Here is a 41,791-nt window from a genome sequence, read left to right as displayed (position 1 = left end):
AAATGGATGTCCTTGTCCGGGTCCTCGGACTCCAGAAACAGCAGCTGGGCGGTGACCAGAGCGGCGACCTCGTCGCCCACGGCTGAGCCCAGAAACACAATACGATCTCTCAGCAGACGGGAGTAGAGATCGTAGGCCCGCTCCCCTCTGCCCGTCTGCTCGACAACGGTTGGGATAAAGTTCATAGTGCCTGTCAGCTTAGTCTTTTGCTGCCCCTCCAGCAATATGCCGCGTTTGTCTTCACCCCTGCGTTTCTACCGTGAGGCGTTTTCCGGGCTGCCCCGGGCGGTATGGCTGGTGGCCGCAGTCTCGTTTGTCCACCGCAGCGGCACCATGGTCTTGCCCTTTCTGACCCTGTACCTGACCAGTCAACAGCAGCTCAGCCCCCGCGGGGCGGGCGTCATTCTCAGTGTGTATGGCGTCGGAGCTGTCGGCGGCTCGTATCTGGGCGGCTGGTTGAGCGACCGGATCGGCTCGCTGCCGACCCAGCGGCTGAGCCTGGGCTTGGCGGCGGCTGGCTTTGTGGCGCTCAGCCTGATGCCGACGCCGCTGAGCATTGCCCTGGTCGTGGCTCTCCTCAGTGTGGCGGCCGAGAGCTTTCGGCCGGCCAATGCCGCCACCCTGGCCGAAGTGAGTCCGGCCGAGCTGCACGTTCGGGCGTTCAGCCTGCGGCGGGTGGGGATGAATCTGGGCATGGCCATCGGGCCGGCCTGTGGTGGACTGCTGGTCGCCTATTCGTACAGGCTGCTGTTTTTTGTCGAGGCTGGCGTATGTGTGCTGACCGCAGGCCTGTTATGGCTGCTGTTTGGCAGCGCCCCCTCGCCCGCTCAGCGCGGCGGTCAGCCGGCCGAGACGCCTGACCCGCGCCTGTCGCCCTGGCGTGACGGCGTCTTTCTGGTGCTGGTCGGCTTGACCATGCTGCTGGCGACCGTCCTGTGTCAGCTCTTGGGCACCTATCCGCTCACCCTCTCCGAGGTGTATGGGCTGCCCGCCACCTCGGTCGGGCTGGTCTTTACCATTAACACGCTGCTGATCGTTGTCTTTCAGATGCTGGTCATTCGGGCCGTGGAGCGCTTTGACACGCTGCGGGTCGTCGGCCTCGGCGCATTGCTGCTGTGCGGTGGGTTCGGCCTGCTGCCGTTTGCGCCAGTCATGCCGCTGGTCGCGGTCACCGTGGTAGTGTGGACGCTGGGGGAAATGCTGACAACGCCGCTGCTCGAAGGCTTTGTGGCCAAGCGCAGCCCGGCCGCCAGCCGGGGGCGGTATATGGGGATGTTTGGCACGGCCTTCTCCGGCGCCTTTGTGCTTGCCCCGCTGGGCGGAACCTGGCTGTACGAGGCCTGGGGGTATAGGACCCTGTGGTTCAGCTGCGCTGGCCTGGGAGTCGTCCTATGGCTGGGCTTTGTGTGGCTGAGCGGCCGCGTCCAAAGCCAGATTCAAAAAGAAAGCACACAATAGACGCCGCCCAGTCAGGCCACAGCAGGTCGAATTTTTTCTTCCAGCGTCGCCACATTGCGCCGATACTCGGCCGCATCGGCATAGCCCTGGGTGTGGACCAGGTGGTTCACCCCAGCCTCGGCAAACTGGCCCGCGTAGTCGATGGCTTTGGGCGGATCGTCGATGGCGAGCGTCTTCATGGCGATGACCTCAAGCGGCGGCCGACCGGCGGCCTGACTCATCTGTCTGAGTTCGGCGATATGGGTGGTGAGCGCCTGGGGCTCAATCCCGGCCGGGATCCAGCCGTCGCCATATTGCACCGCCCGACGCAAGGCGTGGGGGGGCGCTCCCCCGACATAGATCGGTGGACGGGCCGGTCGGGGCCGGAACAGCAGGGACTGTCCGTTTGACTCGACCACGTCGTTCTCAAAGCACTCTCGCAGCAGGGCCAGGACGCTATTGCTGATCGCTCCTCGACGGGCATGATCGACACCCAGGGCCTGGAACTCTTCCTTCATCCAGCCGGTGCCGACGCCGAGCCGCAGGCGGCCGCCGGACAACTCCTGGACAGTCGCCACCAGCTTGGCCGTCTGCAGCGGCAGGCGGTAGGGCAGGAGCAGGACGGCCGTGCCCAGGCCGATGCGCCGGGTGGCGGCGGCCAAAAAGCTGAGGGTGGCCATTGGATCGAGAAAGCGGCCCTCGGCAAATCCCTGCGGCACGCGGTCCGGCATATCGGCCTGGGGAGGAATGGCCAGATGTTCGTTCAGCCACAGCGTATCGAGTCCTGACTCATCGGCCGCCCGGGCACATTCGAGCAGCATGGCGGGTGTTGACTGCGTGCCCCAATTCCGGATGTTGATGCTGAGTTGCATGGCGTGAACCCTAGGCGATAGGCGGCGTATTGGCAAGGAGGTGCGTGTGCTTTTTCATCTGGCCTTTCCGGTGAGCGATCTGGTCGCAACCCGCCGTTTCTATGTCGATGTGCTCGGCTGTGGAGTCGGGCGGGAGAGTGGGCGCTGGATTGATTTTGATTTCTTCGGTCATCAGCTGACCGCCCACCTGACAGAGAGCGCCCGGTCGGCGGCTCATAATCCGGTTGATGGTGACGCGGTGCCGGTGCCCCACTTTGGGGTGATTCTGGACTGGCAGGCGTGGCACGAGCTGGCCCGGCGCCTTGAGCAACGCGGCACCGCTTTTGTGATTGCCCCGCGGGTGCGTTTTCGGGGCCAGGTCGGCGAACAGGCGACGATGTTTCTGACCGATCCGTGCGGCAATCATCTGGAGTTCAAGGCGTTTCAGGACAGCCGCCAAGTGTTCGCCAGATGACGGGCGAACGGATATCGGCCGTTGGCGCCGTGCGTTCGTTTGCAGCCTTACTTCCAGCGGATCACTTCGAGCAGATTGGAGAAATCGTCGCTCCACACGCGTCCCTCCGCTCGGCATGAGCTGGGCTGTGTAGTAGAAAAACGTACTGATAGTATTCAAATGGCGTTTGGGGACAAGGGGACGAGCCCCTCCCCTTCTCCTGTTCGCTTCGGGCGTGGTAGAGTGCCGGTAAACCCATGTTCGTGGACAGGAGGAAAACGCTATGCCAGTCAAAGCCGGTTGGGAAGGTCGTTATTATGAAGATTTTGAGGTCGGGGACGTGTACCGCTGTCGGCTCGGTCGGACGGTGACCGAAAACGATAACATCTGGTTTACCCTGCTGACCAACAACACCAACCAGATCCATTTCAATACCGAGTACGGCAAACAGACCGAGTTCGGCCAGTGTCTGATCAACAGTGTGCTGACCCTGGCGATTGTGGCCGGGCTGGGCGTAGCCGATGTGAGCGAGAACGGCTTTAACCTGGGCTGGGACAATGTCGTCCTGCCCAACCCGGTCTTTGCCGGCGACACCCTGTACTCCGAATCCGAAGTCCTGGAAACGCGCGAGTCCCGGTCCAAACCCCAGTGGGGCATCGTCAAGGTCGAAACGCGCGGCGTCAAACAGGACGGCACTCTGGTGTGTAAATATACGCGCAACGTCATGGTCTGGAAAAAGGCCCACGCGCCAAAGCAGGACCTCTTCCCTGAGGTCAAACAGGCCTGACGCCGTCATGGAATGCCAGCGCCATCTCTTCACCCTGCCCGAGGACCAGCACTACCTGAACTGCGCCTACATGGCGCCGCTGCTGAAATCGGTCGAGGCGGCCGGCATTGCCGGGTTGCGGCGTAAGGTCAATCCGGCCGAGCTTGTCCCGGCTGATTTTTTTGACGAAACCCAAGAGTTGCGCCGCCTGTTCGCCCGGCTGGTCAATACCACGCCAGAGCGGGTCGCGCTGGTGCCGGCGGTGAGCTACGGCATGGCCATTGCCAGCCACAATACCCGGCTGCGGCCAAGTCAGAACGTGGTCATTCCCGGCGAGGAGTTTCCGAGCAATGTGTATGCCTGGATGGCGCAGTGTCAGCAAAGCGGAGCGCGCCTGCGTTTTGTGGAGCGCCCGGACCAGGAGGCGAGCGACGGTTGGACTACCCGTCTCCTCGACGCCATAGACCGCAACACCGCAGTGGTGACGCTCAGCACGGTCCACTGGACCGACGGCACGCCGTTTGATGTGGATCAGATTGGACGACGGGCACGCGAGGTCGGCGCCCTGTTCATTGTTGACGGCACACAGTCGATCGGGGCCGTCCCGTTTGACTTTACCCAGACGCAGCCCGACCTGCTGGTGTGCGCCGGCTACAAGTGGCTGTTCGGTCCCTACCAGTACTGTTTTGCGGTGGTGGGTGACCGACTGCTGGACGCCGAGCCGTTTGAACACAACTGGATCACCCGCAAAAACAGTCAGGACTTCAGCGCTCTGATCAACTACCAGTCCGAGTTTCAGCCCGGAGCGCAGCGCTTTGACGCCGGCGAGCGGTCCAACTTTATCCTGGTGCCGATGCTGATTGAAGCGCTGAACCAGCTGGACCGCTGGGGCGTTGCCAATATTCGGGCCTACTGCGCCCGGCTCAGCAGCGGGCTGGCCGAGGCGTTGGCAGACAGCCCCTATACGCTTGGTGCTGAGCGCTCGGCCCACCTGTTTGGCGTGCGGCTGCCCGATGCCGGGCGGATTCCGGCCATTCTTGCCGAAATCCGCCGTCGCCGGGTGTACGTGTCGCAGCGTGGCAGCTCGATCCGGGTCTCGCCCCACGTCTATAATCGTCCCGAGGATATCCAGGCTCTGGCCGAGGCGTTGCTCAGGGCGGTGAGCTAGGCTGGCGGACGGTCTCTTCCTTGCGTGGCAGGGCCAGACTGTTCAGACTGGCGGCTTTCTGCCCGAATAGCCGGCTGGCCGGGGAAACGGCGTGCCGTAGGCGTTCAGCCAGCTGACTTCTTCGACCGCTCGGCGGGTGACCGGCCCGAAGCGGCCCATGGGGTAGCCAATGGGAATCAACGCATAGGTGGTGATTGTCTCCGGCAGGTCGAGAATTTTTTTCATCTCGGCTTCATACTGGGTCGTCACCGAGGTCAGCGTGGCGCCTAAACCCAGCGCTCGGCAGGCCAGCAGGATATTCTGCACCGCCGGGTAAATGCTGCCGCTGATAATCCGAACGAAGTTCTGGGCGTTGGGGCCGGTCTTGCGCTCGGCGTGCAGGCGGCGCTCCCGCAGACACGGCACGAGCAGCACCGGCGCCTCGGCCAAGTGCTCGGCCAGGTAGGAGGCGGCGCGAACGTTTTTGTCGTTTTCGGGCGTGAGTCCGGCTGCCGCGTACTGCTTCAGGGCCCTCTGCCAGCCGTGCTGGTAGAGATCGGCAATCCGCTGTTTGCGTTCCGGGTCGGTTACCACCACAAAGCGCCAGGCCTGGACGCCACCGCCGCTCGGCGCCTGGGTGCCGGCCTCGATGATGCGATAGATCAACTCGTCCGGAACGGGATCGGGTTTGAGGCGCCGCATGCTGCGGCAGGTATACATGATGTCAAACAGGTCGTGGTCAGTCATGGTGATTGGGGTGCTCCTTTTCACGAATCCGATACGTCAGCAGCCGTGTGACACTTTTTTGCGCCGTGCCTTCGCTGCTGATGGCTTTAACTAGGCCGACGCCCCGGGCGTACCACTCGGTATGCCGTAGCGCAAATTCCGCGCTCTTTTTGCGCGGGTCCGGCACGAAGCTGACGGTCAGCGTTTCGACTCTGAGGCAGTTGCGAAAGGTGCCGGCCGGTACCTGTATGGCACTCGGATCGATCCAGGCCGTGGCCGATGAGCTGCTCTGTCCGCCGCTGGCCATGACCTGGGTGCTCAGGTCCATGCGCCAGCGTGTTCTCTCCACAAACGGACTCGGCATGATTTGATCCAGCCCCTGACCCAGCCGGGTGTCCCAGATGCGGTCGCCCTCGGAGTCCAGCCACGGGTAGCGGTAGAGAAACCCGTTTTTGCGAAAATAGGCAACTGTGCTTCTGGCCTCGGGGGCGCGGTCGGTGAGCGGTTCGTAGTCCTCGGCCACCACGTAGGACTGTTGGCCGAGCAGCGGCCAGTTGTCTTTGATGACGGTCTCGGTCATGTAGTAGTGATAGTCCCCGCCCGAGAACCTGACCTCATGGGTCCAGGTATTGTGCATGGCCAGGGGGAAGAAGTCGGCCGCCGGCAAGCGGTCCGCCGCTGGCGGGGAGGCCAAGAGCGTGGCGAGCGCCCAGGCCATCAGGACCGAGGTGGCGAACGCAAGCATACCCATGCAGCATATACTGTCTGGTTCTCGACGGCGCAAGCGTTTTCACAAACGGCCGGCTGAAGTGTCTTTCTCTACACATGGCGACACATACCGAACAGCGGGCCTTTGCCGAGTTGGTCACGCGCCACCAGGGCGCGGTGTATGGCTATCTGTTGCGCTTTACCCGGGATCCACACGACGCTCAGGATCTGTTTCAGGAGACGTTCTTGCGCGCCTACCGGGCATATGGACGAGCGCAGAATCGGCGGGCTGATATGAACTATCGGGCCTGGTTGATGCGGATCGCTATCAACGTGTCCAAGAACTACGCGCGTGACCGCCAACGCAGAGGCCGGGTGGTGGTGACGCGCAACCACGAGCAAGCCGAAGACACCGCCTCGCCGCCTGGAAACGGGGCCGATATGGAGGAAACCATGGCCGCCAATGAGACGACCCGGACCTTGCTTGCCACGATTGAAAGACTCCCCTTCCGGCAGCGCACCGCGCTTGTCCAACGCCAGTTTGAGGGGCTGGACTATCAGGTCATCGCCGGCAATCTGGCGTGTTCACAAGAGACCGCGCGGGCTCATGTCTATCAGGCGCTGCGCAAGCTGCGGCTCGCCCTTGCTCGGCACCAGGAGGATTAGGCTATGGCGAAAACGTGCAGATTTTCAGAAAACCGGCTGATTGCCGAGGCGTTTGGCGAGGCGCAGGCCGAGCTGAGCCAGCAGGTGCGCCGGCATGTGGCCGGCTGTGGTGTGTGTAGCGAGCTGTTGGAACAGTATCGGACGCTACGCGCCCGCTTACACGACTGGCCCGTTCCCGGCAAAGAAGCTGAGGGCCTGCGGCGCGCCCGGCAGGCGCTTGAGGCGCGGCTGGCCGAGCCGCAGCGTCCGCGGTTGCGCGTCCAGCTATGGCACTCGCCGGTCGGCGACCTGCTGCTCGGCGCGACAGACAAAGGCGTGGTTTTTGTCGAGTTCACACGTCCAAATCAAGCCTCAACCCAGCTCGCGCGCCTGGAGCACGATTTCAGGCCCGAGCAGGCCGGGCCGGAGACCGCCGTCCTCGTCCAACAGCTTGACGAGTATTTTACCGGCACACGCCGGACGCTGGACTGGACGCTGGATGATCGCCTGATGCGCAGCGACTTTCAGCGCCGCGTGCTGCGGGCCACCGCCGCCATTCCCTACGGTACGGTCATCAGCTATCAGAGCCTGGCCGACACCATCGGCCAACCCAGCGCGGTCCGCGCGGTCGCCCAGGCCCTGCGTCACAACCCGGTACCTCTGCATATTCCGTGTCATCGGGTGTTGGGCAGCGACGGGCGCCTGACCGGCTATGCCGGCAATCTGGTCGATACCAAACGCGCCATTCTTGAGACCGAGGGCATTCCGGTCAGACACACCCGACGGGGCTTGGCCATTGCCGCTGCCCGGATGTATGTGGGCTGGCGTTCCCACTCCCGCCTGTGTCGGCCCGACTGCGCCGACCTACACGCTCAGACCGCCGCCGAACGGGTGTTGATCCCGTCCCTGGCCCGGGCCCGCGAACTCGGCTATCAGCCCTGCCCCGGGTGTCAGCCCGAGCTGCACCCCGTGGACGCGAGCCCGCTGTTCGTTCCGGACTGAGCGGCCCACCCGCGTCCGGCGTGGGCCAGTCTTGTGCAAGTCCTGCCTTTTGTGTACAGCAATCAAGAGGGAGAGGAACGCCATGTCAGAGGCCAATAAAGCCGTCTTCCGTCGCTATTTTGACGAGGTCTTGAACGCGGGTCGGATTGAGTTGATCGACGAGCTGATCGCGCCCGATTATGTCAGCCATTATCCGACCGGCTATGATTTTGGCGGCGGCCCGGAGGACGTGAAACAAATTGTCTCAACGGTCCGGGGTGGTTTTCCGAATGTGCATTTTCAGATCAAAGATCTGCTTGCCGAGGAGGATCGGGTGGTCGGACGCTGGACGTTTCGGGGTACCCATCGGGGCGATTTCATGGGTATTGCCCCCAGCGGCAAGAACGTATCGGTGGTGGGCATTGCCATCTATCGGATTGCCGATGGCCGGATTGCCGAAGCCTGGGTAGCCTGGGACGCCCTGGGCCTGATGCAGCAGATCGGGGCTGAAGCCTGAGCCCATGGCCGCCCGTCTGCCCGCCTTTCATACGGCCGTCTACCGTCTGGTCGCCCGCGTTCCAAAAGGCAAAGTGGTGACCTACGGACAGGTGGCCGCCCTGCTTGGCGCACCCCGGGCGCCGCGGGCGGTCGGTACGGCCCTGCGCCATCTGCCCCCGCCGCTGTCCCGGAGAGTGCCCTGGCAACGGGTCATTAATGCCTCGGGCGGCATCAGCATTCGCGGTGACCTTGTGCGGGCCGAACAGCAGCGCTGGCTGCTCGAAGACGAGGGCGTCCGCTTCAGTCGCCACGGCAAGGTTGATCTGACCACCTATCGCTGGGCGGGTCCCAAGCGCTGGACGCCGCCCAGGTGGAAGCCCCAGCCCTGAGACCTCAGCCGGCGCCGTGCAGGCGTTCCGCTTGTGTCCGCAACTCATCTTGAAAGTCCGGATGAGCAACGGCGCTCAAAGCCTGGGCGCGCTCACGCAGGTTCTTGCCCCGCAGGGTCGCAATCCCATACTCGGTCACCACGTAATCGACAAACGCGCGGGGCGTGGTCACCACCGTCCCCGACGCAAGGGTGGGGACGATGCGGGAAATCCGACGGCGGTCTGGCCCGCTGAGTGAGCTTGACGGCAGGGCAATAATGGATTTGCTGCCGGCCAGGCTGGCGGCAATGCAAAAGGCGGTCTGGCCGCCCGGTCCGGTAAACTGCTGGGGACCGATAGACTCGGACGCGACCTGGCCGGTCAGGTCGATGCTCAGCGCGTTATTGATCGCCGTAAAGTGCGGGTCCTGGCACAGCAGGCGGATGTCGTCGGTATAGTTGAAATCGTATAGCTCAAAGACCGGATTGGCGTCAATATAGTCCAGCTCTTCAGGGCTGAGCATGGGGTGAAAGCCGGTGCCGACCACCGTTCCGGTATGGCGGGTTTTGTTCGTGCCGGTCAGTACGCCGGCCCGGACGAGGCCGACCACGCCGGGCGGGATGATCTCGGTCTGCATGCCCAGATCGTTTTTGCCGTACAGATAGGCGGGCAGGGGGCTCGTCATATCGCCGGCCCCGATTTGGATCGTGTCGCCGTCCTGAATCAGCTCGTTGGCGATCGACATGCAGATCGTGTCGATCGCGTCCTGTTTTTCCTGGCTGTAGACTTCCGGGCTGATGGTTGGTGGGCTGACGGTGGGCGGGCGTTCCACGCAGCGGTTAATGGCCGAGATGTGGAGATAATTCTCGCCGCCGGTGCGGATAAAGCTGGGGTCGATTTCGGCGATGATCGTCCTGGCCTGTTTGGTCATGAGCGGCGACATGCCGACGCTGGTGCCGTAGCTGCAATAGCCGTGTCGGTCCGGCGGCGACACGCTGACCATGTACACATCGAGCGTGTCAATGCCGTGGGGCAGGGCCTCGGCCCGGAAATACGAGACCGGAATGTAGTCCAGGCCGCCCTTGTGCATCAGCGTGCGCTCGCGCCGGCTCAGATACCACGACTCCAGCCGGAAGGCGTCGCTCAGGCCGGGAGTGTCCCAGTCGTAAAACGACACCAGGGTATTGATGCGCAGGCCGCGCAGCGTGTCTTGCCGCTCGACCAGGGCCTGGCACAGGGCGAACGGGGTGGCCTGTATGCCGGCAATATAGACGGTGTCGGTCGGCCGGATGAGCGCGACCGCCTGTTGGGGGGTGACGAGTTTGTCGCCGCACAGCGCGTGCCAGTCCATACGGGGCTCCTTCTCTGCTGAACTGTTGTAGGGGCAATCCCCCTGTGGTTGCCCACATCCGTCCGTGGTTGCCCACATGCCGGGGGGTCGTCCAGAGCCGGCCCAAGCTCAAACCTAGGGGGTCAGGATCAGCTTGCCGACCGATTGGCGGGATTCCATGAAGCGGTGCGCCTCGGCCGCCTCGGCCAGAGGGTAGCTCTTGCCGACCAGGAGTTTGAGTTTGCCTTCCTCCATCAACCGGAACGACTCGGTAATCCCTCTGTGGTGCAGCTCGGGTATGGCCGAGGCCGTGTACAGGCCAAAGCAGCTGACCTTGAGCGAGTTCTGGAACAGCCCAAAGACGTTGACCGGCTCGGGCGCGCCGCCGGCCTGGCCGTACAGGATGGCATGACCGAACGGGGCCAGGCACTTGAGCCCTGTGGCAAAGGTCGGTTGCCCCACTGCGTCGAGGATCAGGTCTACGCCCTTGCCGTCGGTCAGCTTTTTGACTTCTTCGGCAAAGTCCTGGCTCTCATAATTGATCACCGCCTCGGCCCCATACTCCTGGGCCAGGGCGACTTTGGCGTCGCTCGAGACGGTGCCGATCACCCGCGCGCCGGCCGCCTTGGCGATCTGCATGGCGACAATGCCCACTCCGCCGGCTGCGGAGTGCACGAGCACAGTCTGGCCCGGGGCGGTCTGATGGCAGGTGTGCAACAGGTGGTAGGCGGTCAGGGTCTGGATCGGAAAGGCCGCGCCCTGTTCAAAACTGACCGAATCGGGCAGCGGCATGACCTGGTCGGCCGAGACGAGCGCGTATTCGGCGTAGGTCCGCATGCCGATGGCCGCCACCCGGGTGCCCGGCGCGATATGGTCTACCCCCTCGCCGACCGCTTCGACCACGCCCGCCGCTTCGAGGCCGGGCGTATCCGGGAGTCTGGGTTGCATGACATACTGGCCCTGACGGAAGCGCGTATCCGCAAAGTTGATCCCGATGGCCTGATTTTTAATCAACACTTTACGGGGTCTGAGTTCGGGAATGGGCGCCTCGCCCAGTTTCAGCACCTCGGGTCCGCCGACTGCCTCAAACAGAATTGCTTTCATATCGCTCTCCCTTCAGTGCGGTGTGTCTTGTGTCCTATCCCAATGCCGTGGCTGAGCATAGGTCCCTTGACTTCTGGCTTCGGACTGAGGGAAAACGGGGCACGAGTAAAAAGGGCATGATGATAAGCACCGCAGCAAAAAGAGATCATCCACTTTCTTCGCAGGGAGGAGAACAATGGCAAGCATCCGCGGCGAACAGATCATCGGACAAGCGTTTAAGAACGAGGGCGTCGATACCATTTTCTTCATGATGGGCGGCCCGACCTCGGGAACGGCCGCCTCGTGCCTGACCCACGGCATGCAGGGCATTTATGTACGCCATGAACAAGCCGCCGCCATGATGGCTCACGCCTATGCCCGGGTGACCGGCAAACCCGGCATTTGTATTACCCCGTCGGGACCGGGAACGGCCAACGCGGTCACCGGGCTGGCCAACGCCTGGGCCGATGCCGCGCCGATTGTGGCGATTGGGGGGTCGGCGCCGATACGGGCGACCACCCTGGACGCGTTCCAGGAGATGGACCAGCTGGCGATGATGAAGCCGGTGGTCAAGGCCGCCTACCGGGTCGATATGGTCCAGCGCATTCCAGAGTACGTCAGCATCGCCTTTCGGGAGGCCATGGACGGCAAGAAGGGGCCGGTCTACCTGGATCTGCCCGGCGACATCCTGGCCGGCAAGGTGGAGGAGGACAGCCTGTACTGGCCGCAACAGTACCGGGTCGAGAGTCGGCCGGCCGGCGACCCAGCCCTGATCCGGCGGGCGGTCGAACTGCTGCGGCAGGCTGCCAAGCCGATCATCGTCACCGGCAGCGGCGTGCTGTGGGCCGACGCCAGCCAGGAGCTGCGGCAATTCGTCGAGACCACGGGCATTCCGTTCTATACCACCCCGCAGGGCCGGGGTGTGGTGCCCGAAGATCACCAGCGCGCGTTTCCGGCCGCCCGCTCCATGGCCTTCCGCGAAGCCGACGTAGTGCTCGTCATCGGTGCCCGGGCCAACTCCATGCTGTCCTTTCTGCGGGCGCCACGGTTTTCGGCCGAGGCCAAGTTCATCAATGTCAATCTGGACGGACGCTCCATCGGCCATAACCGGGGTGTTGAGGTGGGGATTATTGGTGACGCCAAGCTGGTGCTCCAGCAGTTGATCGAAGAGGCGGCCGGAAAATTCGACGGGACGCAGGAGACGGCCTGGGTCGCCCAACTGTCGGCCAAGCAGCACTCAAACGAAGAACGCTCGGCGCCGCTGCTGCACTCCGACGCCGTGCCCGTGCATCCGCTGCGTCTGTGCCAGGAAGTGCGCGAGGTCATCAGCCGCGATACGATCCTGGTGGTGGACGGACACGAAATCCTCAACTTTGCCCGCCAGTCTATTCCCATTTACGACATCGGGACGAGCCTGAACGCCGGCCCGCACGGCTGTATGGGCGTTGGCGTCCCATTCGGGATTGGCGCCAAGGCGGCTCAGCCGGACAAGCCGGTCCTGGTCTTGTCCGGGGATGGGGCGTTTGGCTGGAACGGCATGGAAATGGACTCGGCCATCCGTCACAATCTGCCGATTGTCGTGGTCGTGTCGAACAATGCCGGCTTTACCTCGCGCCAGACCGGTCGGGCGACGGCCAGTGGCCTGGGCATGGGCAATGTCGGGCGTGAACTCGGCCACCAGCGCTACGATAAAGTCGTCGAGGCGCTGGGCGGTCACGGCGAGTTTGTCGAGAACCCGGACGACATCCGCGCCGCAATCGAGCGCGCCATTGCCAGCGGCAAGCCGGCCCTGGTCAATGTGTGCACCGACCCCGAAGCGCAGGCAACCACGGATATGGGCTTTGGCGGATATTAAGAGCGGGACGGCGTGCCGCGTTAAGGCGGCACGCACGTCTGTCTGAAGATGAGAGCGGTTTGCAAACAAAGGGAATCATGTGAAGCCAGAAATCCGGTATCCGTGCCAGTGGTATTACAAAATCATCGGAGCTGACCGACAGCGTATCCTGGATACCGTCCCGACCCTGTTCGAGCACTGCGACTATCACCTGAGCGAGTCAAACCGCAGCAGAACGGGCAAGTACACGTCCTTCCATTTCTCCCTCCAGGTCCACAGCGAGGAAGAGCGGAACGTGATCTTCTCCGCCCTCAAGAGCATCCCGACGGTCAAAATCGTCTTCTAGGCGCTGCGCTCAGGGGTGTGCTATCCGCACTGAGCGAAACGCCACGGTTTGCTGTTCGGGACCGGCCGGCGGAAAATCCGGTCCGACCCGAAACACCAGCTCGTTCTCGCCGGCCACGACCCACGCCGGGTCCAGCCACAGCTCATACTCGCGCCAGCCCCGGTACAGCAGCTGGCGGCCGACCAGTTGACCGTTAATCAGGACGCTCAGCGGGTAACACGTTTCGGTCCGGGCGTGGACAAAGGGGCGGGCGGCAAAACGCAGCAGATAGGTGCCGGGCTGGGGCAGGGACAGGCTCAGCCCGGCCTCACCGCGTTTCATCCAGGTAATCGGCCCGGCCGGCTCGCGCCCCCGAGCGCCCCAGGCGCCGGCCAAGCCGACGTGTTGCTTGGCCACGCCAAAGGAAATCCGGGCCACTGCGGCGGTCTCGGCTGTCCGCGCCGAGGGTAGGCTCAGGTTGGTGTGGGGAAAGAGCAGGACGATCGGATAGCAGGCCAGCAGTCCCACACTCCAGACCAGGGCCGAGCGGGAAATGGGAAGCCGGGCCGGCCGCGAGAGGCCGAAGCTGAGCCAGGCGCCGCCGAGCAGCACCGTCCCGACCACATCAAGCAGCCAGTGGTGGCCGAAGTAGACGCGCTGCCAGACGATCAGGGCCGACAGGACGACGCACAGCCCGGTTCCGCCGTGTCGCAGCCAGGGCCTCCAGTCGGAGCGCCAGGCAAGAAAAATGAACACGCCGCTCATCAGCAGGGCGGCGCTGACATGACCGCTGGGAAAGCTGTTGCCGACCAGGCTGGGGGTCAGGACACTGGGTCGGGCGCGTTCCAGGCCGGTCTTTAGCAGCTCACACAGGAACAAGCCGCCACCGATCAGCCAGCTGGCCCGCCACGCCTCGGCCCACTGGCGACGGAGGTATAAGACCGCGACCGGGACGCCGCCAAGGATCAGCAGACCCGCCAGCGGCAGGTGTTTGAGCAGACTGGCCAGATAATCGGCCCGACACGAGCGCAGGGTCTGCATCCAGCGATAGGCTGTGGCGTCGAGGCTGATCAGCCACGGCAGACACACCAACTCGCACACGGCGAGTCCCAGGCAGACGAGGGAGAAGCGGGTCGCAAACTGAGGTGTCACCAGTCCGAACCAGCTAGCGCTGATGTCTTCCTGGGAGATCAGTCGCCACCGACAGCTTGATGGCCTCGGCTCGGGCCCACTCCATATTGTGGCGATGGCGGTTGGCCATTTCCTTGAGAAAGGCGGCAACGTCGGGGGGCGGGTTGAGGGCCAGGACCTGCTCGACCTTGCGGGCAACCCAGGCCTGTCCCTGGGACAGCAGATCGATCTGGTCGGCCAGACTGCTGAGCCGCAGGACCTTGTCGGCAAAGTCGCCGGTTTCGGTCGAGGGCGTTCCGCCGTGCAGGCGGATCAAGCCTTCGAGGATGGCGGTGTCGCTCACCTCAACATCGGTGAAGTTGACCAGCAGCGCGCTCACCTCGGAGTCCGACGTCTCTTGGCCCATAGCGTCGAGCAGCCGATGGCCGGCGCGTTCTGCTTCGAGCAGCCGATTGAGAAGAGCTTCGAGTTGAGAATCCATCGCGCTGCCTCTGAAATACTTTCTTGGGGGGAATTGGTCATCACCGACGGCTTTGAAAGCTCTCGGTGATCTCTTTCGAGGGATCGGTCATCACCGAGAGCTTTTTTACCACCACCGCTCGGACCAAAGCAAGCTGGTGACACAGGCAATCGTGATCTCCTTAGGATTCTTTTTGTTATCACGATTCCCTGTGTGGGCGGGACCGGAAAAAAGTGCTAGGACGGACGGTATCAACAGAAGGAGGGACGCCATGGCCACAGTTCTGGAAGAGAAAGATGCCATTCACGAGACGATTGCCAATTATTGTTTCCACTTTGATGGCGGCGAGTTTGACGAGTGGGTGGACCTGTTCGCCGAGGACGGCCGGTTTGACGCCGGTGCCAACGGGGTTCAGGAGGGCAAAGAGGCCCTGCGTGCTTTTGTGCGGGCCATCCCGGGCCGGGTGCCGATGAAAGACGGCGCGCCCCTGGTCAAGCACTGCGTGATGAATGAGATCATCAAGGTCAACGGCGAGGAAGCCACGGCCAAGAGCTACATTGTAGTCGTGCGTTCCAAGGGCGAGAGCGCCTTGGTGAATGGCTTGGCCGGACGCTACGAAGACACCCTGGTCAAGCAGGGTGACCGCTGGCTGTTCAAGACCCGCAAGGTACACTTCGACCTGATGGGCGATATGAGCTAGGCCGGCAGGCTGAGCCGGGGTGTCAGCCCGTCGGCCCGGCCAGCTTGCGGACAACGCTCGACACTTTGTCGGCCATGGTCTGTGCGCGGTCGGTCCGGGTGCCGATCTTCAGGCTGGTCGAAATCCGTGGTGCGCCCATCTCATGGACCACCTCGTGGCAGCGCTTGATGGCCGCAAAGACGCTATCCCACTCGCCCTCGATGTTTGTCCCATAGGCGTGCAGCTGGACCGTGAGGCCGGCTTCTTTGAGGACGCGCTGGCAGGCGGCGACGTGGGCTGAGACGGACACGCCCACCCCGACCGGGACGACACACAGGTCTGCGATGACTTTCATTACTTGCCTCCTTGGTGTTGCCAGGGACTGTAGCACTGTCGCATACTTTTCCAACTGTCCCAGAAAGGAGCCAGACGATGTCATACCAGACGCTGACGCTTGCGCGGAACGAGGCCGTCTTGACCCTCACCGTCAACCGGCCCGAGGTGCTGAACGCCCAGAGCCGGATCATGTTGGAAGAGTTTGATCAGGCCATGGCCCAGGCTGAGGAGGACGATGCGGTCAAGGTGGTCATTGTGGCCGGCGCCGGCGAGCATTTTTCGGCCGGTCACGATATCGGCAGCCCGCAGGAACTGGCAGACCAGCGCCGGCGGCCCCTGAAAAAAGGCACCGCCCACGAATATCAACGGACCTGGCAGCTGTACTTTGAAAACACCCTACGCTGGCGCGATTTTCCAAAGCCGACCATCGCCCAGGTGCAGGGGTACTGTATTATGGGCGGCCTGATGCTGGCCTCGGCGTGTGATCTGATCATTGCTTCGGACGACGCCAAGTTCTGTGACCGAGCCGTGCGCTGGGGCGGCTCGCACGTGCAGTATTTCAGTCTGCCGTGGGATATCGGCTTTCGCAAAGCCAAGGAGCAGCTGTTCACCGGCGACTGGCTAACCGCTCAGGAGGCCGAGCGCAGAGGGCTGGTGAACCGGGTGGTGTCCCGCGACACGCTGGCCCAGGAAACCATGGCGCTGGCCCAGCGCATTGCCCTGCAAGACGCGTTCGCCCTACGCACGGCAAAGTTTGCCATCAATCAGATGCAGGATGAGATGGGGTTTCGGACCGGTGTGACGGGTGCCTTTCAGACCTATGCGCTGACCCGGGTGTATCGTCTGGAGCAGGGCGAGGACAGCCTGGCCGGCGCCCAGCGGGCCAAAACGCGCGACGAGGCGTTTGGCGATCATCGCTGACGGGTAAACGTTGCGGGAGCGACGATTGTCGCCCCCCAGTTGGCGTCCTGCTCGGAATCCGGTCCGCCTAGAGCGTTTCACGATAAGTTGTAGCCATGCTAGCACGCTCGCGTCATGCCGGACTTGATCCGGCATCCAGAGATCGGGAGGCTGGGGACCTGGATTCCTGCTTTTGCAGGAATGACGGACAGCTACACATCATCGTTATTTGCTCTAGACGGCCTGAGCGCTCCCCCAGGCGATGCCGTTGCGCACCAGCTGCGCAAACGCGGCGGTCTCCCACGACCCCCGAAACGAGACCGGCGTCGTGCCCGACTCCTCCACGCTGGTATCGACAAAGGGCTGGACATTGTTGAGCGGCGAGTGACAGTGGCCGAGGGCGATATAGGCAACCCCGCCCTTGCCGATGTCACGCGTATAGCCCAGCACCCGGGTCTTGCCGTCCGGCAACAGGGCGGTGTCGGCGTCGTACACAAAGCCAAAGCCGGGGGGCGACGGGTCGGTCGGCAGCTCGGTGGTCAGCAGGATCTGACTGCTGGCCGGCTCTTGCAGCTCAATCATGTACAGTTCGTCCATCACCTCAAAAGACGCCGGCAGCCCATGTGTCAGCAGGTGGTCGTGCTGGGCGACCTCGACCCGAAACTTACACAGTGGCGGGTGGTTGAGAAAGAAGCCGCCCAACACGGCATGATGGCTGGTCTTGACCATTTTACGCACGCGTCGGTCGTCTCCAACCGGAGCGGCTCGGCCGCCGCTGGTGCCGTGCAGCCCCAGCCAGCGCCCGCCGTCCTCCAGCCACTGCTGCATGAGGTGGCTCTGTTCGTCGTTCAGGTGCGGACCGGCCACATAGGTGATGACCAGCTGGCAGGACGGCAGCCACTTGGCCAGATCGCTGAAATCATTGCCGACGGTGGTCGTCAGATTCGGGGTTTCGCCCAGCAGTTGCAGAAGGCGCAGGCGGGCGTAGTCCATATCGTGTCCGGCGGGAGAGCCGGCCGGATAGCCGCCGGTAATCAGGTAGACGCGAGTCGGTTGTGATGTACTCATCGTGTGTCCCTCCTTGGGCTCTTATGTTCCTAGCCGAAGCTGCCTGCCAGTTCCAGTTGGCCTAACGGCTGCGTAGCGGCCGGCTGGGTTGAATGCCTTTGACCGGATGGGGCTGGTAGGGCGCTTCAAGCGCGATAATTTCCTCGTCAGAGAGGGTGATATCGACGGCCCGCAGCGCGTCATCCAGATGCGACAGCCGGGTCGCACCCAAAATTGGAGCGGCGACCGCTGGCTTGGACAGCAGCCAGGCCAGCGCGACCTGGGCAGGCTTGTCGCCACGTTGCCGGGCCACGGTTTTGACCGCCTCGACCACATCCCAGTCTGAGGGCTGATCGTACAGGATTTGATCGGCGCCATCGCTTTTGGAGCGCGTCGTCGAATCGTCCCCGAGTGTCGTTCGCGTCCCGGCCAGCATGCCGCGGGCCAGGGGAGACCACGGAATCACCGCGATCTCTTCTGCTTCGCACAGCGGCATCATCTCCCGCTCTTCTTCGCGATAGACCAGATTGTAGTGATTCTGCATCGTCACAAAGCGTGCCCAGCCGTTGCGTTCCGAAATGGACAGCGCGCGCATGAACTGCCAGGCATACATGGAGCTGGAGCCGATGTAGCGGACTTTGCCCTGGCTCACCAGCCGGTCAAGCGCGGCCAGGGTTTCCTCTATGGGGGTGTGTGGGTCGAGCCGATGGATTTGATACAGGTCGATGACCTCCACACCGAGGCGTTTCAGGCTGACCTCGCACGCCTGCTCGATGTGCTTGCGGGACAGGCCACCCATATTCGGTCCTTCGGACATGGGAAAGAAGACCTTGGTGGCCAGCACAACCTCGTCGAGATTGGCGTACTCGCGCAGCAGGCGACCGGTCACCTCTTCACTGACACCGACAGAGTAGGCATCGGCCGTGTCAAAGAAGTTGACCCCGGCCTCAAGCGCGCGACGAAAGAACGGCGCGGCACCCTCGGCGTCCAGGACCCACGGCCGCCACGACGATGAGCCATAGCTCATGCAGCCGAGGCACAGGCGTGAGACTTTGACACCGGTCCGACTGAGAAACGTGTACTGCATGCAATGCTTCCTTGTGTGTGACTGCTCTCACCGGTCATATAGGCCGGTCAGCGAAGAGAAATCAACGCGCTGAGTTCAATGAAGGACTCGGAATGCTGTTGCTGACGCGGGACAAACGAATCATCTGCGCTCGTTCCCAGCCTGTCATCATGAGCCTGGCGGCGGTCCGATCAGCACGATTTTGATATCCATGACATTGGTGCCGGTCGGACCCGGCTGGAATACATCGCCCAGCGCGGCAAAGAAGGTGTACGAATCATTGTTGCGGAGGGCGGCGGACGGATCGAGCCCCTTGGCCCGCGCCCGGCCGACACTGGTCCCATCGACATAGGCGCCCGCCGCGTCGGTCGGACCGTCTCGGCCGTCTGTTCCGGCGCTGAGAAGGGTCCAGCCCGCTTCGTCCTGAAGCTGTTGGGCGACGACCAGGGCAAATTCCTGGTTGCGTCCGCCCCTGCCCGTGCCCGTCAGCTGGACGGTTGTTTCTCCGCCGGCCAGCACACAGGTCGGGCTGCGATCTTGTGCCAGGCGGGTTCGGATCTGCTGGGCAAAAGCGCGGGCCGCCTGGGTGGTATCACCCGCCACGGGTTCGGGAAGAATGTGGACGCCAAAGCCCCGGTGCCGGGCGTCTGAGGACGCGGCTTCGAGCGCCAGCCGGTTGGAGCCGAGCAGGTAGTTGTGAACCCGGGTAAAGATCGGGTCGTGCGGCTTGGGTGTCTCTGCCACGCTACCCTGCATACCGGCCGACAGATGGCGGGTGACCGATTCAGGGCTGGCGGAGAGCAGCTCATAGCGTTCCAGGATGCGCCACGCCTCGGCAAATGTCGTGGGATCGGCCACCGTCGGCCCCGAGCCGACCGTACTCAGATCATCGCCAATCACATCCGACAGGATAAAACTGATCACGCTCGCAGGAGCCGCCAGGCGGGCCAGCTGTCCGCCTTTCAGCCGGGACAGGTGTTTGCGTACCGTGTTGATTTCCTGAATGTCTGCCCCGCAGGCCAAGAGCAGGCGGTTCATCGTCAGCTTGTCTTCGAGCGAGACGCCCGGAACCGGCCCGACGAGCAGACTCGACGCCCCTCCGGTCAGGCAAAAACAGACCAGGTCGGACGGGCCGCGCTCAGCCAGCAGGGCTGCCAGCTGGGTGCCGCCGCGCAGACTGCCCGGGCCCGGCAGGGGATGCTCTGCGACAATAACCGAAACGGGATCAAGGCTGAGAACCGCGTCGTGAGGAACCACGACGCTTCCCCCAACCAGGTGTTCGCCAAGCAGCGGTAGCAGGGCCTGGGCCATGCGACCGGCGCCCTTGCCCGCGCCAATGAGGAAGGCGTTGTGGTCGAGGGGGAAGTGAGACGTCTGGCCGCCGACCCGGACGCTGAGCCGGTTCGTCTGTCGGGTGAGACTGTTTCGTATGAGCCGCCCCGGATCGACGGCCGCGACCGCGGCAGAAAAAAGGGCGGCAAGAGAGTGACGCGGAGGGGCTGGGGACAAAGGTGAGCGATGATCCCTTCCCGATGAAGTGGTCATCCTCGTTCATCTTTTCGGTCTGAGATGTCCCGTTTGGAGAGGGAAGAACGCTAGTGTTCAGGCGCCGTCGTCGTCGAGATCGACCAGCGACCCGCGTCGGCGGAGACGGTCGTCATCGTTGCGGCGGTGCAGTTTGGCTTCTTTTTCGAGATCGCTCTGGCAGGACACACACAGCCGGGTAAACGGCAGGGCTTCGAGCCGCTGGGGCGTGATTTCTTCTTCACACATGTCGCACAGGCCGTAGTCACCAGATGTGATGCGTTCCAGGGCGTCTTCGATCGCCTGGAGTTTATCCCGGTCGCGGTCGCTCAGGATCAGATTGATCTCTCGGTCGCGCTCTTCGCTGGCCAGGTCATAGGTGTCCATGCCTTCTTCGATCGTGCCTTCTTTGCCGACCCGAAACTCTTCGTCCAACTGCTCCAGGATTTGCTGTTTCTGAGCGGTCAACGTTTCGTGCATTTTTTTCAGAAACGTTTTTCGCATGCGACCTTCCCTCTCCGACTCGATTGCTGAAAAGTGCCCCACCCTAATAAACAACCCACTCAAAGTCAACCGTTTGTCGGCAGCGCTCCGGACAGCCGCTGCACGTTCAGGTCGTACCCATTGGCACCGACGATGCGCACCGGCACAATCTCTCCGTTGGCCGACCGGGTCTCCTGGGGGAAATACGCCACCCCATCGATATCGGGCGCCTGACCGCGCGTGCGACCCCACACCCGCCCCTGTTCGTCGGTGTCACACATCAGGACGGCCTGCTCAGCGCCAATCAGCGACAGCTGTTTTTTGCGCACGACCTGATACTGGCGTTCCATGAGCCGGGTCCAGCGCTCGTGTTTGAGCTCTGGCCCGACCTGGTCTGCCATCAGCCCGGCCCGCGTGCCCTCTTCCTGCGAGTAGCGGAAAACGCCGACGTGATCAATTTCCGCTTCGCCGATGAAGTCGAGCAGCTGCCGAAAATCGTCTTCCTGCTCGCCCGGAAAGCCGACGATGAAAGAGCTGCGCAGCACGACGCCGGGGATATGGGTCCGAATCCGGTCCAGCAGGCGGCGAATACCGTCCCCGCTTTTTTCTCGGCGCATCGCCCGCAGCATCCGGTCGCTGATGTGCTGGAGGGGCAGGTCGATGTAGGGGCAGATCTTGTCTTCCTCGGCAATGCAGCGCAGCATGGCCGCGTCCAGATAGTTCGGGTAGCAGTACAGTAGGCGGATCCAGTCAATGCCGTCCACCCGGCACAGCGCCCGCAGCAGCCCCAGCAGGGTGGTGCCGTCGCGTCGCTCCCGGCCGTAGGCGGTCAGATCCTGGGCGATCAGGTTGAGTTCGCGCACACCTTGGGCGGCCAGGGTCTCGGTTTCGGCTAGCAGGGAGTCGATGGAACGACTCTCTTGTCGGCCCCGAATCTTGGGGATGATACAGAAGGCGCACTGATGGTTACAGCCCTCGGCGACCTTGAGGTAGGCGGAGTAAAACGGCGTGGTCGGGACGCGTGGGGTGGTCTGATCGGGCAAAATGTGGCCCGCGCCGACATACGAGACCGGACCGTCCAGGGCGGCCCGCTTGGCGCGCAGAATGTCGGTGATCCGCAGAAACTCGCCGGTGCCGACAAACACGTCCACCTCGGGCAGCGAGGCCCGCAGCTCGGGTGCGTAGCGCTGGGCCAGGCAGCCGGTCACGATGAGTTGCTTGGCCGGGCTGTGTTCTTTGTAGGTGGCCAGCTCAAGAATCGTTTCAATCGACTCTTCCTTGGCCTCGTCGATAAAGCTACAGGTGTTGACCATCAGGATGCCGGCCTGGTCTGGGTCGAGGCTCATGGTGTAGCCAGCCTGAGCCAGCAGGCCGAGCATCACCTCTCCGTCGACCAGGTTCTTGGGGCAGCCCAGGTTGACCATGTATACGGTGTTGTCCATGCCGGGTGTGTGGAGGCGGGGACAGATGCTGCCCGGCCTCATTCATCCTCATCCTTGTCATCTTTGCGTTGCTGGAGGAAACGCTGTAGCGCGTCTTCCATATCATGGCCGTTGGCGTGGCCGTTGCCGTTGCCTTTGGGCGCGGTCTCCAGTCCGACTCCTTCCTCCTGGTCCCGTTCTTCGAGCTGTTTGACATAGGCGGCCATATTGGGATTCTCGGATACGGCCTGGGCGACCTTGGCATCAAAATCGAACGCCTGGGTGCTCAACTCGGCGGTTTCAATGCTGAACTGGAGGAAGGACTCGAGCCGTTCGACCAGGGCCAGGGCGGCCTTGGGGTTGGGTGTGGCCGAGATATAGTGCGGCACATTGGCCCAAAAGCTGGCCGAGGTCACGCTGGCTTGGCGGCAGGCGTCGTTGAACACGCCGACAATGCCGGTCGGACCTTCGTAGCGGGACGGGGTGACCTGAATCTGGCTGGCCAGGGTCGGATCGCTGGAGAAACCCACCACCCGAACCGGCCGCGAGTAGGCCACATCGGCCAGCAGCGCCCCGAGGGTAATGACCAGATTCACCCCGCACTGTTTGGCCAGGTCGAGAATGGCGGCTGAGTAGGTTTTCCACTTCAACTGCGGTTCAATGCCAACCCCCAGAATCAGGTTGCGGCGCAGGGCCGGGGTCGTGGAGTAAAAAAAGTCGTTGGCCGGCCACTTGATCTCCCGGTACAGCCCTTCTTTGAGGCGGACCTGGGGCCGGGTTTCCGAAAAATCATAGAATTCCTCAGGGTCAATGTCGGCAAACTTGCGGGCTTGCAGACCCTTGACCAGGAACTCCGCGGCATGTGTCGCCGCATTCCCGGCGTCGTTCCAGCCGGCAAAGGCGACGATCAAGACCGGGTCGGTGAGTGTGGGGAGTTCGTGTATCTGTAGTGCGCTCATCACTTCCCCTCCTTGTGAGCTGCGGGCACATGGCACGCCCATGCACTGCTGAAGCGTCGCAGGAGTCTACCTGCTTCCCGAAGTGTTGCCAAGGGATTCAAGCCAGGGCAGGCTGTCTTTGAACACATAGCCTCCCAGCACGACGAGGGCGAGGAGAACAAGCCCGATGACGATTGGGCGGGAAAACTGGCGCGCCGTGCGCTGGGGCGCGCCCGCTCCGGGTGTCTCGTGTCGGATATCGGCCAGGAATTGAGGAACGGTTTCGGCCGGGTCCAGGTCGAGAAACGTCGAGTAGGTACGCAAAAAGGGGACGAGATACAGGGCATCGGCCAGCACGCGCGGATCGCCCTGGCCCTCTAAAATGGACAAATAGGACTCTGGGATGCGCGTCTGGCTGCACACCTCTTGGGACGACAGCCCCTGCTCTTCCCGTTTTTGTTTGAGTAGTGTGGCGAGTTCTCCGGGCATGTCGTGTGCTTTCCGAGTACGGCGCCGGCTCAGACGGCCAGGCGTTGGCAAAGTGGATGCTGAGTTCTTCTTGATCAGGGAGTCATCATCGTCTGTTTTGGAGCAGATACGCTTCAATGAAGGGATCAATATCGCCGTCGAGCACCGCGTCCGTATTCCCGATCTCGACCCCGGTGCGGTGGTCCTTGACCAGCCGGTAGGGGTGCAGGACATACGAGCGGATTTGACTGCCCCAGGCAATATCCTTTTTGCTCTTTTCCAGATCTTCCAGCCGCTCTTTTTGTTTCTCCAGCTCGTGTTCATACAAACGGGCGCGGAGGATTTTCATCGCCATCGTCCGGTTGCGGTGCTGCGATCGCTCATTTTGACAGGTGACGACAAGGCCGCTCGGCAGATGGGTCAGGCGGACGGCCGAGTCGGTTTTATTGACGTGCTGGCCGCCCGCTCCGCTGGCCCGATAGGTATCGACGCGAAGATCCTCGGGACGAATATCGATCTCAACGCTGTCGTCGATCTCCGGATACACAAACAGCGAGGCGAAGGAGGTATGGCGCCGGGCGTTGCCGTCAAACGGAGAGATGCGGACGAGCCGATGAATCCCCGCTTCGGCGCGGAGATAGCCGTAGGCATAGGCGCCTTCAACGGTGAAGGTCGCATTTTTCAGGCCGCCGCCTTCTGCCGGCAGATACTCGGCAACCTCGGTGCGAAAGCCGCGCCGCTCCGTCCAGCGCAGGTACAGGCGCAACAGCATATCGGCCCAGTCCTGGGCTTCGAGTCCGCCGGCGCCGGGGCGCAGGCTGACGATTGCGTTGTGGCTGTCGTGCTCACCGCCGAGCAGCTGGTGCATCTCGGCCGTGCTGACGGCCTGACCAATCTCGACCAGTGTGGTTTCGACCTCGTCGGTCGCCTCGGCATCGCCGGCCTCGGCCATTTCAAAGAAAACCAGGGCGTCGGCCAGCGCCTGCTGCTGCGTTTTCCAGTCGCCGACCGTATCGCGCAGCGCGGCGCGCTCTTTGAGGACAGCCTGGGCTGTGTCCTGGTCGTGCCAGAATTCGCCAGCGCCGATCAGCTCTTCGAGCGCAGCGATGCGGGCCTCTTTGGCGGCGATGTCAAAGATGCCTCCCGAGATTGTCTACCCGGGCCTGGAGTTCAGTCAGTTTTTCCTTCATCTCGGCCAGCATGGCGTCCTCCCTTGGAGACGATGATCCGTGTTTGATCGGGTGGTGGTCACTGTCTACGGCGGTGTTGGTAATACCGCACGCCGCGATATCCTAGCATACCCAGACAGCCGAGGGCACACAGGCGCGCGAAGATGTCGCCATACCTGGTATAAAAGCTGGTCACCCGAGGCCAGCTGATGTCTTCGACAAAGAACGTCGTCTCATACAGCTGCGTGCGGGTTCGTACCGCGCCGGTCACATCAACAACTGCGGAAATGCCGGTGTTGGCCGCCCGGACGAGCGGCACCCGGTTTTCCACCGCGCGCAGGGCTCCCATCATCAGGTGTTGATACGGGGCGGCGGTCCGGCCGAACCAGGCGTCATTGGTGATATTCACCAGAAAGGTAGCTCCGCCTTCAACAAAGCGGCGAGCCAAGTCCGGAAAAATGTCCTCGTAGCAAATCAGGACGCCAAAGGCGTGCGGCGGCAGCGGAAAAACGGTCGGCGTGGTGCCGGGGGCAAAATCGCCAATACCTTCGACGAGCTTATCCAGAAAAAACAGAAAGCTGTCCTGAAAAGGGATGAACTCCCCGAACGGGGTGAGAATGATCTTGTCATAGCGATCCACGACCTCGGCCTCGGCCGACAGCAGATAGGCCCGGTTGAACAGGGTGACGCGACGCGGGCTGCGCTGGAAGGCAGGGCTGCCGAACAGCAGCGGGGTCTTCATTTCACGGGCCAGACCGAGAATCCGGCCACGGTAGGTATGGTCTGACTGAAAGAAAAAGGGCACTGCGGTTTCCGGCCAGACGATCAGCCCAGTGCCCTGGGCGGCGGCCTGGCGCGTCATCCGGGCGTAGCGGGCGATGGTTTCAGCCTGAAAAGCCGGATGCCATTTTTCATCCTGTTCGATATTGCCCTGGACGACGCCGACGCGCAGGCGCTGGTCGTGGGGCAGGCTGGCCAGCTGGGATCGGCGCCACGAACCCCAGGCCATAACGCACAGGATGAGGACCAGCGTTCCTACCAGTAGCCGCCCGCGCCCGGGGCCGCGCTTACAGGCCAAGGTGAACACGACCAGGTTGCCGAAGATGACCAGGGCCGAGATACCGTAGACGCTGGTCAGTTCGGCGATCTGGATCAGGTTCAGCGACTGATGTTGCGAATAGCCCAGACTGACCCACGGAAAACCGATGAAGAAAAACGACCGCAGCCACTCCAGGCTGACCCACAGCAGGGGCCCAAAAATCAGAAGCCATCGCCAGTTGCCCTTACACCAGCGGACGCCCAGGGCAAAGGCGCCGGTGTAGGCGGCCAGAATGCTGCACATCAGGAACAGGGGGATGACGGCGACAACCGGATGGATGTTGCTGTACAGACCGATGGTGTGCACGACCCAGTAGACGGTGCACAGATAGAAGCCCATGCCGCCCATCCAGCCGTAGAAAAAGGCCTGGCGCAGGGAGCCTTCCCACACCACCCAGACCAGGGGAACAAAGGCGACCCAGGCCACAAAGCCGAGATCGGCTTTGGGAAAGGCGAGCGACAGCAACATGCCGCTGGCAAAGACCAGGGCGGTCTGTCTGGAGCGCAGCAGGGACAGCATGGTGAGGTCTTTAGAGCTGGGCTTTGAGCTCGCGTTCCTTGCGCCGCATCCGCCTCGCCTCGCTGGCTGAGACCTCGTGGTCGTAGCCCACTAGGTGTAAAATCCCGTGAATCAACAAGCTCTGGAGTTCTTCCGCCAGGCCGATGCCACGGCCGGCGGCCTGGCGGCTGGCGGTCTCGACCGAGATGATGACATCGCCGAGCAGAAACGGGCAGGCCGCATCGGCTAAGGGAAAGGACAGCACATCAGTCGGGCTGTCCTGGTGGCGGTACTGACGGTTGAGACGGCGGATCTGCGGATCGCGAACCAGGGCGATGCTGAGTTCGGTCGGGGTCTGTCCCAGATGGCGGAGGATCGTCTTGGCCCAGCTGCGCAGTAGGGTCCGACTCACCGTCGGTACTGTTCCGCAGATGTCGATGACGAGCCCCGGCTTGGCGCTGCCGGCGGCGGTCTCGGCGGGCGTGTCTGGTCTGCTCTCGTTTTTCTTGGTCGCGTTCATAGGCGCTAATCACATCCTGGACCAGCCGGTGGCGGACCACATCCTTCTCGGTGAACAGGGTAAACTCAATGCCGTCAATATTGCGCAGAATGGAGCGCGCTTCTTTGAGGCCGGACCGGGTGCCGGGCGGCAGATCGATCTGGGTGATGTCGCCGGTGATGACCGCCTGTGAGCCATAGCCGAGGCGGGTCAGGAACATCTTCATTTGCTCACTCGTGGTGTTCTGGGCCTCGTCCAGAATGACAAAGGAATCGTTGAGCGTCCGGCCCCGCATGAACGCCAGGGGCGCGACCTCAATCGTGCCGCGTTCGATCATTTTTCGCGCCCGGTCAAAATCGACCATGTCGTACAGGGCGTCGTACAGGGGCCGCAGATAGGGATTGATCTTTTCGGCCAGGTCGCCGGGCAGAAAGCCGAGTTTTTCTCCGGCTTCGACCGCCGGCCGGGTGAGGACCACCCGGCTCACCTTCTGCTTCATGAGGGCGGCGACCGCCACGGCCATGGCCAGATAGGTTTTTCCGGTGCCCGCCGGGCCGATGCCGAACACGATGTCGTGGCTGCGGATGGCGTCGATGTACGACTTTTGGGCCAGGCTTTTGGGCGTGATCGTGCGGCGTTTGGACGAGATATAGACGGTATCCAGAAAGATGTCGCGCAGCTTGGCCGACCGGTTGCGGCTCAGGATGCGAATGGCGTAGTCAACGTCGCTGGGATAGACCGGATAGCCGCTTTTAATCAAGCCGTACAGCTGGGTCGCAACCCGGCCGGCGAGGTCGCGCAGGTGGTCCTCGCCGGCGATGTTCAGACCGGACCCCGTGGCCGAGATTTTTACCCCCAGCGCCTTTTCCATGCCGCGCAGGTGGGCGTCCTGGTTCCCCAGCAGGTCGCGGAAGAAACGAGGATCGTCAAACTCCAGGTGGGACGTGTCTCGGAGGTGATGCTCCATATGGCTCCGGGCTGGCGTGGCGTCTCAAGACCGGGGAACGCTGACCGTCTCATTGAGCGATCAGCGTTCCTCCGTACCGTGCTCAATCAGCTCATACACCTTTTGCAGCGCTTCATCCAGCCGTGCAGGATTTTTGCCGCCAGCCTGGGCAAAGTCCGGCCGGCCGCCACCACCGCCACCGACGATCGGAGCGAGCTGTTTGATCAGCGCCCCGGCCTGATAGCGCTCGGTCACGTCTTTGCTGACCGCCGCCAGCAAATTGACCCGCTCGCCCTTGACCAAGCCCAACACGATGACTCCCGGCTGGAGTTTATCGCGCAGCCGGTCGGCCATCTCCCGCAGACCTGCGGCGTCGATCCCCTCGACCCGGGTGGCCAGGACGTTGACGCCGTGCAGCTGTCGCGCCTGACTGAGCAGCGCATCGCTCTGCGAGCCGGCCACCTGGCTTTGCAGCTCGGCCAGCTGCTTTTCCAACTCGCGCTGTTGGGCCAACAGGCGGGTGATCTTGGCGGTCACGTCTTCTTCCGCGCCCTTGACCAGCGTCCCGACCTCTTTGAGCAGTTGCTCTTTGTGGCGCACCCAGTCGAGGGCGGCATCGCCTGTCGTGGCTTCGACGCGCCGTACCCCGGACGCCACGCCGCTCTCGGCTCTGAGCTTGAACAGACCAATATCGCCGGTGCGGCCGACATGCGTGCCGCCGCACAGTTCGGTTGAGAAGTCCCCCATCCGGACCACCCGGACACGCTCGCCGTATTTTTCGCCGAAGAAGGCCAGTGCGCCGCCTTTGAGCGCCTCGTTGAGGGACATCTCCGTGCTGCTCACCTCGGCGTTGTCACGGATATGGGTATTGACCAGGGTCTCGATGTGGGCCAGCTCGTCCGGTTTGACCGGGCTGGTATGAGTAAAGTCGAAACGCAGGCGGTCCGGGGTCACCAGGGAGCCGGCTTGGCGGACATGGCTGCCCAAGACCTGTCTGAGCGCGGCGTGCATCACGTGGGTGGCCGAGTGGTTGAGTCGGGTCGCCTCGCGCCGCGCGGTGTCGAGGATGAGACGCACCCGGTCGCCGGTCTGAACCGCCCCACGGCTGACCCGGCCGCGATGAACCGTCAGCAGCGGCTGGGGCTTCTGGGTATCGAGAATCTCGACCAGATCACCCCGGGCGGTCTCCAGGCGGCCGCTATCCCCCACCTGACCACCGGATTCGCCGTAAAAAGGAGTCTCGGCGGTGACAATCTCGACCGCTTGCCCCTGACCGACCGGACCGCTGCGCGATTCTCCATCGACCAGCACGGCCAGGATCTCGGATTCCCACTCGGTAATCCGGTCGCCGACAAAACGGGAGTGCAGGTCCGTCAGACCGGTGTTGATATAGACGAGGTCTTTCTGGCTCTCGCGGGCGCGGCTGCGCTGCTGTTCCATGGCCTGCTCAAAACCGTCCCGGTCCAGCGCGAACCCCTCGGAGGCCAGGAAGTCTTCGGTCAGGTCCAGCGGGAAACCGTAGGTATCGTACAGGCGAAAGGCAATCTCTCCTGACAGGCGGGTGGCCGAGTCGGTCCGCAGGCTGCCGATCTCCTGCTCCAGCAGGGCCAAGCCCCTGCCCAGGGTGTCGGAAAAGCGTTCTTCCTCGGTGCGGATGACCTCGCTGAGATAGTCCCTGCGCTCGGTCAGTTCGGGATATGCCCGGCCCATCAGCGATACCACACTGTCAACGACGCGCCACAAAAAGGGCTGCTCAAAGCCGATCAGCCGCCCGTGGCGCAGGGCCCGACGCATGATGCGGCGCAGCACATAGCCCCGGCCGTCGTTGGTCGGCACCACACCGTCGGCAATCGCAATCGCGGCTGCCCGGGCGTGGTCGGCAATCACCCGAAAGGAAATGTCGCTGTCCGGCGTGCTGCCGTAACGGATCGGGCTGAGCGCTTCGGTGGCGCGGATGACGTCGCGCAGCAGGTCGGAGTCGTAATTGCCCGGCACGTCCTGGAGGACTGCGGCGACACGCTCCAGACCCATGCCGGTATCCACATGGGTGGCCGGCAGGTCGTCGAGCGAGCGGTCGGGGTTGCGGTTGTACTGAACGAACACCAGATTCCACAGCTCAATAAAGCGCGGGCAGTCGGCGTTGACGCCGCAGGTGTGGCCCGGGGTGTTGACCAGCTCGCACGACCCCGGCCCACGGTCGATGTGAATCTCGGAGCACGGTCCGCACGGTCCGGTCTCGCCCATCTCCCAGAAATTGTCTTTTTCGCCAAAGCGCAGAATCTGGTCCGGATTGATGCTGGTCTGCGTCCGCCACAACGTGTCGGCTTCATCGTCGGTGGTATACACGCTGGCCCACAGCTGCTCGGGGGGCAGCTGCCATACCTCGGTCAGCAGTTCCCAGGCCCAGCCAATGGCTTCGGCTTTGTAGTAATCGCCAAACGACCAGTTGCCGAGCATCTCAAAGAAGGTGTGATGATAGGTATCGCGGCCGACTTCTTCGAGGTCATTGTGTTTGCCCGACACCCGCAGACACTTCTGGGAATCGACCACCCGGGGATGGGCCGGCTGTTCCATACCCAGAAAGATATTCTTGAACGGCACCATGCCCGCATTGGTGAACAGGAGCGTCGGGTCGCTGGCTGGAATGATAGACGCGCTGGGCACAATGCGATGGCCCCGGTCGGCAAAAAAACGCAGAAAACTGTCTCGAATCTCGTTTCCCGTCATGGCTCGTCTTCTTTCGGCCGCTGGGCTCACTCGACCAAAAGGGTCGATGACGACCTCGTCTACATGAGATCGTCGACCCCCTGTTCATCTTCGGGTTCATCCCGGGGCGGTCTACCCAACAGCTGTTTGGCAAGCTCGTAGGAATAGCCACGGCGCAGGAGCAGGCGCAACGCCCGGGCATAGGTCTTGGCTTGTTGTAGCGCGTCCGCAGGAAAACGGCTAGCCAGCAGCTTGCGGGCAGCCTCGAGTTCGAGGGCCGGCTGTCGCGCGTCAAGCGTCTGCTCAATCAGGGCGGAATCGAGCTGGTGGTGGACGAGTTTTTGCCGGATGGCGGCCGGGCCAAAGCCGCGCGCCTGGAAGCGCTCGGTCAGCGCGGCGGCCATCCGGGCGTCGTTGAGATAGCCCTGGCTGCTGAGGCGGGTGACGGTCCGCTCCACCGCGTGGGGGCTGAAGCCGCTGGCGCGCATCTTTGCCGCCAGGCCGGCCGTGCTGTAGGCGCGGCGACCCAGCAGGCGGTAGGCGTAGTCGAGGGGGCTACGCGTGCCTTTGGCGGTCCTCATCGTTTCCCTTGCCGCCGCCGGACTCCGGCCGCCGAGTCGTAGTCGAGATACTCGCGCGGCGAGAAGTACTCCCGCGCCCCTCGGGTGGCTAAGTCTTGCAGCAGGGAGTCGGCCAGGACCAGGGCAACCATGGCCTCGGCAATCGGCACGCCGCGGATGGCCACGCACGGGTCGTGCCGCCCGCGGGTGGCCACCGTGCGCGGCTGAAAATGCACATCAATCGTGTTTTTGTCCTGGGGGATGGAGGAGGTCGGCTTGACCACCAGGCGCGCGACAATCGGTGCGCCAGAGGAAATGCCACCCAGCATACCGCCATGATTATTGCTCACAAAGCCTGTCGGAGACAGCTCATCGTTCATCTGGCTGCCGCGCATGGCGGCGGCGGCAAAACCGGCTCCGAACTCGACCCCCTTGACCGCCGGGATGGACATCAGGGCGGCGGCCAGTTCGGCGTCGAGCTTGCCGAACACCGGCTCGCCCAGCCCGGGCGGTACGCCTTCGGCCACGACCTCGATCACCCCGCCGACCGAATCGCGCTCTTTTCTGGCCCGTTCGATCTCGGCCCGCATGGCGGCCACGCTGGCCGGATCAACGCTGCGCAGCTCGTTGTCTTCGACCGTGTCCCACAGCCGTGCCTGGGCGCAGACTTTGCCGACCTGGGTGACGCCGCCCTTGATCGTGATCCCGAACCGGGCCAGCAGCTGCTTGGCGAGGGCGCCGGCAAACACCCGCCCGACCGATTCCCGCACTGATGCCCTGCCTCCGCCCCGATGGTCGCGGTGGCCGTACTTGGCGAAATAGGTGAAGTCGGCGTGTCCGGGCCGGAACAGCTGGGCGAGTTCGTCATAGTCTCTGGAACGCGTGTCGGTATTCGAGACCATGGCCATCAGCGGGGTGCCGGTCGTCTTGCCCTCGAACACGCCCGAGAAGACCTCGATCTGGTCGCCCTCTTTACGCTGGGTGACCAGTTTGGATTGGCCGGGCCGGCGGCGATTCATCTCGTGCTGAATGGCGGCCAGGTCAAGCGGGAAGTCGGCCGGAAAGCCGTCCACAACCACGCCCACGGCTCGGCCGTGGCTCTCGCCGAAGGTGGTCACTCGTAAGACGGTTCCAAAGGTGTTGCCTGGCATGGCTGTCCTGATGCAGTGGGGAGAGGCCGAGGCGAAAGTTATACCACCTCATCCTCGTGCAAGCGCCGGATTTCCTCCGCGCTCAAACCCAGCTGGCGCAAAATCTCATCGGTCTGCTGGCCTTTCTCCGGGGTGGGCGTGCGGACCCCACCGGGCGTGCGGCTGAGGCTGACGGGCAGGCCCAGGACCTGAATGTCACCCAGCTGGGGGTGGCCAAGCGGGGTGGCCAAGCCCAGGTGTTCGACCTGTTCATTGGCAAAGACCTGATCAATCGACAGAATGGGACCGCTCGGCACGCCCGCGGCGTTGAGTGCGGCGATCCACTCGGCCGCGGTTTTGTGGGCCAGCCGGGCTTCCATCTCACGGCTCAGCTCGTCACGGTTGCGCGAGCGTCGGCCCGGTGAGGCAAAGCGCGGGTCGTCGTACAATTCGTCGGCTTCAAGCACATGGCACAAGCGTTTCCACATATGCTGGCCACCCGAGGCGATGTTGATATGACCGTCTTTGACCTTGAAGCTGCCGGTCGGGATACTGGTCGGGTGGTTGTTGCCGGCTTGGGGGGGGACTTCCTGGCCGATCAGCCAGCGTGTGGCCTGAAAATCGAGCATGGACACCATGGCTTCGAGCAGCGAGGTGTGGACCCACTGACCTTCACCCGAGCGCTCGCGTTCGAGCAGGGCAACCAGAATGCCCTGGGCGGCCAGCAGGCCGGCGCTCAGGTCGGCGACCGGGATGCCGACCCGCCACGGTCCGCTGCCCGGCTGGCCGGTGATGCTCATCAAACCGCCCATGCCTTGGGCAATCTGGTCATAGCCGGGACGGTCTTTATACGGTCCGGTCTGGCCAAAGCCGGAGATGCTGGCGTAGACCAGGCGCGGGTTGAGGGGTTTCAGCGCCTCATAGTCGATGCCGAGGCGCTTTTTCACGGCGGGCCGATAGTTTTCGACCAGCACGTCGGCGTCGCGCACCAGCTTTTTGAGAATGTCTTTGCCGCGCTCGTCTTTGAGATTCAGCACCAGACTGCGCTTGTTGCGGTGCAGGTTCTGAAAGTCGAAATGATGCCGGCTGGTCCCTTCTTCGTCGTTGGGCTGCTCGACTTTGATGACATCGGCGCCCATATCGGCCAGCTGGCGGACGCAGGTCGGGCCGGCGCGGGCGCGGGTAAGGTCGATCACACTGATATGCTCAAGGGGCAGTGCCATGTCCGTATGTGTCCTCGTATTTGACAGCCAATTTGACAAACCAGAAAAATCATAAGCTCTGCAAAACTAACGATTTTTTCTCCTCATAGCAAGGAAACAGGCAAAATTCCGTCCGTATTTGACACGTTATTTGACAGCCAATTTGACACAGCTTTGGCCAGCAGTCGCCACCCCGAACGTGTCCACGACCATCCGGCTGTCGCAAGACGTGCTGGCCCACTATCGGAAGTCGGACGCAGCACGGCCCGGTATCAGCGTCACTTCAACACGAGTCGTTCTGGTCTGTATCGTAAGCGGACGGCGGCCGCGGCGGGGCCGTTTTGTGTTCGTGCCCGGGACGGGCTAGAATGGCAGCGGCTGGACCCAGCCTACGGTGATCAACCCGGAGAGGTGGCTTATGCCGACTCATGTGTTCCCCAGTACAGATTGGAAAACCGGGCTTCGGCAATGGGGCTTGGAGCCCGGCCGTCCGCTGAAATCGAGTGTTGAGATTGCTGTCCCAGCGGCGGACGTGTGGCAGGCCATCGCTGCACCGGGCAATCTCAAGCAGTTTCATCCCTTCTGTGCCGCGACGGAAGTCGAACGCTGGCCGGGGCTGGGCTCTCGTGATTCCATTACCTACTACAGTGGCATTCGCTACCAGAGAAATTTCGTGGACTGGCGGGAGGGGGTTGGCTACGACATCGAACTGGGGGCTCCGCCCAATCAGACCGCCCGGGTTCTGTGGCGCATTGCTCCGACTTCTCTGGAGACCTGTCGCCTGTCGATAGAAGTGTTTCCGCTGCTGAAATCCGCGCTGAGTGCTGAGAAGAAACAGGCGTATCAGGCACGCCTCTTTGGGGAAGTCCTCCAGCACTATCTTGCGTGTGTGGTGCAAGGCGTCCAGTTCTTCGCCACGACTGGCCAGACAGTCAGCAAGAATCAGTTTGGCAAAAACTCCCTGTATTCCGACTAGCCGTTCTCTCATAAACAGGTGAGCCCGGCCCCCTCTCTTCTTCCTTGTTCTTGCAAGGTAGACACTTTGCGCGTTATCGGGCGGAGGGGGCTGTACGGCCAGGTGGTGGTGGGGAGGAAAAACAGGGACTTACGGCCCTGAATATGCTATGCTCGGCTGAAGAATGTGAGGCAAAAGGGCGAGTTAGCCGAAGAATGTTCGGTGCGGGGGCCAGCAGCAAGCGAAACGCTTGCATGCGTGAGGAAGGAGCGGAAGGGATGACGAAGGAACAGGCGGTGTTGGAACTGCGGCAGGCGCTGGGCAAGGTGGACCGGGATCTGCGGCTTTTCGGGGCTACGGAGGGTCAGCAGGCGGCGGACCGCACCTGGGGGGCGCTGGAACATGACATGGCCGTGCTGCAAACGACCTGGAAACAGATACGGGCCGAGCAGGCGCCGAGCGAGGTGAAGATCATCGGTCCCTACCCGTCAGCCGAGAAAGTCCACCAAGAGATCGGCGGGTATGAGGCGCGTGGGTGGCATTTCGACGGCGAGCAAGGCAACGATGCCGATTTAGAGCGCAATGGTGCGTATTATTTTGCCCGGGTGACGCGCCCCCGCCCTTGACCGGAGAGGCGAACCGGATGAGCGAACAGGCCAAATCCGGTCCGGCTGCGGCCGCTCAAAAGCGTCCGCTCCCGATGTCTAGCCGCCTTGCGGTGCTTTTCCGTCACTCTTCAGCTCGACCATCTCCAGCACCATCGTCCAACATGTGATATGGTGAATACACATATTCATTCGCCAAGGAGGCTCTGACATGGCGACTTCGATCCGTCTTGCTCCTGAGATCGAACAACGGCTTGACTTTCTGGCCTCACAGACCGGGCGCACCAAGGCTTTCTATCTGCGTGAACTCATCGAACGTGGCCTTGAGGATATGGAAGACTACTACCTCGCTGCGGACGTGCTGGAGCGTCTGCGCAAAGGCCAGGAAAAAACGCACGCTGCGGCGGACGTGAGGGCCGACCTTGGCCTGGACGATTGAGTACACGGACACGGCCAAGACCCAGCTTCGCAAACTCGGGAAGCAGACGGCCCGACGCATTGCCAATTACATGGACGGGCGGGCTGTGGCGTTACCGGGTCGGCGATTGCCGTGTGATTTGCGACATCCAGGATGATGTTTTGCGCGTCCTGGTGGTGAGAATTGGCAACCGCCGCGAGGTGTACCGTTAAGGCTACGCTTCCGTAAGGACGAGTCGCTCTTCAATAATAGGCGGAGTTGATACCGCGGATGTGGAGTGTGTCGGCACGAGAGCCCGGCCGGCCCTTTTCGCTGGACAATAGCGGCGCGGGTATGCCATGTAACACCACAAGGAGGGCGTGGCTATGCAAGGAGTTTCCCACGTGGCAATTGGCGTCAGCGATATGGATCGATCCCTGCCGTTTTATCGCGATGTGCTGGGCCTGACCGTGACCCGCGAGGCCGAGGAGAATGTCGGCGGTCTGCCGACGCTGTTCCACGATGTGCAAAAAGGCAAACGCCGGGCGGCAAGGTGTTGACGTGTCTGTTCCAGGACCCGGATGGCATTATTTTGCAGTCAAGGTGAACGATGATGACCGCCCGAGCAAGAAGAGATCATCGTTCACCTTGTTGACGAACGGATTTCCTAAGATCACATAAGGAGGACGGGCATGGCACTCCGTAAGCCAACCGGTGATGAACTGCGACGCTTGGCCGAGGCGCATCATTTCGAGCTGAGTGAGGAAGAACTCGAGGCTTTCCAGTCAATGCTGCCGGGCATGTTTGCATCCCTGGACGAGCTGGACCAGAAACCGACCAATCTGCCCCCGGTCACCTATCGAGACCGCGACCCCGGGGTGCGCCCCCGTCCTGAGGATGACCCGCTTAACGCGATCGTGCGGCGCTGCTCGGTCAAGGGGGCGGCGTCGGGCAAGTTGGCCGGCAAACGGCTGGGTATCAAGGACAATGTGTGTATCGCCGGCCTGCCCATGACCTGCGCCTCGCTGGTCCTGGACGGCTATGTGCCGGATATAGACGCGACGATTATCACCCGGATTCTCGACGCCGGGGGAGAGGTGACGGCGGTCCTGAATATGGATAACTTCGCCTTTTCCGGCGGCGGGCATACCAGCGCCTACGGGCCGACCCGGAATCAGCATAATCCCGAGCACAGCGCCGGCGGTTCTTCGGGGGGCTCCGGGGCCGCCCTGTCGTACGACGATATCGACATGACGATTGGTGGTGACCAGGGCGGTTCCATACGCATCCCGGCCTCGTGGTGCGGGGTGGTCGGCCATAAGCCCACCCACAGCCTCGTCCCTTATACCGGTATTGTCGGCATTGACCCCACCTTCGATCACACCGGCCCAATGACCAGCACGGTGACCGATGCGGCCCTGCTGCTGGAGGTCATTGCGGGCAAAGACCCGCTCGACCCCCGCCAGTACGAGGTGCCGGTCCAGCCCTACACCCAGGAGCTGGAGAAAGATATCAGCGGGTTGCGAGTGGGCGTGGTGCGTGAGGGATTTGGTACGCCGGTGTCACAGCCCGGGGTGGATGCCAAGGTCCACGAGGCGGTCAGCGCGTTGGGCGAGTTGGGAGCCGAGGTGCACGAGGTGTCCATTCCGGCGCATATCGAAGCCGGCGGCATTACCTGGGCGCTGATTGCCGAAGGCATGGCCGCCCTGGTGTATGGCAATGGGGTCGGCCATCACTCGAAGGGGCTCTACAACGAGAGCTTCGCCAATACGCTCGGCAAGTCCCTCCAGGCGCAAGCCCAGGATCTGCCCGCCCAGGTGAAGCTGGTGGTGCTGATGGGCTCGTACCTGAACCAAGCCTATCACGGACGTTTGTACGCCAAGGCCCAGAATCAACGCCGGGCGCTCCAGGCGGCCTATGACACGGTGTTGGAGCAGTGTGATGTGCTGGTCATGCCCACCACCCCGATGGTTGCCCAGCGGCATGAGGCCGGGCAGTCCGTACAGCAGAACCTGAATTTCGGCTGGACCATGCTGGCCAACACGGCCCCGTTCGATATGACCGGCCATCCATCGCTGACCGTGCCGTGCGGCAAGTCCGATGGGCTGCCCGTCGGCCTGATGCTGACCGGCCGGCATTTTGAAGACGGCACGCTGTTGCGGATGGGACACGCGTTTGAGCGGCAGGCGGCGTGGCAGACACGCTAGAAGCCAAGCCGTCTCAGGGCAGCATGGCCACCGCTTCAATTTCGACCTTGGCCCGCTCGTCAAACAGACCGCTCACCCCGGCTAGGGTCATGGCCGGGAAGTGGCGGCCCATGTGTTTGCGGTAGGCCGTGCCTATGGCGCTGCCTCTGGCCGTGTATTCGCGCGGATCGACGACGAGCAGGTTGATTTTCACAATGTCCTCGACCGCCCCACCTGCGGCGCGGACAACCGTGAGGACATTGCCCAAGGCCCGATCAAACTGCTCGACAAGATCGTCGCTGACCAGCCTGCCCTGCGCGTCATTACCGACCTGGCCCGAGACATACAGCGTCTGGCCGCTACCGGCTGCACCGTGGCTGAAGCCGGGCGGTCTGGCCAGGTCGGGAGGATTCAGCAAGCGGTGAGCCATGATTCTTTCGTGTGGCCGGTGATCAGGATTTTGTGGCGGCAACCAGGAACTGCGGCAAACAGAAAAAGTACTCGCCGCTGTCTAGCCGGGCTTTGATGTCGGCCAGCCAGGCGTCGGCCTCGGCCTGACTCACCGTCCCAGAGACAGTGGCGTAGTGGTACAGGCTCTTTTCCAGCATGGGCAGCGCGTGGCCGACCCGGTCGGGGCTGGCAAAGATCCTGGTCGTGATGTCGGTCAGCCCGGCCGCCTGGCACAAGCGGGGCAGTTTGCGACCGATACGGGGCTCTTTGGTGGCGGTCGATGTCACGGCCTGGAGAACACGGTCGTGCAAGGCTTCGTCACTGGCATCCAGGGCCAGCATGTCCCAGTCGCTGTCGATCAGCACGATTGTGCCGCCGGGTTTTGCCACCCGGGCAATTTCTTGCACCGTTGCTGCGGCCGAGTCCACGTATTCCAGCACGTTCTTGCAAAACACCCGATCAAAAGCCTGGTCGGCGAAGGGCAGGGGAGGGAAGTCGGCGCGTTCATAGCGGACCTGAGGCAGACCCTGGTGCTGGGCCTGCGCCTGTGCGCGCTCGACGAATGTTGCATTGATATCAACGCCGACGGCCTGGCCGTCGCTGCCGACCCGACGGCCGAACTCCAGCGTGATGGAGCCGGGACCAGAACCAACGTCGAGCACCGACTGTCCGGGCTGCACATCGAGCGGCGCCAGCAGGGGCGCCATCCGCGGGTGGTAGCCGAGCAGGCTGTCGTAGATGGAAAAACGGCTGTGTTCGATGTCGATCCAGTGCTGCTTGTAATACGGAAGGGCCATTTACTCGCCTATCAGGATGTGTCTCGCCTCTTGCGGGCTTGCGGGCTGTCTGCCGTGAGCGCGGGCGACCTCGACCGCCCAGTTGACATAGTCGGCGTTGCTCTGGGCCGGAGAGCCGTCGACCAGCGTGTCGCGGTCTTCAAAGCCGATCCGCAGATGGGCTCCGGTCGAGATGGCCAGGCTGGCGATGGTGAAAACACTGTCTTCAATGCCGTGGGCGATCCAGGTGGCGTTCGGAAAGACCTCTCTGACGCAGTCCGTCATATAGGCGTAGCTGCGTGGCGTACCCGGCATGATCTGAAAGCCCTGACCAAAGCGACCTGAGAATTCAACCAGGAGGTAGCGCGGTGGCGGCAGCAAGCCGTCTTCCACAAACATGGCGACATTCGACAGGAAGCCGGTATCGAGTACGGCCGGCTCGGGCACAATCCCGCGCTCGCGGCACACCTGTATGGTCTGTCTGATATCGTCGTAAGAGTTGGGAATGGCGATTGTGCGCCGGCCACCCTCGGACAGTGGAGTATTGAAGACAATATTGCCCGAGTTGAGCGAGATCATATCGACCGGCTCGGGCGTTTCCCGCAAATAGCGCAGGACCTGCTCGAGCGTGGCGTCCGGCATCCGGGCGGTGGTGTGGTTGATAATCAGATCGGTCTGGTCCCGAATCATCCGGTCGGCTTCGGCATACCAGTCTGGATCGTAGCTGATGCCGCCTTCGGGGGTGCGGGCGTGGATGTGAACGACAGCGGCGCCGGCCTCCGCACAGCGGCGCGCCTCGGCCGCCACCTCCGCCGGCGTCCAGGGTACCTGCGGGCTGCGTTCCCGCCCGCGCATCCCGTTCAGACAGGCTTTAATTACAATTTTATCCATGGTTCATCCTCGAAAGAGCTGAAACGCTCAGCGCGGTTTCTTCAGCAAGTCCACGCGTTCCTCCCTGTTCCCATCCTCATCTTGCGTATCTGCCCGAGCGCTAGTGTCCCAAATACCGCAGGGCATTCTCACCCAGTACCCGCCGCTTGGCCTGATCCGGCATGTCGTCACGTTCGCTGATGGCGGCAACCGCACCGGGGAACATGGCGTCCCAGTGCGGATAGTCGGAGGCAAAGACAATCTTGTCGTCGCCCAGTACCTCAACTACATGGGCGATCTCTTCTTCGTCTGGATCACACGAGATGAAGCAGTTGCCGTCTGCGAGATACTCACTGGGTTTTTTAGTGATATGAGGCATCTCGTCGGTCCGCTTTTCATAATGCTCGTCAAGCCGGGCCAGCCAGTACGGAGCCCAGCCGCAGGCGGCTTCGAGGAAGGCGACCCGAAGCTTGGGAAATTTCTCTAAAATACCACCGCACAGCACGGTCGACATCGCCAACATGGTATCGAAAGCGAAGCCACAGGCGTGGGCCAGCACATAGTTGTTGACGAAACGGTCAACGCCCGCCCCGCCGCCGCCAAAGTGAAAGCCAACGGACACATTCAGGTCTTGGGCCAATTCGTACAGCGGATAATAGCTGGGATGATCGGGATTTTTGCCGACCGCGTTGGTTTGGATCTGGAGGGTGACCATCCCTAACTCTTTGACCGCCCGTTCGGCTTCCTTGAGCGCTGCGGTCATGTCTTGGAGGGGTAAAGAGACGACGCCTTTGAGGCGTTTGGGATCGGCTTTGCAATAGTCTGACAGCCAGTTGTTATACGCCCGGCACAAGGCTACGCCATAGTCCCGATCCTCCAGCCAACACAGACCCAGCGCGGTCGTACCGTACAGCACCGCGATATCAATGCCGTCGGTATCCATGTCTCTGAGGCGGGCGTGCGGATCATAGCCCCCCTCCCGGCGACACGCCGCGCGGACAATCCCTTCGGGGTTCCAGGCGCCCCGGCCCTCTGGCGTCGGCCACAGCTTGCCCTCAATCAGATAACGCTCGGTGCCGCGACTATCGGGCACGATGCGAGGACGGCGGTCTTGGTAGGCGGATTCGAGGTAGTCTTTCCACATCTCCTCTTGTTCAAAGACGTGTCCGTCAATGTCGATGACCTGATATGCGCCCATGGCTGATCCCTCCTGCACGACCGCCCAAGTCTGGCACTCCGAGAGCGCAACTGTCAAGCTGTAATACGGTACGACTCTCAGTCTGAATTTTCTTGGAGGAACGGCGCGGACCGCACTCCGGTACTCGCTGTTCAAGGCGAAACAAAGTCGGTCCGCACCGCGGTTACAGGCACGACCACGGTGAGCCTAGGAGCCTGCAAGGGAGCGGGTGACAGCCCAAAGTGGCTTGCTACACCGCTCCCTTGCGCAGCGCGTTAACGAGCGCTGCGGATCAGGAAGTTCACCGAGAACGCTTCCGGGGTGTTAATCGGGGTTTGCTCGTTGAAGTACCACTCCTGGGTCCACTCACTCGCCGATCTGGCGTAGCCGGACGGCGCGTCCCACTTGGTCGAGTGGGCCAGCTGGAGGTCAGAACCCTGACCGTGCGGGGTGAAGGCCCACACGTCCTCGTAGTTGTACGTGGCGCCGTCCAGCTTGTTGACCGGATAGCCCTCGTACGGTGTGCCGACGTAGTTGAACAGGTTGAACCAGAACTTCCACAGCTCACCACCCTGGTCGTACATCTCGGCGAAGCTCATGCCCCAGAAGTCTTTGTCGATGTACATGAGGCGCTTGGAGTAGGCGTACTGGCTGTAGGCTGTCGGAATCCCTTCGACTACGTACACCGGCCGCCGTTCCCACGGAATATTGCAGGGGATAAAGGCCGTCGTGCCGCTCGTGCCGTCGGGCTCGGCGCACCAGACCTTACGGGTGCCGTACAGGCCGATGTGAACCGGAGCCAGGATGTCTTTTTCAGACAGGATCCGGAAGGTCCAGTAGGAATGCTTGGAGTTGAAGCCCCACAGCGAGTCGAGGTCTACGTCGGTGCCCCAGAAGGCGTCGCTGCGGTTGGCCACACTGATGCGCCGCACACGACGCAGCTCCGGCAGGTACATGTAG

46 protein-coding genes and 1 pseudogene are annotated in these 41,791 nt (G+C 62.6%); 18 read left to right on the top strand and 29 right to left on the bottom strand.

The features are described 5' to 3' along the window. The coding region (locus tag J4F42_02865; GenBank protein ID MCE2484430.1) for an ATP-dependent Clp protease proteolytic subunit at nucleotides 1-185 on the bottom strand (185 nt) is incomplete at its 3' end. Nucleotide 186: 1 nt separating this feature from the next. Between J4F42_02865 and J4F42_02860 the strand changes: the two genes are divergently transcribed. Beyond that, nucleotides 187-1,458 carry an MFS transporter gene (locus tag J4F42_02860; protein MCE2484429.1) on the top strand — a complete coding sequence of 424 codons (1,272 nt, stop codon included), beginning with the start codon at nucleotides 187-189 and terminating at the stop codon, nucleotides 1,456-1,458. Between the two features lie 11 nt (nucleotides 1,459-1,469). Here the strand turns inward: J4F42_02860 and J4F42_02855 are convergent, their stop codons facing one another. Further along, nucleotides 1,470-2,309 carry an LLM class F420-dependent oxidoreductase gene (locus tag J4F42_02855; protein MCE2484428.1) on the bottom strand — a complete coding sequence of 280 codons (840 nt, stop codon included), beginning with the start codon at nucleotides 2,307-2,309 and terminating at the stop codon, nucleotides 1,470-1,472. Between the two features lie 46 nt (nucleotides 2,310-2,355). Between J4F42_02855 and J4F42_02850 the strand changes: the two genes are divergently transcribed. The 3 genes from J4F42_02850 (at nucleotide 2,356) to J4F42_02840 (ending at nucleotide 4,676) form a co-directional block, all read left to right on the top strand. Next, on the top strand, nucleotides 2,356-2,763 hold the full coding sequence (locus J4F42_02850) for a VOC family protein (GenBank protein ID MCE2484427.1): 408 nt from the start codon (nucleotides 2,356-2,358) through the stop codon (nucleotides 2,761-2,763). A 262-nt stretch (nucleotides 2,764-3,025) separates the two neighbouring features. After that, nucleotides 3,026-3,529, top strand: coding sequence for a MaoC family dehydratase (locus J4F42_02845; protein ID MCE2484426.1), 504 nt, complete (start codon nucleotides 3,026-3,028; stop codon nucleotides 3,527-3,529). A gap of 7 nt (nucleotides 3,530-3,536) precedes the next feature. Beyond that, nucleotides 3,537-4,676, top strand: coding sequence for an aminotransferase class V-fold PLP-dependent enzyme (locus tag J4F42_02840; GenBank protein MCE2484425.1), 1,140 nt, complete (start codon nucleotides 3,537-3,539; stop codon nucleotides 4,674-4,676). A 42-nt stretch (nucleotides 4,677-4,718) separates the two neighbouring features. Here the strand turns inward: J4F42_02840 and J4F42_02835 are convergent, their stop codons facing one another. Then, nucleotides 4,719-5,402 carry a nitroreductase family protein gene (locus tag J4F42_02835; protein MCE2484424.1) on the bottom strand — a complete coding sequence of 228 codons (684 nt, stop codon included), beginning with the start codon at nucleotides 5,400-5,402 and terminating at the stop codon, nucleotides 4,719-4,721. Then, the gene (locus J4F42_02830) at nucleotides 5,395-6,132 is read right to left on the bottom strand and encodes a hypothetical protein (GenBank protein MCE2484423.1); all 738 of its coding nucleotides are present in this window, start codon (nucleotides 6,130-6,132) and stop codon (nucleotides 5,395-5,397) included. The genes J4F42_02835 and J4F42_02830 overlap by 8 nt, the downstream gene beginning before the upstream one ends. Nucleotides 6,133-6,206: 74 nt before the next feature. Between J4F42_02830 and J4F42_02825 the strand changes: the two genes are divergently transcribed. From J4F42_02825 to J4F42_02810, 4 genes are all read left to right on the top strand, one after another. Next, nucleotides 6,207-6,755 carry a sigma-70 family RNA polymerase sigma factor gene (locus J4F42_02825; GenBank protein ID MCE2484422.1) on the top strand — a complete coding sequence of 183 codons (549 nt, stop codon included), beginning with the start codon at nucleotides 6,207-6,209 and terminating at the stop codon, nucleotides 6,753-6,755. Nucleotides 6,756-6,758: 3 nt separating this feature from the next. Further along, nucleotides 6,759-7,736: a methylated-DNA--[protein]-cysteine S-methyltransferase gene (locus J4F42_02820; protein ID MCE2484421.1), complete on the top strand. Its 978-nt coding sequence runs from the start codon at nucleotides 6,759-6,761 to the stop codon at nucleotides 7,734-7,736. A gap of 82 nt (nucleotides 7,737-7,818) precedes the next feature. Further along, nucleotides 7,819-8,232 (top strand): ester cyclase, encoded by a 414-nt coding sequence (locus tag J4F42_02815; GenBank protein ID MCE2484420.1) that lies wholly within the window; start codon nucleotides 7,819-7,821, stop codon nucleotides 8,230-8,232. A 4-nt stretch (nucleotides 8,233-8,236) separates the two neighbouring features. Further along, nucleotides 8,237-8,602: an MGMT family protein gene (locus tag J4F42_02810; GenBank protein MCE2484419.1), complete on the top strand. Its 366-nt coding sequence runs from the start codon at nucleotides 8,237-8,239 to the stop codon at nucleotides 8,600-8,602. A gap of 4 nt (nucleotides 8,603-8,606) precedes the next feature. Here the strand turns inward: J4F42_02810 and J4F42_02805 are convergent, their stop codons facing one another. Further along, complete coding sequence (locus J4F42_02805) at nucleotides 8,607-9,932, bottom strand: hypothetical protein (protein ID MCE2484418.1); 1,326 nt, start codon at nucleotides 9,930-9,932, stop codon at nucleotides 8,607-8,609. 114 nt (nucleotides 9,933-10,046) lie between these two features. Then, on the bottom strand, nucleotides 10,047-11,015 hold the full coding sequence (locus tag J4F42_02800) for a quinone oxidoreductase (GenBank protein MCE2484417.1): 969 nt from the start codon (nucleotides 11,013-11,015) through the stop codon (nucleotides 10,047-10,049). Between the two features lie 175 nt (nucleotides 11,016-11,190). Between J4F42_02800 and J4F42_02795 the strand changes: the two genes are divergently transcribed. After that, nucleotides 11,191-12,849, top strand: a complete 1,659-nt coding sequence (locus tag J4F42_02795) for a thiamine pyrophosphate-binding protein (protein MCE2484416.1) — start codon at nucleotides 11,191-11,193, stop codon at nucleotides 12,847-12,849. Nucleotides 12,850-12,928: 79 nt separating this feature from the next. Continuing rightward, the gene (locus tag J4F42_02790) at nucleotides 12,929-13,174 is read left to right on the top strand and encodes a DUF493 domain-containing protein (protein ID MCE2484415.1); all 246 of its coding nucleotides are present in this window, start codon (nucleotides 12,929-12,931) and stop codon (nucleotides 13,172-13,174) included. A gap of 9 nt (nucleotides 13,175-13,183) precedes the next feature. Here J4F42_02790 and J4F42_02785 read toward each other — a convergent pair whose 3' ends face one another. After that, nucleotides 13,184-14,305 carry a phosphatase PAP2 family protein gene (locus J4F42_02785; protein ID MCE2484414.1) on the bottom strand — a complete coding sequence of 374 codons (1,122 nt, stop codon included), beginning with the start codon at nucleotides 14,303-14,305 and terminating at the stop codon, nucleotides 13,184-13,186. 13 nt (nucleotides 14,306-14,318) lie between these two features. Beyond that, the gene (locus tag J4F42_02780; protein MCE2484413.1) at nucleotides 14,319-14,765 is read right to left on the bottom strand and encodes a hypothetical protein; all 447 of its coding nucleotides are present in this window, start codon (nucleotides 14,763-14,765) and stop codon (nucleotides 14,319-14,321) included. 250 nt (nucleotides 14,766-15,015) lie between these two features. Between J4F42_02780 and J4F42_02775 the strand changes: the two genes are divergently transcribed. Further along, the gene (locus tag J4F42_02775; protein MCE2484412.1) at nucleotides 15,016-15,444 is read left to right on the top strand and encodes a nuclear transport factor 2 family protein; all 429 of its coding nucleotides are present in this window, start codon (nucleotides 15,016-15,018) and stop codon (nucleotides 15,442-15,444) included. 22 nt (nucleotides 15,445-15,466) lie between these two features. On the opposite strand, the gene J4F42_02770 is transcribed toward J4F42_02775, so the two are convergent. Beyond that, nucleotides 15,467-15,778, bottom strand: coding sequence for an MTH1187 family thiamine-binding protein (locus tag J4F42_02770; GenBank protein MCE2484411.1), 312 nt, complete (start codon nucleotides 15,776-15,778; stop codon nucleotides 15,467-15,469). Between the two features lie 77 nt (nucleotides 15,779-15,855). Here J4F42_02770 and J4F42_02765 point away from each other — a divergent pair, with 77 nt between their 5' ends. Continuing rightward, nucleotides 15,856-16,680, top strand: a complete 825-nt coding sequence (locus tag J4F42_02765; protein ID MCE2484410.1) for an enoyl-CoA hydratase — start codon at nucleotides 15,856-15,858, stop codon at nucleotides 16,678-16,680. 213 nt (nucleotides 16,681-16,893) lie between these two features. Here J4F42_02765 and J4F42_02760 read toward each other — a convergent pair whose 3' ends face one another. From J4F42_02760 to J4F42_02690, 15 genes are all read right to left on the bottom strand, one after another. Continuing rightward, the gene (locus J4F42_02760) at nucleotides 16,894-17,727 is read right to left on the bottom strand and encodes a ThuA domain-containing protein (GenBank protein MCE2484409.1); all 834 of its coding nucleotides are present in this window, start codon (nucleotides 17,725-17,727) and stop codon (nucleotides 16,894-16,896) included. A 61-nt stretch (nucleotides 17,728-17,788) separates the two neighbouring features. Next, nucleotides 17,789-18,793 (bottom strand): aldo/keto reductase, encoded by a 1,005-nt coding sequence (locus J4F42_02755; GenBank protein ID MCE2484408.1) that lies wholly within the window; start codon nucleotides 18,791-18,793, stop codon nucleotides 17,789-17,791. Nucleotides 18,794-18,940: 147 nt separating this feature from the next. Next, entirely contained in the window at nucleotides 18,941-20,281 is a 1,341-nt protein-coding gene (locus tag J4F42_02750) for a glycerate kinase (protein MCE2484407.1), read from the bottom strand. Between the two features lie 93 nt (nucleotides 20,282-20,374). Continuing rightward, nucleotides 20,375-20,800 carry a TraR/DksA family transcriptional regulator gene (locus tag J4F42_02745; GenBank protein ID MCE2484406.1) on the bottom strand — a complete coding sequence of 142 codons (426 nt, stop codon included), beginning with the start codon at nucleotides 20,798-20,800 and terminating at the stop codon, nucleotides 20,375-20,377. 65 nt (nucleotides 20,801-20,865) lie between these two features. Further along, the gene (gene rimO, locus J4F42_02740; GenBank protein MCE2484405.1) at nucleotides 20,866-22,263 is read right to left on the bottom strand and encodes a 30S ribosomal protein S12 methylthiotransferase RimO; all 1,398 of its coding nucleotides are present in this window, start codon (nucleotides 22,261-22,263) and stop codon (nucleotides 20,866-20,868) included. Continuing rightward, the gene (locus tag J4F42_02735) at nucleotides 22,260-23,159 is read right to left on the bottom strand and encodes a PAC2 family protein (GenBank protein ID MCE2484404.1); all 900 of its coding nucleotides are present in this window, start codon (nucleotides 23,157-23,159) and stop codon (nucleotides 22,260-22,262) included. The genes rimO and J4F42_02735 overlap by 4 nt, the downstream gene beginning before the upstream one ends. 66 nt (nucleotides 23,160-23,225) lie before the next feature. Beyond that, complete coding sequence (locus J4F42_02730; protein ID MCE2484403.1) at nucleotides 23,226-23,627, bottom strand: helix-turn-helix domain-containing protein; 402 nt, start codon at nucleotides 23,625-23,627, stop codon at nucleotides 23,226-23,228. 85 nt (nucleotides 23,628-23,712) lie between these two features. Beyond that, nucleotides 23,713-24,756: a peptide chain release factor 2 gene (gene prfB / locus J4F42_02725; GenBank protein ID MCE2484402.1), complete on the bottom strand. Its 1,044-nt coding sequence runs from the start codon at nucleotides 24,754-24,756 to the stop codon at nucleotides 23,713-23,715. 98 nt (nucleotides 24,757-24,854) lie between these two features. After that, a complete protein-coding gene (gene lnt / locus J4F42_02720) occupies nucleotides 24,855-26,393 on the bottom strand; it encodes an apolipoprotein N-acyltransferase (protein ID MCE2484401.1) in 1,539 nt (512 codons plus the stop codon). A gap of 10 nt (nucleotides 26,394-26,403) precedes the next feature. Beyond that, a complete protein-coding gene (gene ybeY, locus J4F42_02715; GenBank protein ID MCE2484400.1) occupies nucleotides 26,404-26,637 on the bottom strand; it encodes an rRNA maturation RNase YbeY in 234 nt (77 codons plus the stop codon). A gap of 1 nt (nucleotide 26,638) precedes the next feature. Then, nucleotides 26,639-27,838 carry a PhoH family protein gene (locus tag J4F42_02710; GenBank protein ID MCE2484399.1) on the bottom strand — a complete coding sequence of 400 codons (1,200 nt, stop codon included), beginning with the start codon at nucleotides 27,836-27,838 and terminating at the stop codon, nucleotides 26,639-26,641. 60 nt (nucleotides 27,839-27,898) lie between these two features. Beyond that, complete coding sequence (gene alaS / locus J4F42_02705; protein ID MCE2484398.1) at nucleotides 27,899-30,544, bottom strand: alanine--tRNA ligase; 2,646 nt, start codon at nucleotides 30,542-30,544, stop codon at nucleotides 27,899-27,901. 59 nt (nucleotides 30,545-30,603) lie between these two features. Further along, nucleotides 30,604-31,104, bottom strand: a complete 501-nt coding sequence (locus J4F42_02700; protein ID MCE2484397.1) for a RecX family transcriptional regulator — start codon at nucleotides 31,102-31,104, stop codon at nucleotides 30,604-30,606. After that, on the bottom strand, nucleotides 31,101-32,234 hold the full coding sequence (gene aroC, locus J4F42_02695) for a chorismate synthase (GenBank protein ID MCE2484396.1): 1,134 nt from the start codon (nucleotides 32,232-32,234) through the stop codon (nucleotides 31,101-31,103). The genes J4F42_02700 and aroC overlap by 4 nt, the downstream gene beginning before the upstream one ends. A gap of 38 nt (nucleotides 32,235-32,272) precedes the next feature. Next, nucleotides 32,273-33,436 carry a CoA transferase gene (locus J4F42_02690; GenBank protein MCE2484395.1) on the bottom strand — a complete coding sequence of 388 codons (1,164 nt, stop codon included), beginning with the start codon at nucleotides 33,434-33,436 and terminating at the stop codon, nucleotides 32,273-32,275. A 397-nt stretch (nucleotides 33,437-33,833) separates the two neighbouring features. On the opposite strand from J4F42_02690, the gene J4F42_02685 reads away from it, so the two are divergent. The 6 genes and pseudogenes from J4F42_02685 (at nucleotide 33,834) to J4F42_02660 (ending at nucleotide 37,579) form a co-directional block, all read left to right on the top strand. Continuing rightward, nucleotides 33,834-34,391 carry an SRPBCC family protein gene (locus J4F42_02685; GenBank protein MCE2484394.1) on the top strand — a complete coding sequence of 186 codons (558 nt, stop codon included), beginning with the start codon at nucleotides 33,834-33,836 and terminating at the stop codon, nucleotides 34,389-34,391. A gap of 257 nt (nucleotides 34,392-34,648) precedes the next feature. After that, the gene (locus J4F42_02680; protein MCE2484393.1) at nucleotides 34,649-34,996 is read left to right on the top strand and encodes a hypothetical protein; all 348 of its coding nucleotides are present in this window, start codon (nucleotides 34,649-34,651) and stop codon (nucleotides 34,994-34,996) included. A 190-nt stretch (nucleotides 34,997-35,186) separates the two neighbouring features. Beyond that, nucleotides 35,187-35,414 carry a CopG family transcriptional regulator gene (locus J4F42_02675; GenBank protein ID MCE2484392.1) on the top strand — a complete coding sequence of 76 codons (228 nt, stop codon included), beginning with the start codon at nucleotides 35,187-35,189 and terminating at the stop codon, nucleotides 35,412-35,414. Beyond that, nucleotides 35,398-35,605: pseudogene (locus J4F42_02670) on the top strand (type II toxin-antitoxin system RelE/ParE family toxin). Before J4F42_02675 ends, J4F42_02670 begins: the two are co-directional and overlap by 17 nt. Nucleotides 35,606-35,776: 171 nt before the next feature. Beyond that, the gene (locus J4F42_02665) at nucleotides 35,777-35,932 is read left to right on the top strand and encodes a VOC family protein (GenBank protein ID MCE2484391.1); all 156 of its coding nucleotides are present in this window, start codon (nucleotides 35,777-35,779) and stop codon (nucleotides 35,930-35,932) included. A gap of 132 nt (nucleotides 35,933-36,064) precedes the next feature. Continuing rightward, nucleotides 36,065-37,579: an amidase gene (locus J4F42_02660; GenBank protein MCE2484390.1), complete on the top strand. Its 1,515-nt coding sequence runs from the start codon at nucleotides 36,065-36,067 to the stop codon at nucleotides 37,577-37,579. Nucleotides 37,580-37,592: 13 nt separating this feature from the next. On the opposite strand, the gene J4F42_02655 is transcribed toward J4F42_02660, so the two are convergent. The 5 genes from J4F42_02655 to J4F42_02635 all read right to left on the bottom strand — a co-directional run. After that, complete coding sequence (locus J4F42_02655; protein ID MCE2484389.1) at nucleotides 37,593-37,988, bottom strand: RidA family protein; 396 nt, start codon at nucleotides 37,986-37,988, stop codon at nucleotides 37,593-37,595. 22 nt (nucleotides 37,989-38,010) lie between these two features. Next, the gene (locus J4F42_02650; GenBank protein MCE2484388.1) at nucleotides 38,011-38,805 is read right to left on the bottom strand and encodes a methyltransferase domain-containing protein; all 795 of its coding nucleotides are present in this window, start codon (nucleotides 38,803-38,805) and stop codon (nucleotides 38,011-38,013) included. Continuing rightward, nucleotides 38,806-39,675, bottom strand: coding sequence for a 3-keto-5-aminohexanoate cleavage protein (locus tag J4F42_02645; GenBank protein ID MCE2484387.1), 870 nt, complete (start codon nucleotides 39,673-39,675; stop codon nucleotides 38,806-38,808). 100 nt (nucleotides 39,676-39,775) lie between these two features. Continuing rightward, nucleotides 39,776-40,852, bottom strand: coding sequence for an amidohydrolase (locus J4F42_02640; protein ID MCE2484386.1), 1,077 nt, complete (start codon nucleotides 40,850-40,852; stop codon nucleotides 39,776-39,778). 254 nt (nucleotides 40,853-41,106) lie between these two features. After that, on the bottom strand, nucleotides 41,107-41,791 hold a 685-nt coding region (locus J4F42_02635), incomplete at its 5' end, for an outer membrane lipoprotein-sorting protein (GenBank protein ID MCE2484385.1).

The organism is Desulfurellaceae bacterium (assembly GCA_021296095.1).
Lineage (GTDB): Bacteria > Desulfobacterota > Binatia > Bin18 > Bin18 > JAAXHF01.
The sequence above is the reverse complement of the archived record's forward strand: the minus strand, read 5'-3'. Positions and strand labels throughout refer to the sequence as shown.

Bases quoted from the DNA above. Each gene is read 5' to 3' on its own strand.
- J4F42_02840 (MCE2484425.1), top strand. From the start codon at position 3,537: ATGGAATGCCAGCGCCATCTCTTCACCCTGCCCGAGGACCAGCACTAC.
- J4F42_02845 (MCE2484426.1), top strand. From the start codon at position 3,026: ATGCCAGTCAAAGCCGGTTGGGAAGGTCGTTATTATGAAGATTTTGAG.
- J4F42_02830 (MCE2484423.1), bottom strand. From the start codon at position 6,132: ATGGGTATGCTTGCGTTCGCCACCTCGGTCCTGATGGCCTGGGCGCTC.
- J4F42_02855 (MCE2484428.1), bottom strand. From the start codon at position 2,309: ATGCAACTCAGCATCAACATCCGGAATTGGGGCACGCAGTCAACACCC.
- J4F42_02650 (MCE2484388.1), bottom strand. From the start codon at position 38,805: ATGGCCCTTCCGTATTACAAGCAGCACTGGATCGACATCGAACACAGC.
- J4F42_02805 (MCE2484418.1), bottom strand. From the start codon at position 9,932: ATGGACTGGCACGCGCTGTGCGGCGACAAACTCGTCACCCCCCAACAG.
- J4F42_02660 (MCE2484390.1), top strand. From the start codon at position 36,065: ATGGCACTCCGTAAGCCAACCGGTGATGAACTGCGACGCTTGGCCGAG.
- J4F42_02655 (MCE2484389.1), bottom strand. From the start codon at position 37,988: ATGGCTCACCGCTTGCTGAATCCTCCCGACCTGGCCAGACCGCCCGGC.
- J4F42_02745 (MCE2484406.1), bottom strand. From the start codon at position 20,800: ATGCGAAAAACGTTTCTGAAAAAAATGCACGAAACGTTGACCGCTCAG.
- lnt (MCE2484401.1), bottom strand. From the start codon at position 26,393: ATGCTGTCCCTGCTGCGCTCCAGACAGACCGCCCTGGTCTTTGCCAGC.
- J4F42_02640 (MCE2484386.1), bottom strand. From the start codon at position 40,852: ATGGGCGCATATCAGGTCATCGACATTGACGGACACGTCTTTGAACAA.
- aroC (MCE2484396.1), bottom strand. From the start codon at position 32,234: ATGCCAGGCAACACCTTTGGAACCGTCTTACGAGTGACCACCTTCGGC.
- alaS (MCE2484398.1), bottom strand. From the start codon at position 30,544: ATGACGGGAAACGAGATTCGAGACAGTTTTCTGCGTTTTTTTGCCGAC.
- rimO (MCE2484405.1), bottom strand. From the start codon at position 22,263: ATGAGGCCGGGCAGCATCTGTCCCCGCCTCCACACACCCGGCATGGAC.
- J4F42_02765 (MCE2484410.1), top strand. From the start codon at position 15,856: ATGTCATACCAGACGCTGACGCTTGCGCGGAACGAGGCCGTCTTGACC.
- J4F42_02760 (MCE2484409.1), bottom strand. From the start codon at position 17,727: ATGAGTACATCACAACCGACTCGCGTCTACCTGATTACCGGCGGCTAT.
- J4F42_02815 (MCE2484420.1), top strand. From the start codon at position 7,819: ATGTCAGAGGCCAATAAAGCCGTCTTCCGTCGCTATTTTGACGAGGTC.
- J4F42_02700 (MCE2484397.1), bottom strand. From the start codon at position 31,104: ATGAGGACCGCCAAAGGCACGCGTAGCCCCCTCGACTACGCCTACCGC.
- J4F42_02690 (MCE2484395.1), bottom strand. From the start codon at position 33,436: ATGGCACTGCCCCTTGAGCATATCAGTGTGATCGACCTTACCCGCGCC.
- J4F42_02780 (MCE2484413.1), bottom strand. From the start codon at position 14,765: ATGGATTCTCAACTCGAAGCTCTTCTCAATCGGCTGCTCGAAGCAGAA.
- J4F42_02820 (MCE2484421.1), top strand. From the start codon at position 6,759: ATGGCGAAAACGTGCAGATTTTCAGAAAACCGGCTGATTGCCGAGGCG.
- J4F42_02825 (MCE2484422.1), top strand. From the start codon at position 6,207: ATGGCGACACATACCGAACAGCGGGCCTTTGCCGAGTTGGTCACGCGC.
- J4F42_02735 (MCE2484404.1), bottom strand. From the start codon at position 23,159: ATGAGCGCACTACAGATACACGAACTCCCCACACTCACCGACCCGGTC.
- J4F42_02810 (MCE2484419.1), top strand. From the start codon at position 8,237: ATGGCCGCCCGTCTGCCCGCCTTTCATACGGCCGTCTACCGTCTGGTC.
- J4F42_02675 (MCE2484392.1), top strand. From the start codon at position 35,187: ATGGCGACTTCGATCCGTCTTGCTCCTGAGATCGAACAACGGCTTGAC.
- J4F42_02770 (MCE2484411.1), bottom strand. From the start codon at position 15,778: ATGAAAGTCATCGCAGACCTGTGTGTCGTCCCGGTCGGGGTGGGCGTG.
- J4F42_02800 (MCE2484417.1), bottom strand. From the start codon at position 11,015: ATGAAAGCAATTCTGTTTGAGGCAGTCGGCGGACCCGAGGTGCTGAAA.
- J4F42_02775 (MCE2484412.1), top strand. From the start codon at position 15,016: ATGGCCACAGTTCTGGAAGAGAAAGATGCCATTCACGAGACGATTGCC.
- J4F42_02710 (MCE2484399.1), bottom strand. From the start codon at position 27,838: ATGGAGCATCACCTCCGAGACACGTCCCACCTGGAGTTTGACGATCCT.
- J4F42_02680 (MCE2484393.1), top strand. From the start codon at position 34,649: ATGACGAAGGAACAGGCGGTGTTGGAACTGCGGCAGGCGCTGGGCAAG.
- J4F42_02795 (MCE2484416.1), top strand. From the start codon at position 11,191: ATGGCAAGCATCCGCGGCGAACAGATCATCGGACAAGCGTTTAAGAAC.
- J4F42_02755 (MCE2484408.1), bottom strand. From the start codon at position 18,793: ATGCAGTACACGTTTCTCAGTCGGACCGGTGTCAAAGTCTCACGCCTG.
- J4F42_02645 (MCE2484387.1), bottom strand. From the start codon at position 39,675: ATGGATAAAATTGTAATTAAAGCCTGTCTGAACGGGATGCGCGGGCGG.
- J4F42_02730 (MCE2484403.1), bottom strand. From the start codon at position 23,627: ATGCCCGGAGAACTCGCCACACTACTCAAACAAAAACGGGAAGAGCAG.
- J4F42_02685 (MCE2484394.1), top strand. From the start codon at position 33,834: ATGCCGACTCATGTGTTCCCCAGTACAGATTGGAAAACCGGGCTTCGG.
- J4F42_02835 (MCE2484424.1), bottom strand. From the start codon at position 5,402: ATGACTGACCACGACCTGTTTGACATCATGTATACCTGCCGCAGCATG.